This window comes from Christensenella intestinihominis (assembly GCF_001678845.1).
GTDB classification, from domain to species: Bacteria; Bacillota; Clostridia; order Christensenellales; family Christensenellaceae; genus Christensenella; species Christensenella intestinihominis.
Genome location: NZ_MAIQ01000013.1, coordinates 1 through 45040 on the forward strand (window position 1 = coordinate 1; position 45040 = coordinate 45040).

General features: G+C 53.5%; 42 protein-coding genes and 1 rRNA gene. 30 read left to right on the forward strand and 13 right to left on the reverse strand.

Annotation, left to right across the window (positions count from 1 at the left end):
- Positions 1–206 precede the first annotated feature (206 nt).
- The 5 genes from rrf to BBD38_RS13070 all read left to right on the forward strand — a co-directional run bounded on the left by rrf (position 207) and on the right by BBD38_RS13070 (position 4372).
- Positions 207–323: ribosomal RNA gene (gene rrf, locus BBD38_RS13050) — 5S ribosomal RNA — on the forward strand.
- Positions 324–576: 253 nt separating this feature from the next.
- A complete protein-coding gene (locus BBD38_RS13055; RefSeq protein ID WP_066688964.1) occupies positions 577–1518 on the forward strand; it encodes a glycosyltransferase family 2 protein in 942 nt (313 codons plus the stop codon).
- Positions 1519–1520: 2 nt separating this feature from the next.
- Positions 1521–1859, forward strand: coding sequence for an EamA family transporter (locus BBD38_RS13060; protein ID WP_066688965.1), 339 nt, complete (start codon positions 1521–1523; stop codon positions 1857–1859).
- Positions 1860–1869: 10 nt separating this feature from the next.
- Positions 1870–2187, forward strand: coding sequence for an EamA family transporter (locus BBD38_RS13065; protein ID WP_456236587.1), 318 nt, complete (start codon positions 1870–1872; stop codon positions 2185–2187).
- 25 nt (positions 2188–2212) lie between these two features.
- Positions 2213–4372 carry a DUF7657 domain-containing protein gene (locus BBD38_RS13070; RefSeq protein ID WP_066688966.1) on the forward strand — a complete coding sequence of 720 codons (2160 nt, stop codon included), beginning with the start codon at positions 2213–2215 and terminating at the stop codon, positions 4370–4372.
- A 141-nt stretch (positions 4373–4513) separates the two neighbouring features.
- Here BBD38_RS13070 and BBD38_RS13075 read toward each other — a convergent pair whose 3' ends face one another.
- A complete protein-coding gene (locus BBD38_RS13075; RefSeq protein ID WP_066688967.1) occupies positions 4514–5998 on the reverse strand; it encodes a phytoene desaturase family protein in 1485 nt (494 codons plus the stop codon).
- A 250-nt stretch (positions 5999–6248) separates the two neighbouring features.
- Here BBD38_RS13075 and BBD38_RS13080 point away from each other — a divergent pair, with 250 nt between their 5' ends.
- Positions 6249–7424 (forward strand): IS110 family RNA-guided transposase, encoded by a 1176-nt coding sequence (locus BBD38_RS13080; protein WP_066688969.1) that lies wholly within the window; start codon positions 6249–6251, stop codon positions 7422–7424.
- An 89-nt stretch (positions 7425–7513) separates the two neighbouring features.
- Here the strand turns inward: BBD38_RS13080 and BBD38_RS13085 are convergent, their stop codons facing one another.
- Positions 7514–8104: a TetR/AcrR family transcriptional regulator gene (locus BBD38_RS13085; RefSeq protein ID WP_066688973.1), complete on the reverse strand. Its 591-nt coding sequence runs from the start codon at positions 8102–8104 to the stop codon at positions 7514–7516.
- Positions 8105–8211: 107 nt separating this feature from the next.
- Positions 8212–9111: an InlB B-repeat-containing protein gene (locus BBD38_RS13090; protein ID WP_066688974.1), complete on the reverse strand. Its 900-nt coding sequence runs from the start codon at positions 9109–9111 to the stop codon at positions 8212–8214.
- Between the two features lie 265 nt (positions 9112–9376).
- On the opposite strand from BBD38_RS13090, the gene msrA (BBD38_RS13095) reads away from it, so the two are divergent.
- The 3 genes from msrA (BBD38_RS13095) (at position 9377) to BBD38_RS13105 (ending at position 10923) form a co-directional block, all read left to right on the forward strand.
- Entirely contained in the window at positions 9377–9895 is a 519-nt protein-coding gene (gene msrA, locus BBD38_RS13095) for a peptide-methionine (S)-S-oxide reductase MsrA (RefSeq protein WP_066688977.1), read from the forward strand.
- The gene (gene msrB / locus BBD38_RS13100; protein WP_082989692.1) at positions 9858–10337 is read left to right on the forward strand and encodes a peptide-methionine (R)-S-oxide reductase MsrB; all 480 of its coding nucleotides are present in this window, start codon (positions 9858–9860) and stop codon (positions 10335–10337) included. Before msrA (BBD38_RS13095) ends, msrB begins: the two co-directional genes overlap by 38 nt.
- 163 nt (positions 10338–10500) lie before the next feature.
- Positions 10501–10923, forward strand: a complete 423-nt coding sequence (locus BBD38_RS13105; RefSeq protein WP_066688980.1) for a YjdF family protein — start codon at positions 10501–10503, stop codon at positions 10921–10923.
- 28 nt (positions 10924–10951) lie between these two features.
- Here BBD38_RS13105 and BBD38_RS13110 read toward each other — a convergent pair whose 3' ends face one another.
- Both BBD38_RS13110 and BBD38_RS13115 read right to left on the reverse strand, forming a co-directional pair.
- A complete protein-coding gene (locus tag BBD38_RS13110; protein ID WP_066688982.1) occupies positions 10952–11548 on the reverse strand; it encodes a hypothetical protein in 597 nt (198 codons plus the stop codon).
- Positions 11549–11570: 22 nt separating this feature from the next.
- Entirely contained in the window at positions 11571–12341 is a 771-nt protein-coding gene (locus BBD38_RS13115; protein WP_066688984.1) for an NYN domain-containing protein, read from the reverse strand.
- Positions 12342–12493: 152 nt separating this feature from the next.
- Between BBD38_RS13115 and iorA the strand changes: the two genes are divergently transcribed.
- From iorA to BBD38_RS13175, 12 genes are all read left to right on the forward strand, one after another.
- Complete coding sequence (gene iorA, locus BBD38_RS13120) at positions 12494–14263, forward strand: indolepyruvate ferredoxin oxidoreductase subunit alpha (protein ID WP_066688986.1); 1770 nt, start codon at positions 12494–12496, stop codon at positions 14261–14263.
- Entirely contained in the window at positions 14260–14862 is a 603-nt protein-coding gene (locus tag BBD38_RS13125) for an indolepyruvate oxidoreductase subunit beta (protein ID WP_066688987.1), read from the forward strand. The genes iorA and BBD38_RS13125 overlap by 4 nt, the downstream gene beginning before the upstream one ends.
- Positions 14859–16094 carry a phenylacetate--CoA ligase family protein gene (locus tag BBD38_RS13130; protein WP_082989693.1) on the forward strand — a complete coding sequence of 412 codons (1236 nt, stop codon included), beginning with the start codon at positions 14859–14861 and terminating at the stop codon, positions 16092–16094. Before BBD38_RS13125 ends, BBD38_RS13130 begins: the two co-directional genes overlap by 4 nt.
- A gap of 46 nt (positions 16095–16140) precedes the next feature.
- Positions 16141–16683, forward strand: coding sequence for a cysteine hydrolase family protein (locus BBD38_RS13135; protein ID WP_066688991.1), 543 nt, complete (start codon positions 16141–16143; stop codon positions 16681–16683).
- 170 nt (positions 16684–16853) lie between these two features.
- Entirely contained in the window at positions 16854–18341 is a 1488-nt protein-coding gene (glpK, locus tag BBD38_RS13140; RefSeq protein WP_066688994.1) for a glycerol kinase GlpK, read from the forward strand.
- 126 nt (positions 18342–18467) lie between these two features.
- Entirely contained in the window at positions 18468–19895 is a 1428-nt protein-coding gene (locus tag BBD38_RS13145; RefSeq protein ID WP_066688995.1) for an NAD(P)/FAD-dependent oxidoreductase, read from the forward strand.
- 168 nt (positions 19896–20063) lie between these two features.
- On the forward strand, positions 20064–21323 hold the full coding sequence (locus BBD38_RS13150) for an NAD(P)/FAD-dependent oxidoreductase (RefSeq protein ID WP_066688997.1): 1260 nt from the start codon (positions 20064–20066) through the stop codon (positions 21321–21323).
- Positions 21320–21682: a DUF1667 domain-containing protein gene (locus tag BBD38_RS13155; RefSeq protein WP_066688999.1), complete on the forward strand. Its 363-nt coding sequence runs from the start codon at positions 21320–21322 to the stop codon at positions 21680–21682. The genes BBD38_RS13150 and BBD38_RS13155 overlap by 4 nt, the downstream gene beginning before the upstream one ends.
- A 66-nt stretch (positions 21683–21748) precedes the next feature.
- Positions 21749–22684 carry an alpha/beta fold hydrolase gene (locus BBD38_RS13160; protein ID WP_066689000.1) on the forward strand — a complete coding sequence of 312 codons (936 nt, stop codon included), beginning with the start codon at positions 21749–21751 and terminating at the stop codon, positions 22682–22684.
- Positions 22685–22916: 232 nt separating this feature from the next.
- Positions 22917–23414, forward strand: coding sequence for an Lrp/AsnC family transcriptional regulator (locus BBD38_RS13165; protein ID WP_066689001.1), 498 nt, complete (start codon positions 22917–22919; stop codon positions 23412–23414).
- Complete coding sequence (locus BBD38_RS13170; RefSeq protein ID WP_066689002.1) at positions 23411–24586, forward strand: pyridoxal phosphate-dependent aminotransferase; 1176 nt, start codon at positions 23411–23413, stop codon at positions 24584–24586. Before BBD38_RS13165 ends, BBD38_RS13170 begins: the two co-directional genes overlap by 4 nt.
- The gene (locus tag BBD38_RS13175; RefSeq protein WP_066689003.1) at positions 24574–25398 is read left to right on the forward strand and encodes a Cof-type HAD-IIB family hydrolase; all 825 of its coding nucleotides are present in this window, start codon (positions 24574–24576) and stop codon (positions 25396–25398) included. Before BBD38_RS13170 ends, BBD38_RS13175 begins: the two co-directional genes overlap by 13 nt.
- A 178-nt stretch (positions 25399–25576) precedes the next feature.
- Here the strand turns inward: BBD38_RS13175 and BBD38_RS13180 are convergent, their stop codons facing one another.
- From BBD38_RS13180 to BBD38_RS13215, 8 genes are all read right to left on the reverse strand, one after another.
- Positions 25577–27316, reverse strand: a complete 1740-nt coding sequence (locus BBD38_RS13180; RefSeq protein WP_066689004.1) for a sensor histidine kinase — start codon at positions 27314–27316, stop codon at positions 25577–25579.
- Complete coding sequence (locus BBD38_RS13185; RefSeq protein WP_066689006.1) at positions 27300–28079, reverse strand: response regulator transcription factor; 780 nt, start codon at positions 28077–28079, stop codon at positions 27300–27302. Before BBD38_RS13185 ends, BBD38_RS13180 begins: the two co-directional genes overlap by 17 nt.
- 76 nt (positions 28080–28155) lie before the next feature.
- A complete protein-coding gene (gene msrA / locus BBD38_RS13190) occupies positions 28156–29289 on the reverse strand; it encodes a peptide-methionine (S)-S-oxide reductase MsrA (RefSeq protein WP_066689008.1) in 1134 nt (377 codons plus the stop codon).
- 23 nt (positions 29290–29312) lie between these two features.
- On the reverse strand, positions 29313–29861 hold the full coding sequence (locus BBD38_RS13195; RefSeq protein WP_066689010.1) for a TlpA family protein disulfide reductase: 549 nt from the start codon (positions 29859–29861) through the stop codon (positions 29313–29315).
- A 20-nt stretch (positions 29862–29881) separates the two neighbouring features.
- Positions 29882–30580, reverse strand: a complete 699-nt coding sequence (locus BBD38_RS13200) for a cytochrome c biogenesis CcdA family protein (protein ID WP_066689011.1) — start codon at positions 30578–30580, stop codon at positions 29882–29884.
- A 259-nt stretch (positions 30581–30839) separates the two neighbouring features.
- Positions 30840–31046 carry a (2Fe-2S)-binding protein gene (locus BBD38_RS13205; protein ID WP_235829141.1) on the reverse strand — a complete coding sequence of 69 codons (207 nt, stop codon included), beginning with the start codon at positions 31044–31046 and terminating at the stop codon, positions 30840–30842.
- Positions 31047–31115: 69 nt separating this feature from the next.
- Positions 31116–33569, reverse strand: a complete 2454-nt coding sequence (locus BBD38_RS13210; RefSeq protein ID WP_066689012.1) for a M56 family metallopeptidase — start codon at positions 33567–33569, stop codon at positions 31116–31118.
- Positions 33566–33940, reverse strand: coding sequence for a BlaI/MecI/CopY family transcriptional regulator (locus BBD38_RS13215; RefSeq protein WP_066689013.1), 375 nt, complete (start codon positions 33938–33940; stop codon positions 33566–33568). Before BBD38_RS13215 ends, BBD38_RS13210 begins: the two co-directional genes overlap by 4 nt.
- A gap of 363 nt (positions 33941–34303) precedes the next feature.
- On the opposite strand from BBD38_RS13215, the gene BBD38_RS13220 reads away from it, so the two are divergent.
- The 9 genes from BBD38_RS13220 (at position 34304) to BBD38_RS13260 (ending at position 44763) form a co-directional block, all read left to right on the forward strand.
- Positions 34304–34768, forward strand: a complete 465-nt coding sequence (locus tag BBD38_RS13220) for a tRNA (cytidine(34)-2'-O)-methyltransferase (RefSeq protein WP_066689031.1) — start codon at positions 34304–34306, stop codon at positions 34766–34768.
- A 24-nt stretch (positions 34769–34792) separates the two neighbouring features.
- Positions 34793–36409, forward strand: a complete 1617-nt coding sequence (locus BBD38_RS13225) for a Na/Pi cotransporter family protein (protein WP_066689034.1) — start codon at positions 34793–34795, stop codon at positions 36407–36409.
- Between the two features lie 217 nt (positions 36410–36626).
- Positions 36627–37808 (forward strand): phosphoglycerate kinase, encoded by a 1182-nt coding sequence (locus tag BBD38_RS13230; protein WP_066689015.1) that lies wholly within the window; start codon positions 36627–36629, stop codon positions 37806–37808.
- A gap of 175 nt (positions 37809–37983) precedes the next feature.
- Positions 37984–38727, forward strand: coding sequence for a triose-phosphate isomerase (gene tpiA, locus BBD38_RS13235; RefSeq protein ID WP_066689016.1), 744 nt, complete (start codon positions 37984–37986; stop codon positions 38725–38727).
- Positions 38728–38780: 53 nt separating this feature from the next.
- Positions 38781–40316, forward strand: a complete 1536-nt coding sequence (gene gpmI / locus BBD38_RS13240; RefSeq protein ID WP_066689017.1) for a 2,3-bisphosphoglycerate-independent phosphoglycerate mutase — start codon at positions 38781–38783, stop codon at positions 40314–40316.
- A 258-nt stretch (positions 40317–40574) separates the two neighbouring features.
- Positions 40575–40985, forward strand: a complete 411-nt coding sequence (locus tag BBD38_RS13245) for a hypothetical protein (protein WP_066689021.1) — start codon at positions 40575–40577, stop codon at positions 40983–40985.
- Between the two features lie 175 nt (positions 40986–41160).
- Complete coding sequence (thrC, locus tag BBD38_RS13250; RefSeq protein WP_066689022.1) at positions 41161–42651, forward strand: threonine synthase; 1491 nt, start codon at positions 41161–41163, stop codon at positions 42649–42651.
- Positions 42652–42655: 4 nt separating this feature from the next.
- On the forward strand, positions 42656–43657 hold the full coding sequence (gene trpS / locus BBD38_RS13255) for a tryptophan--tRNA ligase (RefSeq protein WP_066689023.1): 1002 nt from the start codon (positions 42656–42658) through the stop codon (positions 43655–43657).
- Positions 43658–43764: 107 nt separating this feature from the next.
- The gene (locus BBD38_RS13260) at positions 43765–44763 is read left to right on the forward strand and encodes a LacI family DNA-binding transcriptional regulator (RefSeq protein WP_066689024.1); all 999 of its coding nucleotides are present in this window, start codon (positions 43765–43767) and stop codon (positions 44761–44763) included.
- The last annotated feature ends 277 nt before the right edge of the window (positions 44764–45040 follow it).

A 45040-nucleotide genomic window follows, 5' to 3' on the forward strand; every position in this document is an offset into this window, starting at 1 on the left:
TTTCTCTTTCATGACTGCTATTCAGTTTTGAATGTGCTTGGCACTTTTAAAACAAGTTTATAAAATTTCCGGCGGCGACGCTGTGAGCATGAGGCGAAAACAAGCCGCAGGCGCAGTTTAAGCCCATAGCGAATGTGTTTCGCGCTTGACAGCCGGGAAGAAGCAGGAAGCATAGCGACCTGTACAATTAAATAGTTTTCAAAATTTCCGGTGGCGATAGCTAGAGGGACCCACCTGTTCCCATTCCGAACACAGAAGTTAAGCCTCTATACGCCTAAAGTACTGCACTGGTGACGGTGTGGGAGGATTGGTAGCTGCCGGATTCAATTTTTTCAATATCCTATGTAGAGGGTCCTTTTGCCTAGAGCTTAAGGGCTTTTTACTTTGCAGTATTTAATTATTTGCAGATATACACTTCGTTGACCGCGACATGCGGATATGCTAAACTTTTAATGGCGGATGAAAAGAGCGGCATATTTTGAGACGGTCCCTTGCTTTCCTGATCGTGATCGCATTGCCCGGGTCATCTGCCTTGTTGCAAATTTGACAGAAATAATATATATGGAAGGAAAATCAATGGATAAAATTGCAGTATTGATCCCTTGCTATAATGAAAGCAAAACGATCGGGAAAGTAGTTCGTGACTATAAAGCGGCATTGCCGGAAGCGACGATCTATGTTTATGACAATAATTCCGCCGACCATACGGATGAAATCGCGCGGGAAGCGGGCGCGGTAGTCCGCTACGAATATCAGCAGGGGAAAGGCAACGTAATCCGGCGCATGTTCCGCGAAATCGAAGCGGAATGCTACCTGATGATAGACGGCGACGATACCTACCCTGCGGAATACGCGCGGCAGATGGTCTCGGAGGTGCTTGAGAAACAGGCGGATATGGCCGTGGGAGACAGGCTTTCATCAACCTATTTTACGGAAAACAAACGGCCTTTCCACAATATGGGAAATTCTCTTGTACGTAAGTCGATCAATGCGCTTTTCAAAAGCGATATCAAAGATGTTATGACGGGCTATCGCGCGTTCAGCTATTTATTTGTAAAAACGTTCCCGGTTCTGTCCAAGGGGTTTGAAATAGAAACGGAGATGACGATCCATGCCGTGGATAAGAATATGCGCGTCTCTAATGTAATCATAGAGTACCGAGACAGACCAGAAGGCAGCGAATCAAAGCTTAACACCTATTCGGATGGAATCAAGGTGCTCAAAACCATTTTTAAATTCTATAAGAACTATAAGCCGCTGGCCTTCTTTTCAATCATTGGTCTGATTTTGTTCATAATCGGAGCATGCTTCTTCCTGCCTGTTCTAATCACTTACATTGGGACCGGCCTGGTCCCGCAATTCCCATCCTTCATTGCAAGCGGATTTTTCGTGCTTGCCGCGCTTCAATCGATATTTGTCGGCCTGACGCTCGATGTTTTGCGGCAGAAGGACCGTCATGATTTCGAGATGCGTCTTAACGATATGCAGGCGCGGTTTGGAAAGGAAAAAGAACAGTGAGTATGGGGGAGTCCTTTGCGAAAAACAAAAAAGGGATTGTTCTGATGATCCTGTCTTCGATATGCGTCTGTATCGGGCAGCTTTTTTGGAAGCTCTCTGTAACGGACGGAATATCTTTCATGATCGTAGGCTTTGCGTTTTATGCGTTTGGCGCCCTTATTATGCTTGTCGCATATAAATATGGAAGCCTTTCCGTACTTCAGCCGATGCTGAGCCTAAATTACATTTTTACAATCTTCCTTGCGGCTTTTGTATTGGGGGAAGTTATCACGCCGATGAAACTTGCCGGAATCCTGGTGATCACGGCAAGCGTTGTATTGATCGGGGGTGGAGACCGTTAAGCCGTTTTATATTTTGATTTTAATCGTTATGACCATATTTGGATCGGTCGCCGCATTGTTCCTGAAAAAGGCCTCGTCCTTTCAGAATTTCAGGGAGCTTCTGCGCAACCGCAATCTTTATATTGGCGGCTTTCTATATCTCGCCGCTGCACTGCTCAATATTTATATTTTACGCTTTCTCGATTATTCCGTTGTATTGCCGCTTACCTCCATTACCTATATTTGGACGATGATCCTATCTTATCTTATTTTAAAGGAGAAGATCACGGTGAAAAAAGTAATTGGAACGGTTGGAATATTGATCGGTGCTTTATTGATTACGTTGTAAAATTGGAAGAAAGGTGCGGCATGGCATGGAAATTAATTTAAAAAATACTTACAGAGTAAAAACTCCGGCGCTTTGGCTCGCATTGGGTATAGGGATATGTATCATCGCGGCCTACGGACTAGAGGCGCTTTATGTACGCATATTTCCATATGTCGTGACTGAAAAACAGATTCTATTACAGAGCCCTGAGAGATGGGTTGCCTTTTTTATATTTTGTTACTATATTTTCCTGCATTTTGTGATCCAACCTAAAAAGATTTACCATTTTATTTATAAATATCGGTTTTTGCTTGCTTTTGCGGTGTTTATTTTATGCGTCCTGTTGCAGTTGCATGGTTCCTCTATGAGCATTTGGAATACTTATCTTTCTAAGGGGGATGATCCAAGCCGGTTTCAAGAACCAATATTCGGGCTGACACGCGGCATCCGCTCAGATGAATGGAATGTATTTACACCGCTTGCCATGTCGCAGGAATTCAATGATTATGGGATCGTCAATTCGATCTCCCGTGCATGGCCGACCGATATGCTGACGATCTATAACCAGCCGGTATGGGATATAACGCTGATTGCGAAACCTTTCTACTGGGGATATCTCCTGCTTGGATCAAGCTACGGCCTTTCGTGGTTCTGGGCAGGCAGGATGATCGCGTTGTTTCTTGTTACCTTTGAATTGTTTATGTTACTGACCAAAGGAAAAAAGGGTTATTCCGTCATGGCGGCGTTCCTGATCTCGTTTGCGCCGGTGGTGCAATGGTGGTTTGCCATTAACTTTTTTGTGGAAATGCTGGTGGCAGGACAGCTTGCAATTTTAATGATCTATCATTTTATGAATACAAGTAGTTTGCTGAAAAAGGCGCTTTACGCATTTGTATTTGCACTGTGCGGATTGGCTTATATTTTTGCGCTGTATCCGGCCTGGATGATTCCGCTTCTGTATGTATTTGCTGCGCTTGCGGTATGGGTGATCATCTCAAATTTCAAAAATGGGAAGCGGAGAAAAGCGGAATGGTTTTATATTGCCGGTGCGTTGCTCATGATCGGTGGGATCGCCGCTTTTTGGTACCTGCGGTCTGAAGAAGCATTTACGCTCACCATGAATACAGTGTATCCGGGAAGCCGTGTATATACGGGCGGTGACGGTATCGATTGGATATTTGCTTATACAACAAATCTGGCCACCCCCTATCTTAGTACACAAAATCCATGTGAAGGGGCAATGATGTATGGATTCTTCCCATTAACGGAAATACTCGCCTGCATTTATCTGTTTAAAAGAAAGTTTAAAGATTTATTTGTCATATTATTGATGGCATTGGATATATTTTTTCTGCTTTTCGTGATATTGGGAGCGCCTGTATGGCTTGCCAAGGCAACGTTGCTTTCCAATACGACAGCGCGTATCATGCCAATCATATGCTTTATTGAGATATTGATTTTTATTAAGATATTGTCATCGGATGATGAACCGCTAATTTCCGCTAAGTTGCCAAGGGCAATTTTTATATTGGCTGGCATAGGTCTTTCGGTTTTAGCGGTTTATACAGCGGCACATTCCTACTATACGTCGATTCTTCCAACCAATAATACGCCTACGGTATATTGGATTGCTTTTGCCGCAGTAATGAGCGCATTTATGGCGTATTTTTTCCTGAATCGCAAAGGAAAGTTAAAGACTGTGTTTACTCTATGTATGTGTTTGCTTGCATTTCTATCGGGGGTGTTCGTCAATCCGGTTATGCGGACGACGGATGCGATCTATGATAAGCCACTGGCAGAAGCGGTACAGGAAATACAGCAGAAAGAGCCAGGGATATGGATTGGCGCAGATATGACCTCTAACTTCTTAATTGCAAACGGGGCGCCAACCATTACTTCTACTAATATTTTCCCGGCGCTCGAGCGATGGAAAGTATTTGATGAAACTGGAGAGAAACAAGATATTTATAATCGCTATGCGCATATATTCCTCTATTTTACAGAAGAAGAAACGGAATTAGCGCCGGGGCCATCCGGGGATACGTTCGCTCTATACTTGAATCCGAACGATTTGTTCACATTAGGTGTGGATTATATTTGCACTTCAATAGGAACCGAAATCCCAACAGGGGGTTTCCAAGGAGCGCTGACACCAATCTATGAGGACGGCAACGCAAGAATCTACCGCGTTGACCCCATAGAATAGAAAAGTGGCCGCCGCTTCCCTAAAAAACTATTTTCATAGCGAAACAAAAAAGCATTTCCTGTCAGGTGTCAGGAAATGCTTTTTTGAAAAGAGCTGCAATTTGCAGCATAACCACGGCGCTTTCCAAGAGTTGCAAAAAATTTAGATTTCACCTTCAAATACGGTTTTTGAGTCCCGGCATAAATATTGCACGGCGGTCCTGCCTGTGGAAACCGCCACGGGCAGCCCGCCGGGAGCAAGCATACGCTGTCCCGCAAAGTACAGGCCGGAAACCTCTGCTTTGAGGGGATAGGAGGCCTGGGGAACCCCGGGCTCCATTACAGTCATCCATGAGCCCTTATAAGTCCCGCAGTAACGTTCGTAGGTGAGCGGCGTTGCGACGTCCCATACGGCAAACCTGCCGCGCATTTGCGGGAATTGTTCCCCGAGGATATCCATCATATCGCTTGCCAGCCTTTCCTTTTTGGACTGGTAGGAGCCGTCCTCCTTTGCCCTTTTCCAGTAATCGTAGGAATCCCCCATGAGCGCGCTCGTGACGGCGGTGCAGCCCTTCGGCGCATATCCCGCGAAAGAGGCGTAATTGTTGATGCCAAGGCAAGGAAAGCTTTCCCCTGCAAACATCAGGGGTTTTTTGGGGGAAAACAGCAAATTTTCCGGAAGCTCCGAAAGATCGGCCTCGACACCGAAACACAGGAAGGTATTGAGCAGGGGCTTCACTGCCCGGCGCATTTCGTCCATCCATGGCTCGTGGAGCGGCGGATCGAACAATGCGTCTACGGCAGCCAGGGCGTCTGCCGTGACAATCACCGCATCCGCAGGTATGAATTCACCGCCTGCAACAACGCCGGTTACACGGCCATCCTGAAGTATGACCTTTTCTGCGCGCGTGCTATAACGGATTGTTCCGTCCAGCTCTTCAAAACGGCTTGCCATATTACGTGCCATTGCGAGGGAACCACCCACAGGGTAACCGCCGTCGCCTGCGGCAAGCGTACCCAGTGTAAAATGAATTGAATTCGCGGTAAAATCATTGGAACCGATCATGCTTCCAAACAGCTTGCGCAGCGTAGGATTTTTGAACTTTGCAACATATTCGCCGCAGCTGGTCTTTCCGAGTGCGTTCATACGCGGGAGCACTGACAGCATGGAAAACATCAGAGAGAGCGGTGGAGTGCTTTTATGTTTCACCTCGACGCCCTTTATATCCATCACAGGCATTGCCATTTTACGGAATTTTTTGATATCCCGGCACAAAGAATGGATCATTTTGGCATCCTCGGGGGCAATATCCCGCAGGTGGCGCTCAAGGCGGTCGGGATCGCGGTACAGGCAAACGCTCCGGCTGCCTTCAAGGCAGGTGAAAAAGGGGTCGCGGTTATAAATTTCCGTATCCTCCCGCAGCGCACCCGTTTCCTGCCACAGCCTGTGGAGCGGGCTCCCGGAAGAAGAACCGGTGAGCCAGTGCATACCTCCCTCAAATAAATAGCCGCCGCGCCGCCAGCTTGTGCTGTTGCCGCCCGGAATCGTGTGCATCTCAAGGATTTCCGCGTCAAAGCCGCTGCGCCGCGCATAAACGCCGGCGGAAAGCCCCGCGATTCCCGCGCCGATAATCAATACTTTTTTCATGGTTTTCTCCTCGTATTATAAAGTAGTAGTTATTAAAGTCCCTCTCCAAGGGCTGTGCTACACTGTAAGGGATGCTGTGGATTGGTTTGTTTCTCCTACCACCAGATGGTTCTCATAAGGCTCCAACCACAGCCCTTTACCAGTTTGTTGATTAGTTAGATACCGCCAGACGGTTTATGTAGAGCGAGGTTACAAGCGTAAAGTGTTCTGTGGTACAGCAGCATCAAATATATTTCCCCGGAGGTTCGTTATGATTTATGTTGGTATTGATGTTGCAAAGGATAAGCATGATTGTTTTATCATGAATTCCGAGGGTATTATCATCGCGGATGGGTTCACCATTTCCAATAACATGGAGGGCTTCAACACCCTGCTGGATAGGATTCGCTGCTGTTCCTCGCGCCAAGATAAAATAAAAGTAGGACTTGAGGCTACCGGACACTACAGCTACAATATCCTCGGATTCCTTCTTGACAATGGTCTGCCAACCTACGTCTTGAATCCCCTGCACACCAACCTCTACCGGAAAAGCCTTAGCCTTAGAAAGACCAAGACCGACCGTGTCGACGCACGTTCCATTGCGGCTATGCTCATGTCTGATGTGGGCCTCAAACCCTACACAGATACAGCTTACCACAACGAGGAATTAAAATCACTCACCAGATACCGTTTCGACAAGGTGAAGGAACGCGGTCAGCTCAAACAGTCCATTGCTCGCTTGGTTTGCATTCTGTTTCCCGAACTGGAAAACCTTGTTTCAACACTCCATATGGCCTCTGTCTATGCCTTGCTGGAAGAGCTTCCCGGAGCAAGGCAAATTTCCGAGGCGCACCTCACACACCTCAAGACGCTTCTATCCACCGCCTCCAAAGGCCATTACAAGCGGGATATGGCACTGCTGATCCGCGAGACCGCTCAATCCTCCATTGGCTCCCATAGGCCCGCTAAATCACTGGAGCTGAAGCATACCATCCACCTCATCCGGGAATTGGATACGGAGATTCAAGAAATTGAGACGGCTATCCAAGCTATCATGGACAAGCTCCATTCTCCCATCACCACCATTCCCGGTATCAGCTACCGCATGGGCGCTATGATACTGGCTGAGGTAGGCGATTTCTCCCGCTTTGATTCTCCGGATAAGGTGCTTGCATACGCCGGTCTTTCGCCCTCTACCTACCAATCCGGAAAACTGGCAAATTGTTATCCCCACATGGAGAAACGTGGCTCCCGATACTTACGGTATGCTCTTTTCAATGCCGCCAAGTATGTCTGCCATTGGGATGCTGCCTTTGCAGCATACCTTGCCAAAAAGCGTTCGGAAGGCAAGCATTACAATGTCGCTGTTTCCCATGCGGCCAAGAAACTCGTACGGCTCATCTTTGCCCTGGAAAAATCCGGCGAGCCGTACCATTTGGCGGCATAATATTCTGCTTTGTTGATAATCCGTCTTATCTGACGCTTGCTTTTTGTACCTTTTTTGACCCATCTGGTTTTTTACATCACTCCCAACTTTCAGACTTGACTTTTAATAGTTAGTCTTATAATATCTATGATCCAGTCACTTTCCGGGCATGGCATGTGGAAAAGCGCGACAGCCTGCGCGCATCCCTGGATCGCCGTCCAATAAGCGACGGAGAGCGCCAGGGGATCGCCCGCGCGGATCGTTCCTTCTTCCTGCCCCTTTTGAATTAGGGGGACTGATTTTTCATAATAGTTGACACGTTGGATGATTTGATGGATATGTTCCGGCGTCGCGTCGCTGTAAAAGGCCTGGTTCATGAGTACGAACATTTTTGCGGCGAAGGGCTCCCTGCGGATCATGGAAAAAATAAATTCACAGGCCCTTTCAAAAAAGGCGAGGGGCGCAAGCCCGGAAAGGCCCGCAGACATGTTTTCCGGACCGCTGATTCCAAGACCAATCAATTCCTCATACAATTCTTCCTTAGAGGAAAAATAGTGGAATAAAAGCCCCGTGCTCATATCCGCCGCAGCGGCAATATCGCTGATTTTAGTTGCGGAATAGCCCTTGCGTATAAAAAGGTCGAGGCCTGTTTCGAGTATCTGGCTGCGCCGTTTTTCCTTTTGGTCCGATCGTTTGCCCATTTATTGACTCCGCGTTCATTGAATAATAATTCAATTATATGTTTTATTCCTTGAGAAGTCAAACAAAAAGCACCTTCCTTTCGGAAGATGCTTTCCGGTTCCGTCAATTAAAATCTCCGCGGGCGTCTCCTGCGGTTGCGGCGCCGTGCAATACGGAAATGACGAATGGTCCGCATTACGACTACAAACACCGCAAAACAAATTCCAATCCAGATCAGCACCCAAATCAGGATATAAGTGTAACTGCGCTCAAACAGCGCGCCCAATGTACGGTTTTCATCGAGGTTAAACGAATATTCGGGATTTGTGCTGATTATTTTCCCGGGGATTGCCGCGTCATACCAGCCGGAAAAACGCCAGTCTTTCTCAGGCGACGCCCCGATGGTCACGACGCTGCCGCCGGGAAATGCGCCCGCACCCGTTACGGAGCCTGTGCCCTCCGGGCTGACCGTAAGGTCAAGCTGATAGGTCGCCGCAAATTTTGCGGTCAACGTTGCGGGAGTATCCTCTGTGATCGTAAACGTATAGCTCTGGTCCGTGCTGACCGGGTCCTCTGCGGACGGGTCGGTAAACCAGCCGATAAAATTATAACTATCCACAGCGTTTGCCGTTACGGTAACGCTGTCTCCCAGTCCATATTCCGTACCGCTCTGGGAAACGGAGCCACCCTCCTGCGGCGAGGCGTCTACCGTAACCGTATACTTTTTCTCGAATTTTGCGACATAAGAACGGTTTTCTTCCAGCGTATAAGTAAACTCGGCGCCGGATTCATCCACCGGGGTTCCGTCTGCCCGGAACCATCCTGCAAAAATATAGCCGTCCCTGGCAACGGCTTTTATCGTGGCATTTGTTCCGGCCGGGATTTCTCCGCCGCCGGCAACATCATTTACAGATACGTCGCCGCCCTCCGCGGGCTCGGCGGTTACATCCACTGTATAAGCAAATGCAGGGACCGCACATGCAACGATCAGCAGTATGGTCACAAGGAAAACAACAATTTTCTTCATAAAACTCTCCTAACTAATACATAATATTCTATCCAGAATCTGAAAAAGTGTCAATCTTTTGGGGTAAGTTTCAAAAAAAGTTAATAATATACATTAATTTATGTAAAAAATGATTATACACTATGGCGCACGGGGTACATATAAATGCGAAAGGGCTGGCTTAAGGAAAGACAACTTAAAATTTTATGCCTGCGAAAATAAAAAATACGTTGAATGTCTCTAATTATTTTATTTTGAATTAAGAACGGAAAAAGGAGGCCTGTAGATGAGAGAAATTTTTTTAGCCGGCGGCTGCTTCTGGGGAATGCAAAAATATTTTGACCGGGTGGTTGGCGTAATTACAACCCAGGTAGGCTATGCCAACGGCAGGACCGTGAACCCGACCTATGAAGAAGTGTGCTGCGGCAATTCGAATTTTACGGAAACCGTATGGGTACGCTATAACGAAAATATAATTGATTTCAGGGGAATACTGGATTTGTTTTTCAAGGTGATTGACCCGACGGCGCGCAACCGGCAGGGAAGTGATTTTGGAACGCAATACCGGAGCGGAATTTATTATACCAACGCCGCGGAAGGCGCGGTGGCCAGGGAATACATTGAAAAACTCCAGCAGCAGTATGCCCGTCCGATTGTGACGGAGGTGGAAAAGCTGCGGAATTATTATACGGCGGAACCTTATCACCAGAATTACCTGGAAAAGAATCCGGGAGGCTACTGCCACATTGGAAAGGAGGCGTTCCAGTATGCCGGAACGTATACACCGTTACAAACGGCCCGGTGACGACGCCTTAAAGCAGGAGCTTCCGGCGGAACGGTATAATGTCATGGTGTCGGACGGAACGGAACGGCCCTTTTCAAGCGAATATTGGGATTATGAAAATGAGGGCATTTACGTGGACGCCATAACGGGTGAACCGCTTTTTTCTTCCTATGATAAATTCACATCGGGGTGCGGATGGCCAAGCTTTTCAAGACCGCTGCCAGGCGGACATATTACCACGCGTAGGGATATTTCACATGGAATGATCCGCACGGAGGTAAGGAGTGCGGAAGGGGATTTCCATCTGGGCCATGTGTTTGACGACGGTCCGGCGGAAATGGGCAGCCAGCGTTATTGCATTAACGGCGCGGCGCTTCGTTTTATTCCGGCGGAGCGCCTTGGCGCCGAAGGGTATGAGTACCTGCTGCCTTACATGGAAGACAGGCGAAAGGAAGAAAAATAGCTCCGCATGTGGGATTGACACACATGCGCCGTATGAATACAATGGAGATGCAAAGATAAAAACACAGCCCCGGTTGGTAGTCCGGGCGCGGACTGATCCGTCAGTAACCTGCCTCCTTGGTTGTCCCTTCTTTGTGCAGTAAACTGGAAAGGAGGGAACCATTATGGACAGCGCGGCGCTCAGCCTGACGGTGTTTTTTGAAGAACCGTTCTGGATAGGCGTGTTCGAGCGGCGGTCTGCGGGCATGCTCTCCGTGTGCAAGGTAACCTTTGGGGCGGAACCCAGGGATTACGAGGTGTACGCGGCATGGCTCGGGCATTGGAACGAGCTTTGTTTCAGTCCGCCGGTGAAAGCGGAAAAATATCCGGCGCGGACGGCATTGAATCCCAAGCGCATGCAGCGTGCGGCAACCCGTGAGCTGCGGCGGCCGGGAACGGGAACCAAAGCGCAGGAAGCCCTGAAACTGCAGCATGAGCAGGGGAAACGGGAGCGGAAAACGTTCAGCCGCGGGCAGGCAGAGCAGGAAAAGGAGCGCAGGTACGAGCTGCGGCAGCAGAAGAGAAAAGAAAAGCACCGGGGGAGGTAAACCCCGGTGCTTTTTGCTTCTGCCTTGCTTAAGCCCACTCAAAGCTGTAGGCGATTGACCTTGCCGTTTCCTGAAGATCGGGAATGGCCTCGTCATAAAAATCGGTGGCATGGACCATCACATATTGTTTATCTCCCACGATGTAATATTGAATGGTTGTCGTGCCGTCGCTGTTTTCAATGGTAAAAACATAGAGGACATCGCCCGCGTCCGTAGAAGTTCCCGTTCCGGTCATGGAAGTGGAACCGGCGGCGCTTGTTTGCTGGGCGAGCTGCGAAACGATTGCCTGGCGGAATGCTTCATGCTGGTCTGCGGAATAACGGTTGGTGCCGCATTCCACGGAAATATTACTGGTTGGGGAGGAAAGGTCCGTGCCGTCCTTGACATAGAACCATTTTTCGTCGGTAGAAAATTCCGGCGCTTCGGTCCATCCGGCAGGAATGGTATACGTGCCGAAAAAACGCGTTTCCCGTATATTTCCGTCCGCATCCACCACAGAAGAAGCCTCCGAGTTTTCCGCCCTGGCCTTTTGTGAGGATTGGCGCATCAGCGCCCCCATGCTGCACGAGGTAAAAAGCAGGATACACAGCGCGGCGGAAATGACCGCCCATATTTTCGTCTTCATAAAGTCGTCCTTTCGCAGCCGGTTATTTTCCTTTTTTGGGTTTGAGGCGGATAAAGGCATGCCTGATATGCGGATTGCTTGTGGGGCGGCGGTCAATATCGAACTGCTTTAAAGATTCCACCAGCTGCGACAGCTTGGGATAACCATAGTTGCGCGAGTCGAAATCCGGGTAGCGCTTGTTCAGCAGGTTGCCAACCGCGCCGAGGAACGCCCAGCCGTCGTCGTCTGAAATATCCTTAACGATGGCTTCCATTGCCCGCGTAACCTGCATAAGGCTCGCCATGGAAGACTTTTGCGCGGCTTTCCCCGTCGCTGGCCGTTCGGCGGGAACCTTCTGCACGTCCTCCGTGCTGGAGGCGAGGACCTCGAGGTATTTGAATTTTTCACATGCCGCAATAAAGGGCGACGGGGTTTTTTGCTCGCCCATGCCGACCACAAACATTCCCGCCTCCCGCAGCCGCGCCGCGAGGCGTGTGAAATCGCTGTCCGAGGACACAATGCAAAAACCGTCCACGTTCCCGGAATAGAGGATATCCATCGCATCGATGATAAGCGCCGAATCGGTTGCGTTTTTGCCCTTGGTATAGCTGTATTGCTGGATCGGGGCAATCGAATAGTTCAGCAGCACCTTTTTCCAGGCCGCGTTTTGCGGCGTCGTCCAGTCCCCGTAAATGCGCTTATACGTGGGGATTCCATAGTTGGATATCTCGTCGAAAATAAAAGAAATATATTTATCGGAGACATTATCCGCGTCGATCAATACCGCAATCCTTTTATCATTTTCACTTTCCATAAAATTCTTCTTTCCTGATGATTAAAATAATATAATCTTATTATAACACAAAGAGGGGCCGCTATGCGTATTTCGTTTACAAAAGTGCGCCTTTTTTGTATAATAGAAAGAGTTTTTGCTGGAGCCATAAGGAGGCAATTTTGGAATTATTAATGGGGAATGAAGCAATCGCGCTCGGGGCCATTCGCGCAGGGGTCAACCTTGTGTGCGGATATCCGGGCACACCCTCTACAGAGGTGCTGGAAACGGTTGCAAAACATAATCCGGGCGACATCCATGTGGAGTGGGCGTCCAACGAAAAAGCGGCGATGGAGGTCGGCGGGGGCGCAAGCTTTACCGGGGCGCGCGTGATGGTGACGATGAAGCAGATGGGGCTTAACGTGGCGGCGGACCCGCTGATGTGCCTTTCCTACCTTGGGGTGAAAGGCGGGCTGGTGGTTCTTGTGGCGGACGACCCGGGCCCGATTTCCTCGCAGACGGAGCAGGACACGCGGCATTTCGCAAAATTTGCCAACCTGCCTGTGCTCGATCCGGCAACGCCCGAAGAGGCTTACCAAATGGTGCAGGAAGCGTTCGGGCTTTCGGAACGGTGGGGTCTGCCGGTGATCCTGCGGCCGACGACGCGCATCTGCCATGCGTCCGCGTCGATCGCGGCGGAGCCGCGCAGTGGAAAGCATGAATACCCGGGCTTTGAAAAGGACCCGCGCTGGGTCATTTTCCCGAGCCTGTCCCTGAAAAACCACGGGGAACTGGAACGCAAGCAAAAGGAGATTGGAAAAGAGTTTTCGCACAGCGTGTTCAATGATGTGGAGGGAAACGGCAGCATCGGCATCGTGGCATCCGGCGCCGCCTATACCTATGCGAAGGAAGCGGTGGAAGAGCTTGGGGCGAACGTAACGCTTGTGAAGATCGGTACGCCATATCCCTTCCCGGAAGACTTTGCGCTGGAATTTATGAAGGAGCTCGATAAGGTGCTGGTGGTCGAGGAGCTTGACGCGGTGATCGAACGCAGCCTGGCGGAGGCTCTGGGGAAGCATAACATAAAGCTTGGCGTTTACGGGAAAGAGACGGGGAACCTTCCCGCGGCGGGCGAATATACGCATGAAATTGTGCGCGGCGCAATTGCGGAGTTCCTCGGCGGCGGTGAAAGGGAAACGGCGGCGGAAGCGCCGCCCGTGCTTCCTGTCCGTCCGCCCGTGCTGTGCGCGGGCTGCCCGCACCGGGCGTCATTCTATGCCGTTAAGACGGCGATGAAGGGCATTCCGGCGGTGTTTACGGGCGACATCGGATGCTATACGCTGGGAAACGCGAAGCCGCTTGACATGGTGGATACCTGCCTGTGCATGGGCGCGGGCGTTACCGTGGCTCAGGGGCTTTACCACATGGAACCGGACAAAAAGTATTTTGCCTTTATCGGCGATTCGACGTTTTTCCACACGGGCATTCCGGGAGTGGTGAACGCCGCCTATAACCAGGCGAAAATTACGGTGGCGGTGCTCGACAACAGCACGACGGCAATGACGGGACAGCAGCCCCATCCGGGAACCGGACGCACGATGATGGGAACGGACTCGCCGAAAATCGATATTGAAGCGATGCTCCGCGCGAGCGGCGCGGGCTGGGTGAAAACCGTCGATCCGTTCGACTTCGGCGCGGCGGTCGCGGCGGCAAAAGAGGCGGCGGAATTTGACGGCGTATCGGCGATTATCTTTAAAGCGCCGTGCATTGCGCTGCACAAACCGCAGGGGGCGTACGAAATTCATGAAAGCTGTATCGGCTGTAAAAAATGCATCCGCGAGATTGGCTGCCCCGCCATTTCCGTAACGGGCGGCGCCGTGCGGATCGAGCCGTCGCTGTGCTATGGCTGCGGCCTGTGCGCCTACGTGTGCCCGGCAGCGGCAATCGGGGAGGTGCGGAAATGAAATACGATATCCTGATTGCGGGCGTCGGCGGGCAGGGAACGATACTTGCTTCAAAGCTGATCGCGCAGGCGGCGATGGAAGAGGGACGGTTCGTACGCACCTCCGAAACAATCGGCATGGCGCAGCGGGGCGGCTGCGTGGTGAGCCATGTGCGCATCGGCTCCCGGGACGAAAGCAGCGTGATTCCCATGCACGGGGCAGACCTGCTGCTGGGCTTTGAACCAGCAGAAGCGGCGCGCAGCCTTGGACGCCTCCGGAAGGGCGGGAAAGCGGTTGTCAATACGGCAAGGGTTGTCCCGGTGACGGCGTCCCTTTCCGGCAAGGCCTATGAAACGGAAGAAATCTTTGAATATATCAGGCGCGGCGCGCAGGTATGGACGCTCGATGCGACGGCAATTGCGGAAGCATGCGGCAGCGCGAAGGCGGCGAATGTGGTAATGCTCGGCGCGGGAATCGGCGTAGGCGCGCTGCCATTCAGCGTGGAGTGCATGGAAGGGCTGCTGGCCCGGCGGCTCCCGGAAAAATTGTTTGCTGCCAACCGGAAGGCGCTCTATGCGGGGTACGATTGCGTAGGCGGGGCAAAAGGAGAGACGGAGTGACGGAGACACAGTACAAGCTGTTTTTGAAGCAGCTGAAAAACGTGTATGAAAACAGCGCGTTTTATAAACAGAAATTTGCGGAATGCGGGCTTTTGCCGGAGGATATCAAATCGCCGGAGGACATTAAAAAGATTCCCTTTACGGATAAAACAGACCTTCGCAGGGCATATCCGCTGGGGCTGATGGCCGTGCCGGAGGAGCGGGTTGTGCGCATCCATTCCACCTCGGGAACAACGGGCGACCCGGTGATTATCCCTTATACGGCGCAGGACGTCGCCGACTGGTGCGGGATGTTCAAACGCTGCTACGAGATTGCCGGCGTGACGGCGGCCGACCGGGTACAGATTACGCCGGGCTTTGGCCTGTGGACGGCGGGCATCGGGTTCCAGGCGGGCTGCGAGGCGCTGGGGGCGATGGCGGTGCCTATGGGGCCGGGCAACACGGAAAAACAGCTGAAGATGATGACGGACCTTAAAACAACGGTAATCGGCTCCACCTCGTCTTATGCCCTGCTGCTTGCAGAGCAGGTGCAGGAGCTGGGACTCCGGGACGGGTTGGCGCTTAAAAAGGGCATCATCGGCTCGGAACGGTGGAGCGACAAGATGCGCAAGCGCATCCGCGAGGGCCTCGGCATCGAGCTTTTTGACATCTACGGCCTGACCGAAATTTATGGCCCGGGGATTTCCATTGACTGTGAATATCATACGGGGCTCCATTATTTCGACGATTTCCTGTATTTCGAGATCATAGACCCGGAAACGGGTGAAAATGTGCCGGACGGGGCATACGGGGAAATCGTTATCACGACGCTCCGCAAGGAGGGCGCGCCGCTGCTGCGCTACCGCACGCACGATATGTCCCGCCTGATTCCGGGAAAATGCGCCTGCGGGCGGAGTTATCCCCGCCACGACCGGATTCTCGGGCGTACGGACGATGTGGTCAAGGTGAAGGGCGTCAATATCCACCCGAGCCAGATCGATATTTTGCTGAAGGGCGTGGAAGGCGTGAGCAGCGAATATATGGTGTCGCTTACCAAAGAGGGAAGCAAGGATAAAATGATCCTGCGGTTTGAGGCGGAGGAAGGCGCGGACCTGCGGGAGCTGGAGCAATTTGTCGGCCATGCGTTCAAGCAGAAGATCGGCATCCGCATCAATGTGGAGGCCGTGCCCGTGGGGGTGCTTCCGCGCAGCGAGAAAAAGACGAAACGAATCCATGATTTACGGTATCAGTAAATTGGAATAAAGGGACGCTCACTCAAATGAATACGGAGGCCTTGGAATGGGGAAAAAAGCGGTTATTCTGGTAGATATGCTGAACGATTTTGTAACCGGCGCGCTTACGTGCGACCGGGCGAAGGCAATTGTTCCGCATCTTGAAAAGCTTGTGCGGGAAGCGCGGAAAAAGGGCGTATATGTCATTTATGCGAACGATGCGCACATCAAGGGAATCGACAGGGAGCTCGAGCTGTGGGGCGACCACGCGATTATCGGCACCGAGGGCGCGGAGGTAATCCCCGAGCTTGCGCCGCAGGAAGGGGATTTTGTGATCCCCAAGCGCCGGTACAGCGGATTTTTCGGGACGGATATGCACCTTCTCCTTACCGAGCTCGGGGTGGACACGGTGATTATGACCGGCCTGCACGCGCATATGTGTGTGCGGCACACGACGGCGGACGCGTACTACTGGGGCTACAAAATCATCGTGCCCACGGATGCCACGGATTCCTTCACCAGAGAGGATTACGAATACGGCATCCAATATTTGAAGGATATTTACGGCGCGAAGCTTACAACGGTGGACGAGCTTATCAAAACATTCTGAAAAACGGCGGTCGCTTTCCCGGACGGGAAGGCGGCTGTTTTTTTACAGACGGGCGGGAAATATTTGCGCCGGGGAAAATGGTGAAAAAGGGAATCCGCAAAATAGGCGCGGCGCATTGTCATGTACGCGGAAATGGGGTAAAATAGAAGTAATATTGGAGGGTGCGTGAAATGAAACGTTATATCATTGCCCTTGACCAGGGAACAACCAGTTCCCGGTGTATCATCTTCGACCAGGATTGCAACATCATATGTGTAAAGCAGCGCGAATTTACGCAGTATTTCCCGCAGGACGGATGGGTGGAGCACGACCCGATGGAAATTGTGTCGACCCAGCTCGGCGTGCTCGAGGAAGCTGTGGATACGGCGGGAATTTTTTTAGACGAGGTAGCCGGGATCGGCATTACCAACCAGCGCGAAACCACGATTGTATGGGAAAAGGAAACGGGAAAGCCTATTTATAACGCCATTGTATGGCAGTGCAGGCGCACCGCGTCCATCTGCGAGCAATTGAAGCGGGACGGAATGGCGGAGTATATCAAAGAAACGACGGGACTTGTGGTCGACGCGTATTTTTCCGCGACCAAGGTAAAGTGGATTCTCGACCATGTGGACGGCGCGCGCGCGCGTGCGGAAAAAGGAGAGCTTCTGTTCGGCACGGTGGATACGTGGCTGCTGTGGAACCTGACGAAAGGCAAGGCGCATGTGACGGATTATACCAATGCGTCGCGCACCATGATGTTCAACATCAAAACGCTCGAGTGGGACGGGACAATTTTGAAAGCGCTCGGGATTCCGCGCGCCATGCTGCCCGAGGTAAAAAGCTCGAGCGAGCTTTACGGATACGCGGAGGTCTATGGAAAAAAGATTCCCGTTGCCGGTATTGCCGGGGACCAGCAGTCCGCACTGTTCGGTCAGGCGTGCTTTGGCGCGGGGCAGGCGAAAAACACCTATGGAACGGGCTGCTTTATGCTGATGAACACGGGCGAAAGGCTGTGCCGCAGCAAAAACGGGCTTCTTACGACCATCGCGGCTACGCCCAAAGGCACGGTGCATTATGCGATCGAAGGCAGCGTGTTTATGGGCGGCGCGGTGATCCAATGGCTGCGCGATGAAATGCGGCTGATCCAGTCAAGCGCCGACAGCGAATATTTTGCGCAGAAGGTGCCGGACAACGGCGGGGTCTATCTTGTGCCCGCGTTTACGGGCCTTGGCGCGCCCTATTGGGATATGTATGCGCGGGGCACGATTATCGGCCTCACGCGCGGGGCGACGGCGGAGCACATTATCCGCGCGGCGCTCGAGTCCATCGCCTACCAGACGAAGGATGTGCTGGATGCGATGCAGGCGGATACGAAAATAGAGCTTGGCAGGCTGAAGGTGGACGGCGGCGCTTCGGCAAACAATTTCCTGATGCAGTTCCAGGCCGATATCACCGGGACTCCGGTTATGCGGCCACGGGTGCGCGAAACGACGGCGCTTGGCGCGGCGTACCTCGCCGGGCTTGCGACGGGCGTATGGGAAAACACGGAGGAAATTGCGGGAAAATGGACGCTCGACAAGCGGTTCACCCCGGCGATGCCCGGCGAAAAACGGGATAAGCTGGTGGCGCACTGGTATAAGGCGGTGTCCCGCGCGAAAGACTGGCAGGCGCATTAGGCAGGTAATAACTAAAAATAATAAGTAATAGGTAATAAGTAATAAGCAATGAAGGGAAATGATTTATAAACCGTTGCCGTGCCGCCCGGCAGGTGACGGGCAGGCTCCCATGAAAGAGGAATTTTTATGCAGTATGACGTAATTATCATCGGCGGCGGTATCACGGGCTGCGCCGCCGCGTATGAATTTTCAAAATACGATTTTAAAACGGCGCTTCTTGAAAAGGAAAACGACGTGGCCTGCGGAAGCACGAAGGCAAACAGCGCCATTATCCATGCGGGTTACGATCCCGAGCCGGGGACGCTGATGGCAAAATACAACGCGCGCGGAAACGAGCTTGCGCATGAGCTTGCCAAAAAGCTCGATATCCCCTTCCGGGAAACAGGCTCGCTGGTGCTTGCCTTTTCGGACGAGGAAGTGCGCGAGGTGCGCAGGCTCTATGAGAACGGCGTGGCCAACGGCGTACCGGTGGAAATTATTTCCGGGGAAGAGGTTCTGCGGCGGGAGCCGAATATTTCAGACCGGGTGAGGTGCGCGCTGTGGGCGCCCACCGGCGCGATCATCAGTCCGTGGGAGTTTGCCGCCGCGCTGGTTGAAACGGCGGTCCAAAACGGCGTCGACTGTTACCTTTCAAGCGGCGTGAAGCGTTTAAGCCGAAAGGACGGCATGTTTGAAATTACGGCGGGCGGCGAAAAATACCGCGCGAAATATATTATCAACGCCGCCGGGCTGTATGCGGACAAGGTCTATGAAATGGCGGGCGGCACGGGCCTTCATATTACGCCCGTGCGGGGGGAATATTTCCTGTTCGACAAAACAATGGGCGGCATTGTTTCCACCGTGGTGTTCCAGTGCCCGACCAAGCTTGGAAAAGGGGTTGTGGTCGCGCCCACCGTGCACGGGAACCTGTATGCCGGGCCGGACAGCAGGAATGCGGACGCCCGCGACGATACGGCGACCCATACGGAAGACCTCGCGTATGTCCGGCAGATGGCGGTAAAATCCGTGCCGACCATCGATTTTTCACAGAACATCCGTAATTTCGCGGGCCTTCGCGCCGTGGCGGGGGACGATTTTGTGGTGGGGGAATCCGAAATTCCCAATTTCATCAATGCCGCGGGAATCAAATCGCCCGGGCTATCCTCCGCTCCGGCGATTGCGGAAGACCTTGTGCGGATACTCGAAGGCTGCGGGCTCGCCCTGCACAGGAAAGAAGCGTTCCGCGGGGAACGCAGGGTGCTGCGGATCAATGAAATGTCTTACGAGGCGCAGGACGCGCTGATTAAGGAAAATCCGGCTTACGGACGGGTGGTGTGCCGCTGCCAGACCATCACGGAAGGCGAAATTGTGGATATCCTGAAACGTCCCGTCGTGCCGCGCAGCATCGACGGCATCAAACGGCGGTGCGCGGCGGGAATGGGAAGGTGCCAGGGCGGTTTTTGCGAACCGCGCATCCATGATATCATGGCGCGGACCCTGGGGGTGCCTATGAAGGATATTTTGCAGGATACGGAAGGAAGCTATATTGTGACCGGGGAAACGAAAGAGGACTGACAAGCGCATGCAGTATGGCGCATTTCTGCGTTAAGCCATCGTCTCCCCTTGTGCGGCGTATGTCAGAATACGCCTCCGCGGGTCGCTCGGCTTGCCTTGAACTGCATCCATCCTGCACACGCTTGGTGAAATGGGATTTTTAAAGAAACAAAGGAAGACGGAAAAACGATGGAAAAATATTACGACGTAGCGGTGATCGGCGCGGGCCCGGCGGGGCTGGCGGCGGCCCTCGAGGCCAGGAAAACCGGCGCGGAAAAGGTTGTGGTTCTGGAGCGCGATTTTGAAGCGGGCGGAATCCTCAACCAGTGTATCCATAACGGGTTTGGGCTGCACTATTTTAAAGAGGAACTGACCGGGCCGGAATATGCGGAGCGTTTTATATGCGAGCTCCACAAAACGGATATTGAGTTGAAGCTCAACACAATGGTGCTCGGTATTTCACGTGCAAAGCATATTACGGCGGTAAACCCGCAGGAGGGTGTGCTCGGGATTGATGCGGGCGCGGTCGTTTTGGCAATGGGATGCAGGGAGCGCCCGCGCGGCTCGCTCGGCATTCCGGGAACGCGCCCGGCGGGAATTTTCACCGCGGGCACGGCGCAGCGCTATGTCAACATGGAAGGATGCATGGTGGGCCGGAAGGTGCTGATCCTCGGGTCGGGCGATATCGGCCTGATTATGGCCCGGCGCATGGTGCTCGAGGGCGCGGAGGTCGTGGCGTGCGTAGAGCTGATGCCGTATTCGGCGGGACTTCGGCGCAACATTGTACAGTGCCTCGACGATTTCGATATCCCGCTGTACCTTTCCAGCACGATCACGGAAATCAGGGGAAAGCACCGTGTGGAAGGCGTGGTGATCTCGCGGGTGGATAAGGACAGGAAGCCTATTCCGGGCACGGAAAAGGAGATCGGGTGCGATACGGTCTTGCTTTCGGTGGGCCTGATCCCGGAAAACGAGCTTTCCCAAAACGCGGGCGTGGAGATGGATATGCGCACAAAGGGGCCGGTCGTCTATGAAAATATGGAGACGAGCGTGCCGGGAATTTTTGCGTGCGGCAATGTGGCGCAGGTTCACGACCTTGTGGACTTTGTGACAATGGAAAGCATCCGGGCCGGCAGGGCGGCGGCGGAATTTGCGGCGCACGGCGAAAAAGAGGCTCCCTTTTTTGAACTGTATGCAAGCCGGGGGCTTAACTATATCCTGCCCCAGCGGGCGCGTATGGACCGCATCGACCAGTTTTTGGACGTGTTTTTCCGTGTGAACGATATCTATAAGAATATCAGCATTGTGGTGAAATCAAACGGCGGCGAAATCGCGCGCTTCAAACGCGATTATGCGGTGCCCGGGGAAATGGAAAGAATCCGTATCCCGAAAAAATTGCTGACAGGAAATGAAATCGAGGTTTCGCTGAAAGGGGGCGAACAGGAATGAGGGAATTTACCTGTATTGTATGCCCGAAGGGCTGCCGTATTTTTGCAGACGATAACGGAAAGCTTACGGGCGCGGGATGCGAACGGGGAATCAGTTATGTGGAATCCGAAATGGAAAACCCGACGCGCATGATTACCTCTACGGTAAGGCTGCGCGGCGCACAGCTTCCGCGGCTGCCCGTCAAAACGAGCGCGCCCGTCCCCAAAAAGATAATGATGCGCGCGGTTGCGCTCCTCAACGATATAACAGTGGAGGCGCCCGTCCGGTGCGGGGATGTGGTTTTGAAAAACGTGCTCGACACGGGTGTGGACTTTGTTGCGACAAAAAGCACGGGAGAAACGGCAGGAAATCGGGAATAAGCCGGTTATGGCGGATATATCCATGATTCCAGGGTGCTTACGGTCTATTATTCGGGAGGCTTGGAAATGGCGTTTATAAGCGAAGAACTGGACTTTTTATCGGCGGACGGGAAGAGCAGGGTGTTTGCGCGCGTGTGGCGGGACAGCGGTGTGCAGCCAAAATTTATCCTGCAAATCTGCCACGGGATGTGCGAGTATATTGACCGTTATGCGGAGTTTGCGGAATATATCGCAGGGTGCGGCGGTGTTGTGTGCGGGAACGACCACCTTGGGCATGGTTTTACCAAGCAGCGCAACGAAAACAGCTTTTACGGATATTTTGCCGATAAGGACGGCGAGAAGCTTGTGGTCCGGGATGTTTATTCCCTGACGGGGCTGATCCGCGGGCGCTATCCGGGGCTTCCCCTTGTGCTGATGGGGCACAGTATGGGCAGTATGGTGGCGCGCAGCTATATGACGGAATATGGAGACGAGCCCGCGTGCGCGGTGTTTATGGGGACGTCGGGCGCGAATAAACTGACGGGCCTCATTCGTTTCCTTGCGAACGTGGGGATGTTTTTCGGCCGGGCGAAAAAGCCCGCCACCCTTCTTTCCCACCTTGCGTTCTCAAAATATAACGACAGGTATGAGGACGTGCGTTCCAAAAACGACTGGATCACGCGTGACCGTGTGCGGGTGGATCAATATAACGCGGACCCGCAGTGCACCTTCCTGTTCACAGACCGCGCGGCCTACGATTTTGCCAACCTGGTGGACGAGGTTTCGGGAATGCAGTGGGCGCGGCGTATGCCGAAGGATAAGCCCTGCCTGCTTGTTTCGGGCGGCATGGACCCGGTGGGAAACTACGGCGGGGGCGTGGAAGAGGTATTCGGCTGGATGAAGGAAGCGGGCCTTCCCGTGGAAATGAAGCTTTACGAGGGGGCGCGGCACGAGCTTTTGAATGAAACCAACCGGGACGAGGTCTTTTCCGGGCTTGCCGGATGGATCGAAGCCCACATCTGAAAAAAGCAAAACGCGCGGCCGCCCTCCGGTTCCCGCGCGTTTTTTGTGCGCAAAGGTTGAAGAACCCGGCGCGGGCATGCTATAATGACTGTCACGGCAATTCATCGAAAGTGACGCGTGCTGCCGAAATAATGTATGCCGTGCAGCCTTTTGAGGAATTGCGATAATTGCGAAATATTGGGCGCGGAATGTGCGCCCGCATAACCGGAACTCGCCGACAGGGAGGCTTATTATGGAAAACGATTTAAAACTGGAAATCCTCGATATACTGGAAGACAACGCCAAAACCACGGCGGAAGAAATGTCGCTGATGCTGAACGTTCCCGCCGCCACAATAGAAAAAACGGTAAAGGAACTTGAGGACGAAAAGGCGATCATCAAATACAGCGCGCTTGTGAACCGCGACGTTGTGGACGAGGACGGGGACGCGGAGGCGCTGATCGAGGTGGAAATCACCCCCCAGCGCGATTACGGCTACGACGATATGGCAAAGCGTATTTACCGCTTTGAAGAGGTGCGCGCGGTTTACCTGATGGCGGGCACCTATGATTTGTGCGTGCGCATCAAAAGCCGCAGCATGAAGGATATATCCAAATTCGTATTTGAAAAGCTCTCGGTGATCGACGGGGTCACGAAAACGGTTACCGTGTTCATTATGCGCAAGTATAAGGAACAGGGCGTGATCCTGGTGGGCGATGAAACGGATGAAAGATTGGTGGTTACCCCGTGAGAAATTTTATTGCGAAAACAGTGGAGGATATGCCGCCTTCGGGAATCCGGAAGTTCTTTGATATCGCGAGCGAGATGAAGGACATTATTTCCCTTTCCGTGGGCGAGCCCGATTTTGTAACGCCGTGGAACGTGCGCGAGGCGGCGATCGCCTCCATAGAGCGCGGTTATACGCACTATACGTCCAACCACGGCAACCCGGCGCTCAGGAAGCTGATTGCGCGATACCTGCGCGAGCGTTACGATGTGGACTACGACTGGAAGACGCAAACGATTGTCACGGTCGGCGCGAGCGAGGCGCTTGACCTTGCGTTCCGCTCGGTGATCGAGCCGGGAGACGAAATCCTCGTGCCCGCGCCGTCGTATGTTTCGTATATGCCGGGGGTTACATTTGCGGGCGGCGTTGCGGTGCCCATCGAAACGAAGGAATGCGATAATTTTACGGTCACGCCCGAGGCGCTTAAAGCGGCGGTCACGCCGAAAACAAAGGCGATTATCCTGCCGTACCCGAACAACCCGACGGGCGCGATCATGACACAGGAACAGCTTGCGGCCATCGTTCCGGTGATCGAAGCGCACGACCTGTTTGTGATTTCAGACGAAATTTATTCCGAGCTTACCTATGGCGAACGGCACCGGTCAATTGCCTCGTTCCCGGAAATATATCCGCGCACGGTGGTTATCAACGGCTTTTCCAAGGCGTTTGCCATGACCGGCTTCCGCCTCGGCTATGCGGCGGGCCCGGAAGACATGATTGCCGCGATGGTAAAGCTGCACCAGTATTTTATGCTGTGCGCGCCCACGGCCAGCCAGCATGCGGGCGAGGAAGCGCTCCGGCACGAGATGGACACGGATTTTACGCAGGTGGGCAAAATGGTGTCGGATTATAACCGCCGCCGGACGTTTGTTTATAACGCTTTCAAAAAAATGGGGCTCTCCTGCTTTGAACCCCGCGGCGCATTCTATGTATTCCCCAACATTTCGGGAATGGGAATGACGTCCGAGGAATTCTGCCACAAGCTGATTAACGAAAAGCATGTTGCGTGTGTGCCGGGTACGGCGTTCGGAGCCGCGGGCGAGGGCTTCATGCGGTGCTCGTATGCATCGTCGATGGACAATTTGAAGGAAGCGCTGAAACGGATTGCGGAGTTTGTAGACGAATGCAGGAAATAAAATTACTGGCGCTGGATATTGACGGAACGCTGATTGCGGACATGGGGATGAACGTCGCGCCCCGGGATATGGACGCAATCGAACGGGCGCGGGCGGCGGGCGTGTATGTAACAATCGCGACGGGGCGCATCCTTGAGACGGCAAAGCGGTGGATTCATGCCCTGCGGATCGATATTCCCGTTATCATATGCAACGGCGCGGATATCCGTGACGAGGAAAAGTCGTGGTTTCGCGACAGCATCCCGAAGGACGCAACGCGGGACATCATGGCCGCATACCGCGGAACCGGGCAGAAACGCTATATTTTCAGCGATAATAAAATTTATTGTACGCGGGACGATTATTACCAGGTTTTGTTCGATAAATGGCAGCAGGGGGAGGAAGCGGTATTCCCGGTGGTCATCAGGGACACGGAGGAAGAGATGTACCGGGCGATGTATACGGACGCGGAAAAGGTGCTGGTCTGGTCCCCTTCCACGGAACTGGAGCCGGAGCTGCGTGAAATTGCGCGGACGTTCGCGGGAAAATATAATATTGTGCGCGGCGAGGCGCGCAATGTGGAGTTTAACAAGCTTGGCGTATCCAAAGGTTCGGGCCTGAAAAAGCTGGCGGAGCTTCTCCGCGTGCCGCCGGAGCAGGTGATGGCGGTCGGCGACGGCGGGAACGACGTGGAAATGCTGCGCGCGGCAGGCGTGGGCGTTGCGATGGAAAATGCGATGGAAGAGGCAAAGGACGCGGCGGATTATATCACCGCGGACGTAAGGGAATGCGGTGTCGCGCAGGCGATCGACCGGTTTGTTTTCGGGAAATAAGGGGATGCGCGGGCGGCATCCGCGGGGTTTGCCTGATGATAGCGGGGCCTGAAAAGGGTCTGCAGCAGGGCAAAAACATACCGGAAAATTAAAGCGGCTATTTGAAAGGATAACAAAAAGTATTTTACCGGGAGGTAAAATGCTTTTTTGTTGCCCGTGTTCTCAATGCGGCGGTAAATCAGGCCCCGGCGCCGGTGTTCCCGATTTGTTTCCCGGCGATAAGGCGCACCGTGCAGCCCTTGCCCGGCGCGGAATGAATTTCCACGCCGCAGCCTGCGCCGTAATAAAGCCGGAGGCGCTCGTCCACATTCCGCAGGCCCACGCTGCCCGGACGGCTTTGCCCGGCGGCAGGCTGTGTGGAAGGGTCGAAGCCCACGCCGTTATCCGTCACGGTAAAAACCAACCGTTCGCCCTCTTCACGGACAGTTATGGAAATTTTTCCGGAACCGTCCAACGGCTTGATGCCGTGATAGATGCTGTTTTCCACAATGGGCTGGAGGATGATTTTTGGGACCGTGTAATCAAGCAGCGCCTCCGGCGCGCTGATCTCATAGCTCAGCTTTTCCTCATACCGTTCCTTCTGGATGTAAAGGTACTGCCGCACATGCTCAAGCTCGTCGGCAACGGTAATAAGCTCCCGTCCGCCGCTGAGGGACAGGCGAAAGAAGGAAGCGAGGGACTTTGTGAGGGCGATGACCCTGGCGCTGTCGTTGAATTCCGCCATCCATACGATGGTGTCCAGGGTGTTGTAGAGAAAATGGGGATTGATCTGGCTGACCAGGGTGCTGAGCTCTGCCTGGCGCAGGGTCTCTTCCTTTTTTGTTATTTCAGACATCAGCGCCCGGATGCGGTGGATCATCCGGTTATAATTTCCGGCCAGCAGTTCTACCTCGTAAAAGCTGTTTTTCCGTACGCTGATTTCCGCAAGCTTTTCAATTTCGCCCATACCCCGCTCGAGGTCGGCCATCGGGGTCGCCAAACGACGGGTGAAGAGGAGGCCCAGGAGCAGCACGGCGCAAAAAAGCAGGCTCCCGGTGAGCAGCACCGCTTCAAAAAGCTGCCGCTTGAGCATGGTAAGCGTATCGAGGGAAACCACGCCTACCATAGTCCAGCCGGTATTTGGAATTTCCGTCTGGTAGGTAAGCAGGTTTCGGCGTTCGTCATAGCCGTCCCCCGCGCGTGCGGTTGCATGCAGCTCTTCCAGCTTGGCGGGGTCGGAAAAATAGCTGGTATCCTGGTGATATACCGGCGCTCCCTTGTCGTTGAGGAGAAAAACATAGCCCTCCATTCCAAGGTCAAGGCTGCGCAGATAGTTTTCAATGACGCTGTAATCCATATCGATCAAAAGGACGCCGAGGTTTTCGCCGGAATCGTCCGTGATTTCCGTACTGACCGAAACGACCCAATTGTCCTTGTCGGCGGAAAAACTCTGCATCCGCGCGCCGGTAAGGACGGGCATGGTGTTATGGATGGATTCCATATACCAGTCCTCCTTCATCATATCTTCCGAAACCGACATATCGAGGCCTTCCTCGTTGGAAAGGATGCGTCCATCCTTGGATACGACGACAACAGACTTAATGGACGGGTCGTATTCGAGCATCGCGCCGATGCGGGAAAGCAAATCCGCCTGCAGGCCTTCATCGTCCCCCGCAAGGTACTGACGGAGGGTGGGGTCGCTGGCAAAGACGTTGGATTCGCCTTTAACACGGGCAATATAGGTGGAGATGTTAATGCCGCTCATTTCGAGCTGGTCGTGGGTATTTGAGACCGTTTCATCCATCAGCAGGTCCGCCGCGAAAAAATAGACCGCCCCGCTGAGCACCAGGATGACCACCAGCCCGGCGACGAGAAAAAAAAGGGATAACTGTACGCCGAAACGCCGCAGCCAGCCCCGGAGCCTAGAATTTTTCTTCACGTCCCGCCTCCGCTCTGAACTCCCTGGGCGACTTCCGGTATTTGCGCCGGAAACACACGCTGAAATAGTTGGGGTCGTCGATTCCTACCGCCGCGGCAATCTCGTAATTTTTCATCCGCGTTGAAAGGAGAAGTATTTTGGCCCGTTCCAGCCGCAGGCCCAGCAGGTAATCCCTGAAATTTTCGCCGAAGCATTTTTTGAAAAGGGTGCTTAGGTAGCTGGTGCTGTAACCCAGTAGGGCGGCCATGGAATTGAGCGAAAAGCCGGTGTCGGACAGATGTTCTTCCAGCATATCCGCCATCCTTGAACGGATGCTTTCGTCGCCGTCCGCGCCTGCGTCCCCGGCCAGCCGGTCAACCGCCTGCCGCACGGCGGCGAAGCTGTCCGCTTCCTTCTTCTTTTCCACAAGCCGGAAAAGCAGCTTTTGCACATCGTCCCGGGAGAGGGGTTTTAAGGCGTAGTCGTCCACGCCGAGCTTTATGGCGCGGATGGCGTAATCCAGGTAATCGTAGCCGGTGAGGATGGCAATTTTTAGGGAAGGGTCCCGCTCCTTCGCCCGCCTGCAAAATTCAAGGCCGTCCATCCTCGGCATGTTGATGTCGGCAAGAACCAGGTCGATTTGCTGTGCTTCCATAACTTCCATGGCCTGTTCGCCGTTTTCGGCTTCAAAGCACGCGCCGATCCCCAGGGTTTTTAAATCGACCAAAGAGCGGATTCCCGAACGGATGATGCTTTCGTCGTCCACTACCAGCAAACTGTACATATTCCCGCCCCCCTTTGCAACAATTATATATTATCGGGACCCGCGGGGCAAGCGCCCGCGGGCCCGGGAAGGCGGGTTAGTCAAAGATTTGCTTGAGGAAGCCGTAGCCCCCGGCATCGAGGTCGCCGTAGGGGATGAAGCGGATGGAGGCGCTGTTGATGCAGTAGCGCAGCCCGCCCAATTCCTTGGGGCCGTCGTCAAAGACGTGGCCGAGGTGGGTGTCGCCCGCGCGGCTGCGTACCTCCGTGCGCAGCATATTGAAGCTGCTGCCCGCCTTCTCGACCACAACCTCCGGGACAATAGGCTTTGAAAAGCTGGGCCAGCCGCAGCCGGACTCGAACTTGTCCTCCGAGCTGAAAAGGGGTTCCCCGGTGACCACGTCCACATAGACGCCCTTTTCAAAATTACCGGCGTATTCGTTGCTGTAAGGGCTTTCGGTGTCGCCCTGCCGGGCGACCCTGTACTGGATATCGGTCAGCCTTTCCTTCAGCTCCTCATCACTGGGAACGGGATAGTCCTCGGGCCTGATAAGACTGGAAAATTTGGATGTATCGAGGCCCTCCTCCTCAATAAATTCAGCGGCGTCATTCAGGTTGATGTGGCAGTAGCCGCCCGGGTTTTTATCCAGGTAATCCTGGTGGTATTCCTCCGCCGTATAGAAGTTATCGAGGGGCAGGATTTCGGTAACGATGGGGCTGGCGTACCTGGCCTGCTGCTTTTCTGCCACGGATTGGGCGACGGCCTTGTCAGCCTCGTCCTCGTAATAGATGCCGGAACGGTATTGGCTGCCGTGGTCGTTGCCCTGCTGGTTGACGCTGGTGGGGTCCACGACCTTGAAAAAGCCGTCCAGAAGCTGTTCTGTCGAAATGTGGGAAGGGTCGTAAACCACCTTAACGGTTTCGGCATGGCCGGTGTTGTCGTAACATACCTGCTCGTAGGTCGGGTTTTCCGTGTTTCCGTTGGCGTAGCCCACGTCGGTGTCGTATACGCCGGGAAGTTCCTTCATGTAGGCCTCGAGCCCCCAAAAGCATCCGCCCGCCAGGTAAATCGTGTGCAAACCTTTTTCGGCGGGCATTTCCGCCTCCGCAGATACATTTGCTGCGCTTTCCGCCTCCGCCGCTTTGCCCGCCGGGACGGCGGAGCATCCCGTAAGGAACGCCAGCGTAACGGCAAGCAGTCCTGTGCTTACCAGTGTAATGAATTTTTTCATAATATGTACTCCTTTCCGTAGGTTTAACTGATGGCCTCGAAGGTGGCCCTGATGGTATCGTTGTCCGCATGGCCGGGGACCTGGCTGACCAGGATGCCGTCGGAACCGATATATGCGGAGGTAGGATAGCCCCGGACGCCTGCCTGCGTGCCGTAAGCGCCGTCCGTATCGAACAGCACCGTGATATGTTCCGTGTGCTCCACGCCCGCAAACCAGGCCTTAAAATTCTCCATGCTTTTCTCGCCCCTTTGACCGGGAGCCACAATGGTCAGCACACGGAAATCGTTATCTTCGGAGGAGAGGGTGTTGATATCCTCGAGGCCGCCCAGGCAGACGGGGCACCAGGAAGCCCAGTATTTGAGGTATACCTTTTCCCCGGAAAAATCTGAAAGCTTTACGGTGTTGCCGTCAAGGTCCGTCATTTCAAAATCGGGCGCGGGTTCGCCGCGGTTCATCTTTTCCATGCCTGCCGTCGCGCTTTCCTGCCCTCCAGCAGCACCGGGGACGGCGCCGCATGCGGACAGGAACAGGAGCAGGAGGCCGACGGCGGCGAATAAATAGCTGCGTTTCATAATGCATCTCCTTTCATGGTTCAGGGAAAGACCGTAAAAATACTGTTCAGGGTGCCCGTCATTAAAAGCACGCCCATCAGGATGATTACGACGCCCCCGGCAATTTCGATTTTTCGCAGGTGTTTATTGAATTTCCGCACCTTGGCCAGCAATACGTCGGAAAAGAGGGCCAGCACAAGGAAGGGCACCAGGAACCCGAGGGAGTAAACACCCATCAGGAATCCGCCGTACAGCGGCTGGCTGCTGGCCGCTGAAAGCCCCAGGATAGCGCCCAGGACGGGGCCGATGCAGGGCGTCCAGCCAAAGCTGAACGTGAGGCCCAGCAGGAAGGAGCCGAGGCAATCACCCTTGCGGGAACGCTCAAAGTCTGCTTTTTTCTGGTAAGACAGCCATTTGATGCGGACCAGCCCCGTCTGGTGCAGGCCGAGGATAATTACAATAATCCCCATTGCGATCATAAAGGGTGTGCTGCCGATGACCGAGCCAAGCGCACCCGCGCCGAACCCCAGCAGGATAAAGCATACCGAAATGCCCGCCACGAAGAGCACGCTTTTGAGGATGACGCGCAGCCTGCGCCGGGCGGCGCTTTCTTCCGCGGAAGTCATGCCGGAGGAAAACTGCACGACATACACGGGGAGCAGCGGCAGGATGCATGGAGAGAAAAAGGACAGCAGGCCCGCCGCCAGCACCGTGCCTAAATAGAGTGTTTGAGGACCCATATGCGTCGCCCCTTTCCTGTTTGATGTACCAATTGTACCGTTATACCGGTGAAATGGTAATGGAATTGCTTTCGCTGTTTCTTTGATTTTTTGCGGTAGGATGAAAAAAGCGGGCCGGGGACCTGCGCAGGATTTCCAATCATCCGCGGGGGGCGGACAAAGCGGCTGGATTACCGGAGGAATGGAGGGAACAAAAAACGGCACGACGGGAAACCGCCGTGCCGTTTAAGGCTTATCGTGCCTTACGCATACTTTTTGTTCAGATCATGTTATACATCATATCCGAAATCGCGTCCATAATTTTGTCGTGACACTGGCCGCAGCCTGTGGAGCAATGCGTCACCTTCTGGACATCCTCGAACGCGGAAGTCACGTCCGTAAATTTTTTAGAGCTCCGCAGGGCGCTTTCGATATCCGCCAGCGTTACCTGCTTACAATTGCAGATCACTTTGTTTTCCATTGCCATAGGGCATACCCTCCATTCATTTGCCTATCAATAATATACCCCTTTCCGGCGTTACTATGCAACAAAATTTTACTGCGGGGGATAACGGTCCCGGATTGCTTTCAGGAAATCTTCAAATGTCTCCGTGGAGGCGGCGATCACGTTGGCGGAGGTCAGTGGAATTCCGGGCCCGATTTCGACAGTAGCAGCCAGTGCGCTGTAAGTCGAAGTTGCCACCTGATATCTTTCCCCGACAGGTTCATCGCTGTCCTTATCATATTTTTGCGCGTAAACCGTATACTGCCCGCCGCCTTGCTCCACGGATGTTTTCCGGATATCGTATTCCCCGAGCGCGGGGTTACTCACTAATTTTGTTACTCCATATCCAGGGGGCGGGGTTTCATCCTCGAGTACGCTTTCAAACTGCAAATAGTAATCCCGTTCCGTCGAACCAAAAAATTCTACCGTGACACTGGAATCGGGGATATTGCAGTTCACGACCAGTATCATATCGGAATCGTAAGGATTTTTGACCTTGAAATCCGGTCCGCCGGTGGCAATCGCCGCGTCCATTCCCTGCGGGACATAGCTTGCCATAATCGTGTTCGGCACGCGCTCCACGATATCCATTTCCGCTTTCAAGGCGGCGTCATACATGGTAGACGTGACCTGGCAGATGCCGCCGCCCGCCTGTTCCGTATAGACTCCGTTTTCGATGCCCGGCGCAAGCGCCCATCCGTCCTCCGCAGTCCGGTCTCCTACATAATCGTTGACGGAAAACGTCTCGCCCGGATGGATAACGGCGCCGTTCAGTTCGTTGCTGATTTTCCACACGTTAAATTTCCGTGCATGATCGCTTCCGCCGACGGTTGTGGTGGCGGCCCCCATCAGCACGGGCGCGGGTCCCGCCTCCGGTGCGGCGGTTTCCGTTTTTCCCGGCGCGGCGAAGGAGTGGAAATCCTGGTTTCTAATTTGTTTTTTAATCTGCTCCCTGAGCGCGTCCTCGTCCACGCGGAAAAAGGTTTCCGGCTCGTTCACGACAATTTTTCCCGAAGTGGTGAGCGCGTCCTCGTCGGATGCCTTTTCTACGGAATAGGAGGCCGCGGGCCGGTTCCAGCCCGCGCTGTCCCCGGCAATCGCCGCCTTGATCGGGGCGTCGTCAACAGAGAACTCCATCGGGAAGTTTTTGCCTTCGCCGCCGTTTTCCATCGCGTGCGCAAGCGCGGCCTCCATATCGAAGGTAACGCCGAGCACGGAAAGGGGATGCCTGTAAGGCGTATCGATATTTTTCACGGTATACTCAACCTCCCTGGAAAGGAGATCGTCCACCACCGGCTGGAGTGCGCTCTTCCCTTCCTCAAAGGTCATGCCGCCCATATTGATCCCGGCGACGGAGGTTCCCCCGGCAAACTTATCGCGGTCCGTGATGCCGGGGTAGATTTCACGGGCAGGCTGGCATGCGGTGGTAAAGCATACGACGGCGAGCAAGGCCGCCGCAAATACGGAAATAAGTTTAATTCCTTTTTTGGTATTGTTTTTCATAAAAATTCCCCGGATTCGCTTTTCCGCGGTTTTTTTGTTGTTTTGCAAAGACATCCCGAGAACGGGCTGCGGGCACATCCGTCCTGAAAACATTTCCAATATTGTACTGGCATACGCCTTCTTTTCCTCTAAGGGGAGGGGCGCGGTTGCGATATTGTCGCATGCCGTTTCCATATCTGTTTTAATGGGCTTCTGCATCAGCCATACCACCGGATTGAACCAATAGACGGCGCGCAGCGCAAGCATCAGCAGGCAGACGATGTAATCCCCCCGCTTAAAATGTACGAGCTCGTGCCGCACGGCAAAGCGGAGTTTCCCGGGATTCCCAAGGAGGGAGACGGGCAAAATAAGCTTCGGAAAGAAGGAAGCGGTGAGCGCCGGGGAAGAAACGGAATTCTGGACGAATACGCGTAAATTCCGCCGGATTCCAAGCTCGTGCCGTACCTCGTCCACAACCCGCATGACCTCTCCCGGCGGAAGGACGCACGAACGCCTGATTTTCCACGAGAGGGAAATATAGCTTCCGGCTGTTTTTAAAGCTGCGGCCAAAATACCGGCGAGCCAGACGGTTAAAAATATGTTTTCGGGTCTTATATCCGGCGCTGTAGCCGTGCCGCTTCCGGCGGGAATCATGCTGCTTTGCGCTTCCGGTACGTTTTCCGTGCCGCCTGCGGCCGTATTGCCTGTCGGGGTGGAACCGGGCTGCATTCCGGCAGGAACAACCCCGGACTGCGGCGCGGCGGCCGTTGTCCCCGGCACAGCGGCTGCCGGCGCTTCCGCTTCCGCCGCTGCGGCCGGAACGGAAGCCTGCGGGATGGTGATAAACCCGAAACTGCTCTCGGCGGTAAATGGCATCGCCAGCCGCGCAAGCAGCAGGAACCATATAAAGTATTGCAAAGACGGCGAGAATTGTTTCCTGAAGACGCGCTTTAGAAGAAGGATCAGCGCGAACAATACCGCGGAATAAACGGTAACTTCAAGCAACATGCGCAGGATATTCATTTTGATTCCCCCAAACGGTCAATCAGCGATTTAAGCTCGGCCTGGTCCTCGCTGCGGAGGCCGCTTTCCTCGATCATGCACAGCAGCAAATCCTTCCGGCTACGCGAGCTGACTTTTTTAAGCAGGCTGCGGCTTTCCGCACGGATGCAGTCTTCACGCTGCACGAGCGGATAGTAAAACTTATCGCGCCCCTTGGCCTCAAAACCGACAAACCCTTTGTCACAAAGCTTTTTCAGGTAAGAAGCATAGGTGCGGTAACTCCAGTCGACGGTTTCGCCCATGGCCTCGATCACCCCGGAAAGGGGTTGGGGGTCCCTGCCCCAGAGGGCGTTCATAACCATCCATTCACGGTAAGTCAAGGTTTCCGTCATTTGCTGATCCTCCGTTTTTTTTGTTTGATTTACATAAAGAATAATCCAATGATTATAGAAACAAGCTTATGACTATAAGTATAATCATAAAGCGGTACATGTCAATAGGAAAAGAAAAAATAGCCCTTGCGGTAATACAAAAAATAATTTTTCCCGAATTGTTTAAAAAAAGGGCTGAAAACCGGGTTGCGGAGCGGAAAAAATAAATCGCGGTTTTACTGAATTTTTACATTGCGTACATCCGGATTTTACCTTATAATTATCATGGATTGATTTTCGGATTGATATCAATTTTGAATGGCCGGAGGCGCGGAAAAGCCGCTCCCCTATACGTTCAAAAGGCAGAAAAAGGCTAGGTTTAAGATGGCAGTTCAGGTTGTTCTTGTCGAACCCGAAATCCCGCAGAACACGGGAAATATTGCGCGCACCTGTGTCGTTACAGGGAGCGTGCTTCATATTGTCGGGCCGATGGGCTTCTCGCTCGACGAAAAGCACGTGCGCCGTGCGGGCCTTGATTATTGGAAGGACCTTACCTTATATACATATGAAAGTCTTGAGGAGTTATACCAAAAATACCCGGAGGGGGATTTTTGGTATTTTTCTTCCAAGGTTCAAAAAAACTTTGACCGGGCGGAGTATTCAAAGGATTGTTTTCTGGTGTTCGGAAAGGAAACGGCAGGGCTGCCAAAGGAGCTTTTGGATAAAAATGCGGACCGCTGCGTGCGTATTCCGATGCAAAACGGGCAGCGGTGCCTGAACCTTTCCAACGCGGCGTGTGTGGGGGTCTATGAGGCGCTGCGCCAAAACGGCTATTTTCACATGAAATGAAAATTTCTTATGGGGGAAATTTATATGGATTTATGGAATATCTTAATGCTCATCGGGGGTCTCGGGCTGTTTTTGTACGGCATGAAGCTGATGTCGGACGGGCTTGAGGCGGCGGCGGGCGATAAGCTGAGGACGGGCCTTGAGTTGATGACGAAGAACCGCTTTTCGGCGCTTGGCCTCGGCGCGGGCGTAACGGCGGTGATCCAAAGCTCGTCGGCGACTACGGTTATGGTGGTCGGCTTCGTAAACGCCGGGCTGATGTCGCTTACCCAGGCCATCAACGTAGGCATCGGCGCCAACATCGGTACGACGATCACCGCGCAGATTGTTGCGCTCAAGGTAACGGAATTTGCGCCCCTCGTACTCTTTGCCGGCGTAATTATCATGCTCTTTGTGAAAAAGCGTTCGGTACGGCGCATCGGTGAAATTATCGGCGGCCTCGGCATCCTGCTTTTCGGTATGGAGCTGATGTCGGAGGCGGTCGCCCCGCTGCGGGACTACCAGCCCTTTATCGACCTGCTGTCCTCCTTCCAGAACCCGTGGATCGGGCTTCTTGCCGGTCTTGCGGTGACGGCGATCATCCAAAGCTCGTCGGCGACGATGGGCATCATCCAGGCGTTTGCCATGCAGGGAGTCATGGGCCTCGATGCGGCGGTCTATGTGATCCTCGGCCTTAATATCGGCACCTGCGTTACGGCGATCCTGGCAAGCCTTTCGGGAACCAAAACGGCCAAACGCACTGCGCTTGCTTTGTTGTTTTTTAACGTCATCGGGGCGTTTATCTTTATGGGCGCAATGCAGTTCCTGCCCATTGTGGACTGGATCAAATCGTGGACGCCCGGTTCCCCGGTCAACCAGCTTGCAAACTTCCATACGTTCTTCAATGTGGTGAACGCGTTTATCTTTATCGGCATCCCGCAGGTCCTGACAAAAATAGCTTACTTCTTTGTGCGCGGCGAGGACAAGCAGCTCGAGGGCAAAAAGCTCAAATATATTGATAAAAACGCGGACAGCGCGCCTGTTGCGGTCGGCCAGGCGATCCTCGAGGTCTCGCGGATGGAACGCCTTTCCGGCGAAAATTTCAGCCTCGCGATCAAGAGCTTCCTCGAACGGGACGAGAAATTAATCGACGAGGTTGGGGAGAACGAAAAGGTCGTCAATTACCTCAACCATGAAATCACGGACGCCCTTGCGAACGTCAGCCAGACCGGCCTTTCCGAGGTGGATTCTCGTACGGTAACGGGGCTGCTGCACGTCATTATGGATATTGAGCGCATTTCGGATATCGCCCAGAATATCGCCGATATTGCGGCAATCCGGCTGGATAAGAAAATCAAGATGTCGAAGAAGGGCGTGGTGGAAATACAGTTCATGGCCGACAAAATCGGCGAGGCGTTCCGCCTTTTGCGCGAAGCGCTCAAGGAAGGGAACCTCGAGAGCGCCCAGCGCGTAATCGAAATCGAGGACGAGGTCGACCGCTATGAAGCCAAGATCAAGAAAAACCACGTCAAGCGTCTTAAAAAGGGCGAATGCAGCGCACAGGCGAGCACCGTGTTTACGGATGTAATCACCATGTGCGAGCGTGTCGCCGACCATGTGGCCAATATTGCGGCGGTGTACCTGCGCGGCGAAATGCAGTAAACGAAAGCCGCAGGCGGACGCCGTTTGGAAAATTTGCTTTAAAAGCCGCAGGCGGGCGCTGTTATGCCCGTGGCTGCGGCTTTTCCGTTTTTCTGCCAATGGTCCCTTTGCGGCGGCGCGCGGATTTGTACAATCATCAAGTTATGCTTGATTATTAGGGGCTTATTGATTAAAATAAAAGGGTATGTGAATAATCATTCAAAAAGGAGTAAAGATCATGAAAAAGACGATTGAAGATATCGACGTTCAGGGCAAAAAGGTGCTTGTGCGGGTCGATTTTAATGTTCCGCTGAACGAAAACAGGGAAATTACGGACGAGACCCGGATCAGGGCGGCTCTTCCCACGATTCAGTACCTCCTCGACCACGGCGCAAAGGTGATCCTGATGTCCCACCTTGGCCGTCCGAAGGGCGAAGTAAAGCCCGAGTTTTCACTCGCGCCCGTCGCGAAACGGCTTGGCGAACTCCTGGACACCAAAGTGATCTTTGCAAAAGACTGCATCGGCAAGGAAGCGCAGGACGCGGTGGATTCCATGGAAGCGGGGCAGGTTGTGCTGCTTGAAAACCTCCGTTTCCATAAGGAGGAAACGGCAAACGATCCGGAGTTTGCGAAACAGCTTGCGGCACTTGGCGATGTTTTTGTACTCGACGCATTCGGCACGGCCCACCGCGCGCATGCTTCCACGGCGGGCGTCGCGGATTATCTTCCGGCAGTCGCGGGCTTCCTGATCGGCAAAGAGCTTTCCGTGATGGGAAAAGCGCTTGAAGACCCGGCGCGCCCCTTCATCGCGATCCTTGGCGGCGCTAAGGTGTCGGATAAGATCGGCGTGATCGAAAACCTGCTGACCAAGGTAGACGGCCTCATTATTGGCGGCGGCATGGCGAACACGTTCGTTAAGGCGCAGGGCTATGAAATGGGAAAATCCCTCGTGGACGACGAACGCCTCGGTCTCGCGCGTGACCTGATGGAGCAGGCGAAGAAAAAGGGCATTAAAATCATGCTTCCGTCCGACTTTGTCGTAGCAAAGGAATTCAAGGCGGATGCGGAAACGCAGATTGTCGCGGCGGAAAATATTCCGGCGGACGCAATGGCGCTTGATATCGGGCCTTCCTCGCGCATCATTTTCGCCAACGAAATCAAGAGCGCGAAAACGGTCATCTGGAACGGGCCGATGGGCGTTGCGGAAATGCCCGCGTTTGCGAACGGCACCAAGGCCATCGCGGAAGCGCTGGCGGATTCCTCGGCAATCACGATTATCGGCGGCGGCGACAGCGCGGCGGCTGTGAAAAACCTTGGCTTTGCAGATAAGATGTCGCATATTTCCACGGGCGGCGGCGCATCCCTCGAATTCCTTGAGGGGAAAGAGCTGCCGGGCGTAGCGGCTTTGAACGACAAGTAAAAAGGAATAGGGAATAATGAATAAGTTCGGTATCCGCCTGCGGCGGATGGTTTATGCCCGCCAGCTAAACCGGCACAGCCACTGTTCATTATTACTTATTAATTATTAATTTAAAAAAGGACGGAGGCTCTCCGTCCTTTTCAAAAAGATTACAATTTAAAAGGAGTTCCATATTATGAGAAAACCGATTATTGCGGGAAATTGGAAGATGAACAAAACGGCGAGTGAAGCAGTGGCGCTGATTAACGAATTAAAACCCCTCGTTGCGGATGCGAAGGCAGACGTGGTGGTGTGCCCGCCTGCGGCAGACCTTGCGGCGGCGGCCCAGGCGCTCAGCGGTTCCGGAATCGGCCTTGGGGCACAGAACCTCGATTACCACGATTCCGGCGCGTTCACAGGCGAAATTTCAGCGGATATGCTGCTTGACCTTGGCGTGCAATATGTTATCATCGGCCACTCCGAACGCCGCGAATATTATGCGGAAACGGACGAGACCGTAAACCTCAAGGTGAAAAAGGCGCTTGAAAAGGGCCTCATTCCCATCGTATGCGTGGGCGAGAAGCTCGAGGAACGTGAAAGCGGCGTCACGGCGGAAGTGGTGCGCAAGCAAACGAAGCTCGCGCTGCTTGGCGTAGCGGAGGGCGACGTTGCCCGGGTGGTGATCGCGTATGAGCCGATCTGGGCGATTGGCACGGGCAAAACGGCAACGGCGGACGACGCCAACGATACCATCAAAGAGATACGCGCGGCGGTAAAAGAAGTGTTTGGCAGCGTTGCGGACGAGGTAAGAATACAGTATGGCGGCAGCATGAACCCCAAGAACGCTTCCGAGCTTATGGCGATGAGCGACATTGACGGCGGGCTGATTGGCGGCGCTTCGCTGAAGGCGGAGGATTTTTCCAAGGTTGTAAATTATTAAAGGATATTCCTTGGAAGGTATTTCGATTTTCTAATAGAAACAGGTGACATTATATGGCATTTACAGCATTAATTATTATGGACGGCTTTGGCCTTACGGCGCAGACGGAAGGAAACGCCATCTATGCGGAAGGAACGCCGAACATCAAAAAGCTGATGGAAGAGTATCCCACCACGCAGCTCGGCGCGAGCGGCATGTCGGTCGGCCTCCCGGACGGGCAGATGGGGAATTCCGAGGTCGGGCACCTCAACATTGGCGCGGGCAGGATTGTCTACCAGGAACTGACGCGGATCACAAAATCCATCGCGGACGGCGATTTTTACAGCAAACAGGAATTCATGGATGCGGTGAAGAACGTGAAAGAAAAGGGCGGCGCGCTCCATCTCATCGGCCTTATTTCCGACGGCGGCGTGCACAGCCACCAGGAGCACCTTTACGCGCTTCTAAAGCTGGCGAAGGAAAACGGCATCGGCGACCGGACGTATGTGCATTGCCTGATGGACGGCAGGGATGTTCCGCCGGACAGCGGCAAAGAATTCATCCGGCAGCTTGAAGCGAAGATCAAAGAGATCGGGGCCGGAAAGATCGCCACGGTGATGGGCCGCTATTACGCAATGGACAGGGATAACCGCTGGGAACGCGTAAAGCTTGCCTATGACGCAATCGTAAAGGGCGAAGGCATGAATGCGCCGGATGCGGTAAGCGCAATGCAGGATTCCTATGACAAAAAGGAATTTGACGAATTTGTAAAACCGACGGTCATCACGGAAAATGGCGAACCGGTGGCGAAGCTGAAGGCGAACGACTCGGTGATTTTCTTCAATTTCCGGCCGGACCGTGCGCGGGAGCTTACGCACAGCATCACACAGGAGGATTTTACGGGCTTTGAGCATGAATATTTCCCGACGTTCTTTGTGTCCATGACGCAGTATGATAAGACGTTCAAAAATATCCATGTGGCCTATAAGCCGCAGGTGCTCCAGAATACGCTGGGGGAATACCTGGCAAAGAATAACAAGAAGCAGTTCCGCATCGCGGAAACGGAAAAATATGCGCACGTTACTTTCTTTTTCAACGGCGGCGTAGAACAGCCGAACGAGGGTGAAGAACGGTTCCTGATTCCTTCCCCCAAGGTCGCGACTTATGACCTCCAGCCGGAAATGAGCGCGCCGGAGGTATGCAAAAAAGCGGTTGAGCTGATTGAGTCGCAGGAATACGACGTGATGATCCTCAACTTCGCGAACTGCGACATGGTCGGGCACACGGGCATCTTTGAAGCGGCGGTGAAAGCGGTGAAAGCGGTGGACGAATGCGTGGGCAAGGTAGTGGACGCCATCCTTTCGGTGGGCGGCGAAGTGCTGATTACGGCAGACCACGGCAATGCGGAAATTATGGTTGACCCGGCGACGGGCGGGCCGTTCACGGCGCACAGCACCAATCCCGTTCCCTGCATTCTGGTTTCAAAGCGGCACCAGCTGGATCAGCTGCGGGAGGACGGAATCCTTGCGGACCTCGCGCCGACAATGCTTGACCTGATGGGGCTTCCACAGCCGCTTGAAATGGAAGGCAAGAGCCTGCTTGAAAAATAATCAAGGCTGCTCCGGTATTTTCCGGGGCAGTTTTTTTATGGCCCGTGTCCCGAAAAAATATTTTAAATTGAGATAGTGGAAACGGGTGCTGCGTGTATACCACCTCCCGCTGCGGGCGGGGAAGGAAGCGTGCAGACGTATTTTCCCGCCCGGGGCGGCTTTTCTTCCCAAAAATAATTTTTTGTTGTAGATAAAACAGGACATATATATTATAATGGTCTTAAACGGAACCTATCAAAAAACAAGGGGGTCTTTACCATGATACAATTAATTTATGCAAAAAAGGGCAGTGGGAAAACAAAAAGACTGATCGATCTTGCAAACGCGGAGTTGAACTCCACAAAAGGAGACGTCGTTTTCATCGATGACGACAAGCGCTATATGTACGATGTTGCGCACCAGGCACGCTTCGTGGACGTGAAGGACTTCGGGATCGACTCGGGCGACGCCCTTTATGGCATGTTATGCGGCATGGTATCTCAGAATTACGATATAGAAGCGGTATTTATCGACGCATTCCTCAAGATTGTAAAGATGGAAGTGACGGAGCTTAAGGAGCTTTTGGGAAAGATCGAAGCGCTTTCCGAGAAAAACGGCTTCAAGGCGGTTATCATCGTCAGTGCGGACCCGGCGCAGGCGCCGGACTTCCTCAAGCAGTACATCATCTGAGGATGCGCCTTTTTGTTTTGCCGGATGCGGCTGCAGCCGGTTTATAATGGAAAGAATTGCGTTAAGCCGTTTGGCTTAAGGCGGACAGCATGTGCGGGCGGAAGGGAGCGCCTTTCCGCGGCGAATTCGTGCGGCTGTCCGCTTTTCACGTTTCATATGAAGGAGAAAAAAGACAATGCAGGTTTTAAGCACGCGCGGAAAAATGAATTCCATCCCCGCCACCCAGGCGGTGCTCCAGGGGATTGCGGCGGACGGCGGGCTGTTTGTGCCCGAGGCGTTCCCGCAGATCGACCTTGAAGAGATGAAGGCGTATGCGGCGCACGAGTATGATATTCTCGCGGCGCGCGTATTGCGGTATTTCTTTGACATGGAGGAAGCGGCCCTTGCGGAGATTACCCAGCAGGCCTACGGGACGTTTGACGATTCACGGGTCGTTCCCTTAAAAGAGCTTACCCCTGCGGAATACGTGATGGAGCTTACGCACGGGCCCACGCTTGCGTTCAAGGATATGGCGCTGCAGGTTTTGCCGCGCCTGATCCGCAAGGCGCTCGATATCCATAAGCAGTCGGAAAATGTGCTGATCCTGACCGCGACTTCCGGGGATACGGGCAAGGCTGCGCTCGAGGGCTTCCGGGATGTTCCGCGCACGGCGATCGAGGTGTTTTACCCGGCGGACGGCGTGGCGACGATGCAAAAGCTGCAAATGGTCACACAGGAAGGCGGGAACGTCGCGGTGTGCGGCGTACAGGGGAATTTTGACGACGCGCAGACGGGCGTAAAAGCACTGTTTGCGGACGGGGAACTGAAAGCGTTCCTGAAAGAGGCGGGCTATACGTTCTCTTCCGCCAATTCCATCAATTTCGGACGGCTGATCCCGCAGGTTGCCTACTATATTTATGCGTACGCGAAGCTTGCGGCGGACGGAAAGATCGAAAACGGACAGGAAATTAATTTTGTCGTACCGACCGGCAACTTTGGAAATATCCTCGCGGGGTATTATGCGAAGCGTATGGGCCTTCCCATAAAGAAGCTGGTGTGCGCGTCCAACGGGAATAACGTGCTCACGGATTTCTTCAATAAAAGCGTCTATGACGCGAACCGGCCCTTCCACAAAACGATGTCCCCGTCCATGGATATCCTGATTTCAAGCAACCTCGAACGGCTGCTGTTCGAGGTTTCGGGGCGCGACGACGCGCAGGTGCGCGCATGGATGGAAGCGCTCCGGCAAAACGGGAAATACGAAATTCCGGCCGCCACGCAGGCGGGGCTTAGGCAAACGTTCTGGGCGGATTTCTGCGACGAGGCGGAAACGGCGCAAACCATAAAAAGGGTGTTTGAAACCTACGGCTACCTGATTGACCCGCATACGGCGGTCGCGCAGTGCGTGGGCGAAAAATACCGCCGCCAGACAGGCGACGGAACGCTCTGCGTCGTGGTTTCCACGGCGAACCCCTACAAGTTTACGCAGGATGTGCTCCGCTGCGTATCCGGGCAGGATGTGCCGGACGCGTTCGAGGCGGCCGGGCGGCTTTCCCAGCTTACGGGGACGCAGATTCCGCCGCAGATTGCCGATTTGCGCGAAAAGCCGGTGCTGCATCCGGATTGCGTAGAGCGCACGGGGCTCAAAACGGCGGTGGAAAAATTTATCCATCAGATGGGGGACTGAACCTATGGACGGAAAGAAAACGATATTCAGCGGCATCCAGCCTTCGGGGATTTTAACGCTTGGGAACTATCTCGGGGCGGTTAAAAACTGGGTGGCGCTCCAGAACGAATATGATTGTTATTACTGCGTGGTGGACCTGCACGCGATTACCGTGCGGCAGGACCCGGCCATGCTTCGCAGGCGCACGCTGGACACCATGTCGATCCTGATTGCATCGGGAATCGATCCGAAAGAGAACGTGCTGTATATGCAGTCCCACGTAAGCGCGCATGCGGAGCTTGCATGGCTCCTTAATTGCTTCACTTATATGGGAGAGCTTTCGCGCATGACGCAGTTTAAGGAAAAGAGCGCCCGGGCGGGGGATAACATAAACGCAGGCCTGTTTACCTATCCGGTTTTAATGGCGGCGGATATTTTGCTCTACCAGGCAGACCTTGTGCCCGTAGGGGTCGACCAGAAACAGCACCTGGAATTGACGCGCGATATTGCCATCCGTTTCAACAATATTTACGGCGACGTATTCACGGTTCCGGAGCCGTATATCCCCAAAGCGGGGGCGAAGATCATGAGCCTGCAGGAGCCGGAAAAGAAAATGTCCAAGTCGGACGAAAACGAAAATGCGTTTATTTCACTGCTCGATCCGCCGGACGCAATTGCGCGGAAGCTCCGGCGCGCGGTGACGGACAGCGACGGGGAAATCCGTTTCGCGGAAGAAAAACCGGGGGTTTCCAACCTGCTCACCATTTATTCGGCGCTTACGGGGAAGACGATCGCGGAAAGCGAAAAGGATTTTGCGGGGCAGGGCTACGGCGTATTGAAGCAGGGCGTGATGGACGCCGTAATTGCAGAGCTTGAGCCGCTGCAAAAGCGCTACCGGGAGGTGCGCGCCGACAAGGCGTTCCTTGAAAGCGTGATGACGGAAAATGCGGAAAAGGCGGCCTATGCGGCGCGCAAGACGCTTTCCAAGGCGCAGCGCAAGATCGGGCTTGCGCCAAGGAAGCTGTAAAAAAGAGGAAGCGGGCTCTCTGCCGTATGGGCGGGGAGCTTTTTTCAAGTTGGACAAAATAAACGGGGAATGTTACAATCAAAGCGATTGAAAGGAAACCGGATCAAATGGCAAATAAGCGAATTACAATCAGGGAAGTGGCAAAATATGCGGGCGTTTCGATCGGCACGGTTTCCCGTTTCCTTAATAACAGCGGTTATGTTGGCAAGGATGCGCGGGAGAAAGTCGAGGATGCGGTCAAGCAGCTGAATTACCTTCCCAACAGCGCGGCGCGCAGCATGATTAAACGTAAATCGAATATCGTGGGAATTGCCGTGCCGGAAATCAACAATCCTTTCCTGGCCGACCTGGTGGTAAAGCTGGAGGACCGGCTCACAAAAAATAATTATTCCATGATGCTGTGCAACACGAAATTCAGCCGGGAGAAAATTGCCAATTTTGTGGACGACCTTATTATGCGCAATGCCGAGGGCCTGATCCTTGTTTCCATCAACGTCAAGGAAAAAAAAGTAATCCAGAAAATGGGCGAATATATGCGTACGATCAGCATAGGCGAGCACGTCGCATATTTCGACTGTATCAAATTGACCGATTACAGCGCGGCCTGCAGCCTTACGCAGTACCTGATCGATATGGGGCACCGTAAAATTGCGTTTGTCGGCTTCCATCCCAATTCCACGCAGACTATGGAACGCCTCCAGGGGTATAAGGATACGCTGGAAAAAAATGGACTCCCGCTTATCGACGGCTATATGCTGAAAACGTCAAGCGAGTATGACGAAACCAAGAAGCTGCTGGAGGAAAAGGACCCCCCGACGGCGATCATCAATATCAACGACTTTAACGCGCTGAAATCCTACGACGAGATTGCGAAAAAAGGGCTTACCGTAGGAAAAGAGGTTTCGGTCGTCGGTTTTGACGATATTTCCGTCGCGCGTTTTTTGTCGCCCGCGCTGACGACCGTCGCCTGCGATACGAAAAAAATGGCAGTGGACGCGGTGGCAATGCTTCTTCATAATATCCGGGAGGACAGCAAGGGAAGCGGCCTCGAGGTGGAACTTCCGGCGCAAATGGTGGTCCGCGATTCGGTGGCCGACCTGCGCTGATTTTTGCCGCCGCAAATTCTTTTTTTAAAAAACTTGAAAAAGCACTTGACATTTTAATATGGTTTCATTTATAATTCAATTAATCAATTTATGGAAACGTTCACACAATTATAATTTCATCTTAGGGTAAACACGTGATTATTTTGCGAAGGAAAGTAAGGATAATTCTTTGTTCAGAATGTGGAAACGTTTACACATATAAATCGAATGAATGGAGTGATTACAATGAAATTCGGGACATATTTTGCGTATTGGGAACGGGAGTGGGACGCGGATT

Excerpts from the sequence above, each read along its gene's own strand:
- BBD38_RS13055 (WP_066688964.1), top strand. The coding sequence starts at position 577 with ATGGATAAAATTGCAGTATTGATCCCTTGCTATAATGAAAGCAAAACG.
- BBD38_RS13060 (WP_066688965.1), top strand. The coding sequence starts at position 1,521 with ATGGGGGAGTCCTTTGCGAAAAACAAAAAAGGGATTGTTCTGATGATC.
- BBD38_RS13070 (WP_066688966.1), top strand. The coding sequence starts at position 2,213 with ATGGAAATTAATTTAAAAAATACTTACAGAGTAAAAACTCCGGCGCTT.
- BBD38_RS13075 (WP_066688967.1), bottom strand. The coding sequence starts at position 5,998 with ATGAAAAAAGTATTGATTATCGGCGCGGGAATCGCGGGGCTTTCCGCC.
- BBD38_RS13080 (WP_066688969.1), top strand. The coding sequence starts at position 6,249 with ATGATTTATGTTGGTATTGATGTTGCAAAGGATAAGCATGATTGTTTT.
- BBD38_RS13085 (WP_066688973.1), bottom strand. The coding sequence starts at position 8,104 with ATGGGCAAACGATCGGACCAAAAGGAAAAACGGCGCAGCCAGATACTC.
- BBD38_RS13090 (WP_066688974.1), bottom strand. The coding sequence starts at position 9,111 with ATGAAGAAAATTGTTGTTTTCCTTGTGACCATACTGCTGATCGTTGCA.
- msrA (WP_066688977.1), top strand. The coding sequence starts at position 9,377 with ATGAGAGAAATTTTTTTAGCCGGCGGCTGCTTCTGGGGAATGCAAAAA.
- msrB (WP_082989692.1), top strand. The coding sequence starts at position 9,858 with ATGCCGGAACGTATACACCGTTACAAACGGCCCGGTGACGACGCCTTA.
- BBD38_RS13105 (WP_066688980.1), top strand. The coding sequence starts at position 10,501 with ATGGACAGCGCGGCGCTCAGCCTGACGGTGTTTTTTGAAGAACCGTTC.
- BBD38_RS13110 (WP_066688982.1), bottom strand. The coding sequence starts at position 11,548 with ATGAAGACGAAAATATGGGCGGTCATTTCCGCCGCGCTGTGTATCCTG.
- BBD38_RS13115 (WP_066688984.1), bottom strand. The coding sequence starts at position 12,341 with ATGGAAAGTGAAAATGATAAAAGGATTGCGGTATTGATCGACGCGGAT.
- iorA (WP_066688986.1), top strand. The coding sequence starts at position 12,494 with ATGGGGAATGAAGCAATCGCGCTCGGGGCCATTCGCGCAGGGGTCAAC.
- BBD38_RS13125 (WP_066688987.1), top strand. The coding sequence starts at position 14,260 with ATGAAATACGATATCCTGATTGCGGGCGTCGGCGGGCAGGGAACGATA.
- BBD38_RS13135 (WP_066688991.1), top strand. The coding sequence starts at position 16,141 with ATGGGGAAAAAAGCGGTTATTCTGGTAGATATGCTGAACGATTTTGTA.
- glpK (WP_066688994.1), top strand. The coding sequence starts at position 16,854 with ATGAAACGTTATATCATTGCCCTTGACCAGGGAACAACCAGTTCCCGG.
- BBD38_RS13145 (WP_066688995.1), top strand. The coding sequence starts at position 18,468 with ATGCAGTATGACGTAATTATCATCGGCGGCGGTATCACGGGCTGCGCC.
- BBD38_RS13150 (WP_066688997.1), top strand. The coding sequence starts at position 20,064 with ATGGAAAAATATTACGACGTAGCGGTGATCGGCGCGGGCCCGGCGGGG.
- BBD38_RS13155 (WP_066688999.1), top strand. The coding sequence starts at position 21,320 with ATGAGGGAATTTACCTGTATTGTATGCCCGAAGGGCTGCCGTATTTTT.
- BBD38_RS13160 (WP_066689000.1), top strand. The coding sequence starts at position 21,749 with ATGGCGTTTATAAGCGAAGAACTGGACTTTTTATCGGCGGACGGGAAG.
- BBD38_RS13165 (WP_066689001.1), top strand. The coding sequence starts at position 22,917 with ATGGAAAACGATTTAAAACTGGAAATCCTCGATATACTGGAAGACAAC.
- BBD38_RS13175 (WP_066689003.1), top strand. The coding sequence starts at position 24,574 with ATGCAGGAAATAAAATTACTGGCGCTGGATATTGACGGAACGCTGATT.
- BBD38_RS13185 (WP_066689006.1), bottom strand. The coding sequence starts at position 28,079 with ATGTACAGTTTGCTGGTAGTGGACGACGAAAGCATCATCCGTTCGGGA.
- msrA (WP_066689008.1), bottom strand. The coding sequence starts at position 29,289 with ATGAAAAAATTCATTACACTGGTAAGCACAGGACTGCTTGCCGTTACG.
- BBD38_RS13195 (WP_066689010.1), bottom strand. The coding sequence starts at position 29,861 with ATGAAACGCAGCTATTTATTCGCCGCCGTCGGCCTCCTGCTCCTGTTC.
- BBD38_RS13200 (WP_066689011.1), bottom strand. The coding sequence starts at position 30,580 with ATGGGTCCTCAAACACTCTATTTAGGCACGGTGCTGGCGGCGGGCCTG.
- BBD38_RS13205 (WP_235829141.1), bottom strand. The coding sequence starts at position 31,046 with ATGGCAATGGAAAACAAAGTGATCTGCAATTGTAAGCAGGTAACGCTG.
- BBD38_RS13210 (WP_066689012.1), bottom strand. The coding sequence starts at position 33,569 with ATGAATATCCTGCGCATGTTGCTTGAAGTTACCGTTTATTCCGCGGTA.
- BBD38_RS13215 (WP_066689013.1), bottom strand. The coding sequence starts at position 33,940 with ATGACGGAAACCTTGACTTACCGTGAATGGATGGTTATGAACGCCCTC.
- BBD38_RS13220 (WP_066689031.1), top strand. The coding sequence starts at position 34,304 with ATGGCAGTTCAGGTTGTTCTTGTCGAACCCGAAATCCCGCAGAACACG.
- BBD38_RS13225 (WP_066689034.1), top strand. The coding sequence starts at position 34,793 with ATGGATTTATGGAATATCTTAATGCTCATCGGGGGTCTCGGGCTGTTT.
- BBD38_RS13230 (WP_066689015.1), top strand. The coding sequence starts at position 36,627 with ATGAAAAAGACGATTGAAGATATCGACGTTCAGGGCAAAAAGGTGCTT.
- tpiA (WP_066689016.1), top strand. The coding sequence starts at position 37,984 with ATGAGAAAACCGATTATTGCGGGAAATTGGAAGATGAACAAAACGGCG.
- gpmI (WP_066689017.1), top strand. The coding sequence starts at position 38,781 with ATGGCATTTACAGCATTAATTATTATGGACGGCTTTGGCCTTACGGCG.
- BBD38_RS13245 (WP_066689021.1), top strand. The coding sequence starts at position 40,575 with ATGATACAATTAATTTATGCAAAAAAGGGCAGTGGGAAAACAAAAAGA.
- thrC (WP_066689022.1), top strand. The coding sequence starts at position 41,161 with ATGCAGGTTTTAAGCACGCGCGGAAAAATGAATTCCATCCCCGCCACC.
- trpS (WP_066689023.1), top strand. The coding sequence starts at position 42,656 with ATGGACGGAAAGAAAACGATATTCAGCGGCATCCAGCCTTCGGGGATT.
- BBD38_RS13260 (WP_066689024.1), top strand. The coding sequence starts at position 43,765 with ATGGCAAATAAGCGAATTACAATCAGGGAAGTGGCAAAATATGCGGGC.